The organism is Paenibacillus sp. LS1 (genome assembly GCF_026013365.1).
In the GTDB taxonomy this organism is placed as follows: domain Bacteria; phylum Bacillota; class Bacilli; order Paenibacillales; family Paenibacillaceae; genus Paenibacillus.
Genome location: NZ_JAPDOE010000001.1, coordinates 1 through 57,671 on the forward strand (window position 1 = coordinate 1; position 57,671 = coordinate 57,671).

The 57,671-nt window shown below is 44.5% G+C and carries 54 protein-coding genes, 1 pseudogene and 1 riboswitch (1 of these 56 running past the window's edge); of the genes and pseudogenes, 46 read left to right on the forward strand and 9 right to left on the reverse strand.

From position 1 onward, the window contains the following. The first annotated feature begins 158 nt into the window (after nucleotides 1-158). From OM416_RS00005 to OM416_RS00040, 8 genes and pseudogenes are all read left to right on the forward strand, one after another. Nucleotides 159-563 carry a GNAT family N-acetyltransferase gene (locus OM416_RS00005; RefSeq protein WP_264925904.1) on the forward strand — a complete coding sequence of 135 codons (405 nt, stop codon included), beginning with the start codon at nucleotides 159-161 and terminating at the stop codon, nucleotides 561-563. A gap of 215 nt (nucleotides 564-778) precedes the next feature. After that, nucleotides 779-1,372, forward strand: a pseudogene (locus tag OM416_RS00010) (DUF2441 domain-containing protein). A 283-nt stretch (nucleotides 1,373-1,655) separates the two neighbouring features. Continuing rightward, a complete protein-coding gene (locus OM416_RS00015; protein WP_264925906.1) occupies nucleotides 1,656-3,779 on the forward strand; it encodes a serine hydrolase domain-containing protein in 2,124 nt (707 codons plus the stop codon). 57 nt (nucleotides 3,780-3,836) lie between these two features. Next, the gene (locus tag OM416_RS00020; protein ID WP_264925908.1) at nucleotides 3,837-4,778 is read left to right on the forward strand and encodes an alpha/beta hydrolase; all 942 of its coding nucleotides are present in this window, start codon (nucleotides 3,837-3,839) and stop codon (nucleotides 4,776-4,778) included. A gap of 176 nt (nucleotides 4,779-4,954) precedes the next feature. Then, the gene (locus OM416_RS00025) at nucleotides 4,955-5,329 is read left to right on the forward strand and encodes a hypothetical protein (protein WP_264925910.1); all 375 of its coding nucleotides are present in this window, start codon (nucleotides 4,955-4,957) and stop codon (nucleotides 5,327-5,329) included. Between the two features lie 2 nt (nucleotides 5,330-5,331). Next, the gene (locus OM416_RS00030) at nucleotides 5,332-7,050 is read left to right on the forward strand and encodes an ABC transporter ATP-binding protein (protein ID WP_264925912.1); all 1,719 of its coding nucleotides are present in this window, start codon (nucleotides 5,332-5,334) and stop codon (nucleotides 7,048-7,050) included. A 251-nt stretch (nucleotides 7,051-7,301) separates the two neighbouring features. Beyond that, a complete protein-coding gene (locus OM416_RS00035; RefSeq protein ID WP_036670809.1) occupies nucleotides 7,302-7,724 on the forward strand; it encodes a MarR family winged helix-turn-helix transcriptional regulator in 423 nt (140 codons plus the stop codon). Continuing rightward, a complete protein-coding gene (locus tag OM416_RS00040) occupies nucleotides 7,721-8,800 on the forward strand; it encodes a threonine aldolase family protein (RefSeq protein ID WP_264925920.1) in 1,080 nt (359 codons plus the stop codon). The genes OM416_RS00035 and OM416_RS00040 overlap by 4 nt, the downstream gene beginning before the upstream one ends. An 88-nt stretch (nucleotides 8,801-8,888) precedes the next feature. Here OM416_RS00040 and OM416_RS00045 read toward each other — a convergent pair whose 3' ends face one another. Further along, nucleotides 8,889-9,806, reverse strand: coding sequence for an AraC family transcriptional regulator (locus OM416_RS00045; protein WP_264925922.1), 918 nt, complete (start codon nucleotides 9,804-9,806; stop codon nucleotides 8,889-8,891). Nucleotides 9,807-10,179: 373 nt separating this feature from the next. Between OM416_RS00045 and OM416_RS00050 the strand changes: the two genes are divergently transcribed. The 7 genes from OM416_RS00050 (at nucleotide 10,180) to OM416_RS00080 (ending at nucleotide 15,676) form a co-directional block, all read left to right on the forward strand. Then, nucleotides 10,180-11,166: an aldo/keto reductase gene (locus OM416_RS00050; protein ID WP_264925924.1), complete on the forward strand. Its 987-nt coding sequence runs from the start codon at nucleotides 10,180-10,182 to the stop codon at nucleotides 11,164-11,166. Between the two features lie 133 nt (nucleotides 11,167-11,299). Beyond that, nucleotides 11,300-12,064 (forward strand): class I SAM-dependent methyltransferase, encoded by a 765-nt coding sequence (locus OM416_RS00055; RefSeq protein ID WP_264925926.1) that lies wholly within the window; start codon nucleotides 11,300-11,302, stop codon nucleotides 12,062-12,064. Between the two features lie 11 nt (nucleotides 12,065-12,075). Further along, nucleotides 12,076-12,705 carry a pentapeptide repeat-containing protein gene (locus tag OM416_RS00060; protein WP_264925928.1) on the forward strand — a complete coding sequence of 210 codons (630 nt, stop codon included), beginning with the start codon at nucleotides 12,076-12,078 and terminating at the stop codon, nucleotides 12,703-12,705. A 70-nt stretch (nucleotides 12,706-12,775) separates the two neighbouring features. Beyond that, nucleotides 12,776-12,876, forward strand: a riboswitch (guanidine-I (ykkC/yxkD leader). Between the two features lie 102 nt (nucleotides 12,877-12,978). After that, nucleotides 12,979-13,317 (forward strand): DMT family transporter, encoded by a 339-nt coding sequence (locus OM416_RS00065; protein ID WP_264925930.1) that lies wholly within the window; start codon nucleotides 12,979-12,981, stop codon nucleotides 13,315-13,317. After that, on the forward strand, nucleotides 13,317-13,631 hold the full coding sequence (locus OM416_RS00070) for a DMT family transporter (protein WP_264925933.1): 315 nt from the start codon (nucleotides 13,317-13,319) through the stop codon (nucleotides 13,629-13,631). Before OM416_RS00065 ends, OM416_RS00070 begins: the two co-directional genes overlap by 1 nt. A 116-nt stretch (nucleotides 13,632-13,747) precedes the next feature. Then, nucleotides 13,748-15,184 (forward strand): DEAD/DEAH box helicase, encoded by a 1,437-nt coding sequence (locus OM416_RS00075; protein WP_264925935.1) that lies wholly within the window; start codon nucleotides 13,748-13,750, stop codon nucleotides 15,182-15,184. A 141-nt stretch (nucleotides 15,185-15,325) separates the two neighbouring features. Continuing rightward, nucleotides 15,326-15,676 (forward strand): MmcQ/YjbR family DNA-binding protein, encoded by a 351-nt coding sequence (locus tag OM416_RS00080; protein ID WP_264925937.1) that lies wholly within the window; start codon nucleotides 15,326-15,328, stop codon nucleotides 15,674-15,676. Between the two features lie 23 nt (nucleotides 15,677-15,699). On the opposite strand, the gene OM416_RS00085 is transcribed toward OM416_RS00080, so the two are convergent. Continuing rightward, a complete protein-coding gene (locus OM416_RS00085) occupies nucleotides 15,700-16,569 on the reverse strand; it encodes a MurR/RpiR family transcriptional regulator (protein ID WP_264925939.1) in 870 nt (289 codons plus the stop codon). Nucleotides 16,570-16,748: 179 nt separating this feature from the next. Here OM416_RS00085 and OM416_RS00090 point away from each other — a divergent pair, with 179 nt between their 5' ends. Then, entirely contained in the window at nucleotides 16,749-17,768 is a 1,020-nt protein-coding gene (locus OM416_RS00090) for a Gfo/Idh/MocA family oxidoreductase (protein ID WP_264925941.1), read from the forward strand. 144 nt (nucleotides 17,769-17,912) lie between these two features. Here the strand turns inward: OM416_RS00090 and OM416_RS00095 are convergent, their stop codons facing one another. Next, nucleotides 17,913-18,932, reverse strand: coding sequence for a zinc-dependent alcohol dehydrogenase (locus tag OM416_RS00095; protein WP_264925943.1), 1,020 nt, complete (start codon nucleotides 18,930-18,932; stop codon nucleotides 17,913-17,915). A gap of 194 nt (nucleotides 18,933-19,126) precedes the next feature. Between OM416_RS00095 and OM416_RS00100 the strand changes: the two genes are divergently transcribed. The 9 genes from OM416_RS00100 (at nucleotide 19,127) to OM416_RS00140 (ending at nucleotide 28,235) form a co-directional block, all read left to right on the forward strand. Continuing rightward, nucleotides 19,127-19,798 carry a response regulator transcription factor gene (locus tag OM416_RS00100; protein ID WP_264925946.1) on the forward strand — a complete coding sequence of 224 codons (672 nt, stop codon included), beginning with the start codon at nucleotides 19,127-19,129 and terminating at the stop codon, nucleotides 19,796-19,798. Further along, nucleotides 19,795-20,862: a sensor histidine kinase gene (locus tag OM416_RS00105; RefSeq protein WP_264925948.1), complete on the forward strand. Its 1,068-nt coding sequence runs from the start codon at nucleotides 19,795-19,797 to the stop codon at nucleotides 20,860-20,862. Before OM416_RS00100 ends, OM416_RS00105 begins: the two co-directional genes overlap by 4 nt. Nucleotides 20,863-21,036: 174 nt before the next feature. Next, nucleotides 21,037-21,570 (forward strand): hypothetical protein, encoded by a 534-nt coding sequence (locus tag OM416_RS00110; RefSeq protein WP_264925950.1) that lies wholly within the window; start codon nucleotides 21,037-21,039, stop codon nucleotides 21,568-21,570. Between the two features lie 12 nt (nucleotides 21,571-21,582). Then, nucleotides 21,583-22,281 carry a hypothetical protein gene (locus OM416_RS00115; RefSeq protein ID WP_264925952.1) on the forward strand — a complete coding sequence of 233 codons (699 nt, stop codon included), beginning with the start codon at nucleotides 21,583-21,585 and terminating at the stop codon, nucleotides 22,279-22,281. Nucleotides 22,282-22,386: 105 nt separating this feature from the next. Further along, nucleotides 22,387-23,853 carry a methyl-accepting chemotaxis protein gene (locus OM416_RS00120; protein WP_264925954.1) on the forward strand — a complete coding sequence of 489 codons (1,467 nt, stop codon included), beginning with the start codon at nucleotides 22,387-22,389 and terminating at the stop codon, nucleotides 23,851-23,853. 5 nt (nucleotides 23,854-23,858) lie between these two features. Beyond that, nucleotides 23,859-24,743, forward strand: coding sequence for an alpha/beta hydrolase (locus OM416_RS00125; protein WP_264925956.1), 885 nt, complete (start codon nucleotides 23,859-23,861; stop codon nucleotides 24,741-24,743). Between the two features lie 295 nt (nucleotides 24,744-25,038). Further along, entirely contained in the window at nucleotides 25,039-25,758 is a 720-nt protein-coding gene (locus OM416_RS00130) for a methyltransferase domain-containing protein (RefSeq protein ID WP_264925958.1), read from the forward strand. A 6-nt stretch (nucleotides 25,759-25,764) separates the two neighbouring features. Next, nucleotides 25,765-26,913: an NAD(P)/FAD-dependent oxidoreductase gene (locus OM416_RS00135; RefSeq protein WP_264925960.1), complete on the forward strand. Its 1,149-nt coding sequence runs from the start codon at nucleotides 25,765-25,767 to the stop codon at nucleotides 26,911-26,913. Nucleotides 26,914-27,044: 131 nt separating this feature from the next. Continuing rightward, on the forward strand, nucleotides 27,045-28,235 hold the full coding sequence (locus OM416_RS00140) for a PLP-dependent aminotransferase family protein (protein WP_264925962.1): 1,191 nt from the start codon (nucleotides 27,045-27,047) through the stop codon (nucleotides 28,233-28,235). 65 nt (nucleotides 28,236-28,300) lie between these two features. Here OM416_RS00140 and OM416_RS00145 read toward each other — a convergent pair whose 3' ends face one another. Continuing rightward, nucleotides 28,301-28,726, reverse strand: a complete 426-nt coding sequence (locus OM416_RS00145) for a MaoC family dehydratase (RefSeq protein WP_264925964.1) — start codon at nucleotides 28,724-28,726, stop codon at nucleotides 28,301-28,303. Nucleotides 28,727-28,882: 156 nt separating this feature from the next. Here OM416_RS00145 and OM416_RS00150 point away from each other — a divergent pair, with 156 nt between their 5' ends. The 9 genes from OM416_RS00150 (at nucleotide 28,883) to OM416_RS00190 (ending at nucleotide 38,305) form a co-directional block, all read left to right on the forward strand. Further along, entirely contained in the window at nucleotides 28,883-29,878 is a 996-nt protein-coding gene (locus OM416_RS00150) for a LacI family DNA-binding transcriptional regulator (RefSeq protein WP_264925965.1), read from the forward strand. Between the two features lie 115 nt (nucleotides 29,879-29,993). Next, nucleotides 29,994-30,875, forward strand: a complete 882-nt coding sequence (locus OM416_RS00155; RefSeq protein WP_264925966.1) for a helix-turn-helix domain-containing protein — start codon at nucleotides 29,994-29,996, stop codon at nucleotides 30,873-30,875. An 85-nt stretch (nucleotides 30,876-30,960) separates the two neighbouring features. Further along, nucleotides 30,961-32,226 (forward strand): ABC transporter substrate-binding protein, encoded by a 1,266-nt coding sequence (locus OM416_RS00160; RefSeq protein WP_264925968.1) that lies wholly within the window; start codon nucleotides 30,961-30,963, stop codon nucleotides 32,224-32,226. 97 nt (nucleotides 32,227-32,323) lie between these two features. After that, nucleotides 32,324-33,214, forward strand: coding sequence for a carbohydrate ABC transporter permease (locus OM416_RS00165; RefSeq protein ID WP_264925970.1), 891 nt, complete (start codon nucleotides 32,324-32,326; stop codon nucleotides 33,212-33,214). 14 nt (nucleotides 33,215-33,228) lie between these two features. After that, nucleotides 33,229-34,110 carry a carbohydrate ABC transporter permease gene (locus tag OM416_RS00170; protein ID WP_264925972.1) on the forward strand — a complete coding sequence of 294 codons (882 nt, stop codon included), beginning with the start codon at nucleotides 33,229-33,231 and terminating at the stop codon, nucleotides 34,108-34,110. 162 nt (nucleotides 34,111-34,272) lie between these two features. After that, entirely contained in the window at nucleotides 34,273-35,682 is a 1,410-nt protein-coding gene (locus OM416_RS00175) for a spore germination protein (protein ID WP_264925974.1), read from the forward strand. Nucleotides 35,683-35,731: 49 nt separating this feature from the next. After that, nucleotides 35,732-36,847, forward strand: a complete 1,116-nt coding sequence (locus OM416_RS00180) for a GerAB/ArcD/ProY family transporter (protein ID WP_264925977.1) — start codon at nucleotides 35,732-35,734, stop codon at nucleotides 36,845-36,847. A gap of 18 nt (nucleotides 36,848-36,865) precedes the next feature. Next, nucleotides 36,866-38,041, forward strand: coding sequence for a Ger(x)C family spore germination protein (locus OM416_RS00185; RefSeq protein ID WP_264925979.1), 1,176 nt, complete (start codon nucleotides 36,866-36,868; stop codon nucleotides 38,039-38,041). Nucleotides 38,042-38,086: 45 nt separating this feature from the next. Continuing rightward, on the forward strand, nucleotides 38,087-38,305 hold the full coding sequence (locus tag OM416_RS00190) for a hypothetical protein (RefSeq protein ID WP_264925981.1): 219 nt from the start codon (nucleotides 38,087-38,089) through the stop codon (nucleotides 38,303-38,305). A 97-nt stretch (nucleotides 38,306-38,402) separates the two neighbouring features. On the opposite strand, the gene OM416_RS00195 is transcribed toward OM416_RS00190, so the two are convergent. After that, a complete protein-coding gene (locus OM416_RS00195; RefSeq protein ID WP_264925983.1) occupies nucleotides 38,403-39,677 on the reverse strand; it encodes a stalk domain-containing protein in 1,275 nt (424 codons plus the stop codon). Between the two features lie 184 nt (nucleotides 39,678-39,861). Between OM416_RS00195 and OM416_RS00200 the strand changes: the two genes are divergently transcribed. Then, entirely contained in the window at nucleotides 39,862-40,230 is a 369-nt protein-coding gene (locus tag OM416_RS00200; protein WP_264925986.1) for a hypothetical protein, read from the forward strand. Nucleotides 40,231-40,248: 18 nt separating this feature from the next. Beyond that, nucleotides 40,249-41,481 carry a sialidase family protein gene (locus OM416_RS00205; protein WP_264925989.1) on the forward strand — a complete coding sequence of 411 codons (1,233 nt, stop codon included), beginning with the start codon at nucleotides 40,249-40,251 and terminating at the stop codon, nucleotides 41,479-41,481. A 79-nt stretch (nucleotides 41,482-41,560) separates the two neighbouring features. On the opposite strand, the gene OM416_RS00210 is transcribed toward OM416_RS00205, so the two are convergent. Continuing rightward, nucleotides 41,561-41,986: a hypothetical protein gene (locus tag OM416_RS00210; protein ID WP_264925991.1), complete on the reverse strand. Its 426-nt coding sequence runs from the start codon at nucleotides 41,984-41,986 to the stop codon at nucleotides 41,561-41,563. A gap of 41 nt (nucleotides 41,987-42,027) precedes the next feature. Beyond that, nucleotides 42,028-43,263 (reverse strand): ATP-binding protein, encoded by a 1,236-nt coding sequence (locus OM416_RS00215; RefSeq protein WP_264925993.1) that lies wholly within the window; start codon nucleotides 43,261-43,263, stop codon nucleotides 42,028-42,030. 164 nt (nucleotides 43,264-43,427) lie between these two features. On the opposite strand from OM416_RS00215, the gene OM416_RS00220 reads away from it, so the two are divergent. Beyond that, entirely contained in the window at nucleotides 43,428-43,736 is a 309-nt protein-coding gene (locus OM416_RS00220; RefSeq protein WP_264925995.1) for a hypothetical protein, read from the forward strand. 162 nt (nucleotides 43,737-43,898) lie between these two features. Beyond that, nucleotides 43,899-44,504: an alpha/beta fold hydrolase gene (locus tag OM416_RS00225; protein ID WP_264925997.1), complete on the forward strand. Its 606-nt coding sequence runs from the start codon at nucleotides 43,899-43,901 to the stop codon at nucleotides 44,502-44,504. 144 nt (nucleotides 44,505-44,648) lie between these two features. Here the strand turns inward: OM416_RS00225 and OM416_RS00230 are convergent, their stop codons facing one another. Beyond that, nucleotides 44,649-45,701 carry a ketopantoate reductase family protein gene (locus tag OM416_RS00230; RefSeq protein WP_264925999.1) on the reverse strand — a complete coding sequence of 351 codons (1,053 nt, stop codon included), beginning with the start codon at nucleotides 45,699-45,701 and terminating at the stop codon, nucleotides 44,649-44,651. A 202-nt stretch (nucleotides 45,702-45,903) separates the two neighbouring features. On the opposite strand from OM416_RS00230, the gene OM416_RS00235 reads away from it, so the two are divergent. From OM416_RS00235 to OM416_RS00270, 8 genes are all read left to right on the forward strand, one after another. Then, nucleotides 45,904-46,485: a TetR/AcrR family transcriptional regulator gene (locus tag OM416_RS00235; protein ID WP_264926002.1), complete on the forward strand. Its 582-nt coding sequence runs from the start codon at nucleotides 45,904-45,906 to the stop codon at nucleotides 46,483-46,485. Then, nucleotides 46,466-47,464: an AraC family transcriptional regulator gene (locus tag OM416_RS00240; RefSeq protein ID WP_264926004.1), complete on the forward strand. Its 999-nt coding sequence runs from the start codon at nucleotides 46,466-46,468 to the stop codon at nucleotides 47,462-47,464. The genes OM416_RS00235 and OM416_RS00240 overlap by 20 nt, the downstream gene beginning before the upstream one ends. A gap of 129 nt (nucleotides 47,465-47,593) precedes the next feature. Further along, nucleotides 47,594-48,388: an SDR family NAD(P)-dependent oxidoreductase gene (locus OM416_RS00245; protein WP_264926006.1), complete on the forward strand. Its 795-nt coding sequence runs from the start codon at nucleotides 47,594-47,596 to the stop codon at nucleotides 48,386-48,388. Between the two features lie 187 nt (nucleotides 48,389-48,575). Beyond that, on the forward strand, nucleotides 48,576-51,395 hold the full coding sequence (locus tag OM416_RS00250) for a glycoside hydrolase family 2 TIM barrel-domain containing protein (RefSeq protein ID WP_264926009.1): 2,820 nt from the start codon (nucleotides 48,576-48,578) through the stop codon (nucleotides 51,393-51,395). A gap of 233 nt (nucleotides 51,396-51,628) precedes the next feature. Continuing rightward, nucleotides 51,629-52,369 (forward strand): LytR/AlgR family response regulator transcription factor, encoded by a 741-nt coding sequence (locus tag OM416_RS00255; RefSeq protein ID WP_264926011.1) that lies wholly within the window; start codon nucleotides 51,629-51,631, stop codon nucleotides 52,367-52,369. A gap of 1 nt (nucleotide 52,370) precedes the next feature. Continuing rightward, complete coding sequence (locus tag OM416_RS00260) at nucleotides 52,371-53,672, forward strand: GHKL domain-containing protein (protein WP_264926013.1); 1,302 nt, start codon at nucleotides 52,371-52,373, stop codon at nucleotides 53,670-53,672. A 110-nt stretch (nucleotides 53,673-53,782) separates the two neighbouring features. Next, nucleotides 53,783-55,834: a serine hydrolase domain-containing protein gene (locus OM416_RS00265; protein WP_264926015.1), complete on the forward strand. Its 2,052-nt coding sequence runs from the start codon at nucleotides 53,783-53,785 to the stop codon at nucleotides 55,832-55,834. A 198-nt stretch (nucleotides 55,835-56,032) separates the two neighbouring features. Next, on the forward strand, nucleotides 56,033-57,436 hold the full coding sequence (locus OM416_RS00270) for a PQQ-binding-like beta-propeller repeat protein (protein ID WP_264926017.1): 1,404 nt from the start codon (nucleotides 56,033-56,035) through the stop codon (nucleotides 57,434-57,436). A 90-nt stretch (nucleotides 57,437-57,526) separates the two neighbouring features. Here the strand turns inward: OM416_RS00270 and OM416_RS00275 are convergent, their stop codons facing one another. Then, nucleotides 57,527-57,671, reverse strand: partial view of a class I SAM-dependent methyltransferase gene (locus OM416_RS00275; protein WP_264926019.1) — the 3' end only. The gene runs 530 nt beyond the window's last position; the window shows 145 of its 675 coding nt (coding positions 531-675); its start codon lies off the right edge, out of view; its stop codon occupies nucleotides 57,527-57,529.

A 57,671-nucleotide genomic window follows, 5' to 3' on the forward strand; every position in this document is an offset into this window, starting at 1 on the left:
ATGTAAATACATACAAATTCCACTTCAGTTAATCCATTTTCTATACATTTTTTTAATAGTATATTGAGGTAAATAAAGTAATTATTCACTTTGATACATCCGAAATTGCTTTGTCGGTTGTTGTGCCATAGTTAGTTTTATGAAAGGAAGGTATAGGTGTGAGTATTTATTACGCTTCAAGCAAAGAGGATATCACTAAGGATGCACTCCAAGAGTTATTTCTTTCGGTAGAATGGGAGTCTGGCAAGTATCCAAATGAGCTTTTACAAGCGATCAGAGGCTCTCATTCAATTGTTACCGCTTGGGAAGAAGGAAAGCTTGTCGGTTTAATAAATGCATTGTCAGATGGTGTTTTAACGGTATATTTTCATTATATGCTTATTAATCCGAGTTATGAGAGTAGGGGTATAGGTAAGGAAATGATGAATATAATGCTTGATAGATATAAAGGGTGTAAAACAAAAGTATTAATTTCTTATCCTCATGCAGTGGATTTCTATAATAAATTTGGCTTTAATATAGAGGATGGAGCTACACCAATGTTTATCTCAGAGTTGATATGATTGAGCTAACAGGAAACGTTAGTTTAGTAACAACAGCGGCAGTCTAAGACTTATTTATCAAGTCTTGTTCTGCCGCTGTTTCTTTTCATGAGTCAGTTTAGCACTTTATTTTTTCTCACATTAGTCGGCTGTCTGTTCGTTAAGCTAAATGGCAGGATAATGCTGGTAAATACCGAATTTACCTATGTTAACAATGGTTAATAGGGGGGGAGGCTATGCAAGAAAGAGAATTGTATGTTTATCACATTGTAACAAGGAAGAAGATGGTTCTAGGTCAAATAATTAGCTTTGACAAAAACCAAAAAAACACCTTGTATCACTTCTTTTTTGATAATGAACAGTTGAATTCCAAATGTGAAGACTTTATTCAAATCTTGCAAGGTCATTATACAAATGAAGGTTTGAAGTTGGATAAAGAGAATGCAGATGTAGCTATTAAATATTGAGAGCAAACAATTAGAGCTATTAGAGAAGTAATAGTTGAAATGGTTAGACTGCAAGAATATCCTGATTATCCTTCACGATTGTCTTGCTTATACGCTGCGAAAAACTATCAAGATGCTCTGAAATGGAAAGAACTTTTTGATTCTTACAATCGAAGGGTTTTCCAGATAGTGAAACTTCGGGTTATTGGGGCTATTTTTGAAGGTGATGGCAGTCTTTTACCAAAGGAAGAGGGTACTCCTTTCTCCCAAAAAATCGAACAAGCCAGAGAATATTGGAAAGGAAATACAAATAACGAACTTCCTGAGCTGTTAATTAACGGCAGAATAGAAGTGGTAGAAATTATTGATGAATTCTCCACTTAATCACAACAAAATCGCTTCAAAATCCATCAAGCTTATGGGAAAGGTTAATTCAAAAAGCGGGGCAGACTGCAGGTTGGCAGGCTGCTCTTTTTTCATTTAGCTAACAGGCAACAGGTAAATAAGCTTGTGAGGAACCCAATCCAGCTAGGTGTACTCAAATTATTTTGCCTGTTCATATTCGGTTCATATAGGCGTCACGAGCAGTACATTTATATTCGTTAAGCTTAGTCTAGCACCAAAGCAAGATACTCTAATAAAGAGATACTGACAGGAGAAGATGCGAATGATACAACAAGAGAAAATGAACGTGGTCAAGAGAACAGTCAAAAAACGAACTTCAATTGCAGCTTTAACTCTAGTGTTAACCATGTTAGCCCCGCTATCTGCAATGGCCGCACCGGCTGCCATCAATAACAACAGTAAACTTACGTATGAGACAACGAAGAAAGCCGTGATCGAAAAAGCCAAATTACTGACTGAGACGTACGGTACGACGAGTCTTCAATATGCACTCATCGATGGTGGAGAGATTGTGGTGTCTGGTCAAACGGGCAAGAACGATCTAAACGATAAGGTGCCTCTTACTTCGAACACCATCTATGGTATCGGTTCAACCAGTAAAATGATGCTTACTGCCGCTGTAATGAAGCTGGTTGACGAAGGCAAGATCGATTTGGATGTGCCTGTTGTGAACTATATGCCTGACTTTAAAATGAAAGATAACCGATACAAACAGATCACACCCCGCATGTTGCTAAATCATTCCTCCGGTCTTCTGGGAAGTTCATTCAACAATGCCACCTTGTACGGAGATAATGACACGTATTCACATGATACATTACTGGAGCAATTGGCGAATCAAAACCTGAAGGCAGATCCCGGCGCATACTCCGTCTACAGCAACGATGGCTTTACATTAGCCGAGATTTTGGTCGAAAGAGTTAGTGGCATCGGTTATACCGCATTTATACACAAGTATTTTACGGAGCCTTTGGATATGAATCATACCAAAACGCCACAAGATGTGGTTAACCCGGCAGAAATGGCGGGAATCTATTCACCTTTTTATGAAGCACAACTTCCAAAAGAGAATTATAATATCATCGGTACTGGAGGTCTGTATTCCACCGCTGAGGATCTGGTCAAATTTTCACGAATTTTCACGGGAGAGGTCAATGGCATTCTTTCCAGTAAGTCTGTACAAGCTATGGAGCAAGAAGAGTATAAAAGAGGCATGTGGCCAGAGGATAGCGATACGCTTATGTCTTACGGGTTAGGGTGGGATAGTGTGAACTTGTTCCCGTTCAACGAATACGGCATAAAGGCTGTTATGAAAGGCGGAGATACGTTATCTTATCAGTCTTCATTAACGGTACTCCCGGAACACAACATGGCTGCAGCCGTTATCTCTTCGCGCGGGTCGAGCTTAACCAATCAATTCATTGCGAATGAATTATTACTCAGCGCACTTGAGGAAAAGGGCGTTATTACAGAACGGAATCCGGAAAAATCATTTGGCGTACCCGTGAAGGCACAAATGCCTAAGGAAATCTCCAAGTTTGCAGGTATATATGGTGGCAATAATTCAGTTACGAAGATCAAAATAAATCCGACTGGACAAATGACTGTATCTTCACTTACAGCTCCGAGTAATCCAGCTCAAGAATACACCTATACAGCAGATGGTACTTTTGTTAACGACGAAGGTACAGAAAAGTTGAAATTCGTTGTGGAGAAAAACGGGAATACCTACCTGTGGTCTCGATCTTATATATCCGTTCCAGGACTCGGACAGCTGGCTTTCTCAGAATATAATGCGGAGAAGCTTGAAGCCAATGAACTATCCAAAGAGGTTACGGCCGCATGGAAAAAGCGCGATGGTAAAAAATATTACCTGGTGAATGAGAAATACACATCCATGGTCTATCTCAATGCTTCATCGATCCTGCCTATTCAGTTGAACAAAGAGAATCCAGGGTATATGTCCAATAATAAGATTACTGGAGCTAACGAAGCAGCCAATCCTTTGCAAATTCCGGGTACTGCCGGACGCGATACGATGGACATTCATTTCTCTAAAAAGGACGGAGGAGAGTATCTTACAGCTTTGGGTTATGTATACGCCAGTGAGGAACTTGTAAAACCCATCTATCCGGGTAAACAATCCGCAACAACCATTCAAGTAGATGGATATGCTAAATGGTTTTCGGTACCAGTGAATGCGGAAGGAAAAGTCATGACGGTGAAAATACCCGCAAATAGCGCCTTTGCCGTATACGACCAGACAGGAATTTGTATTAATTACACCGTGGTCAGCGGCAAGAATGAAGTTGTATTACCAGAAAACGGCCGTATTGTATTTGTAGGTGAGGCCGGTTCACGATTTGAAATTTCATTAAAGAAGTAAAATGAATGGAGTTCCAAACAGTTGTACCATAGACGAACTCAACAGGAGAGAACCATCATGATGAAAAAAATATTAATCATTTTGCTCAAAATATTTGGAGCCATCGTTATCGCTTTTGCATTATTCATTGCCACTGTTTATATCGTTAATGTATTTAGCAACAAATCCGAGCAAGGGAAAATAAAGCCCTATGGTCAGTCCGTAGCGGTTGACGGGAAAAACATGAATGTGTTGATTCAAGGAAAAGGCGAAGAAACGGTCGTATTACTTCCCGGATATGGAACACCAGCTCCGGCCCTTGATTTTAAACCGCTAATTGATGAGCTATCTCCATTTTACAAAGTCGTCGTCATTGAGCCTTTCGGTTATGGATTAAGTGATGTAACTGAAAAAGAGCGTACAACTGAAAATATGGTTAGTGAAATTCATGAAGCGTTACAGCAGCTTAATATTGATCGTTACACGCTCATGGGTCACTCTATTTCAGGAATTTACGGACTGGATTATGTGAACAAATATCCAAACGAAGTAACTGCCTTTGTCGGGATTGATAGCAGCGTTCCAACGCAGGGAGGTAACGATGATCCATTTCCAACCGAAACGTACAAACTGCTTAAAAAATCAGGATTCTACCGATTGTTAATGAAACTGGCCCCTGATCAACTGATTGCACCCGACGTTGATGATGAAACCAGAGAACAAATTAGAATACTTTCACTCAAAAATACGTTTAATCTGAACAACCTAAATGAAGGAGAAAACTTTGGTCCTAATTTCAAAGTAGCTGAGAACTTGAGATTCCCCAAAGATCTTCCTGTGATTTTCTTCTTACAAGCGAATGATACCGAAACGGAAGGCTGGATACCCTTGCATGAAGAGCAAGTCAAAGATTCTGTGCATGGGAAAGTGATGACATTCGAGGGAGAGCATTATTTGCATCACACCCGATCCAAAGAAATCGTTCAAGAATATAGGAAGTTTATGAGTGAAATAAAGTAGGGCTGTCAACAAAAGAAGTCGCGAAATCGCGGCTTTTTTCTGTTTAAGAGATGATGAACATACAAGCGCAGTTACTTTATTGGAAAATTAAGGTTGACACCCCTTTTAAACGCGTATACAATCGTATACATGAATACGTTGTATACAAATGTATACACGTAATGGAGGTGGCAAAAATGAGAGATCGTGATATGAATGAAACGGATCGAAGTGTACGTCAAGGTGAACGTCCGAAACGTGATATGAGTGACAATGAGCAACGTGGTGAACGTTCAAGACGTGGCGGAGGCCATGGTGAACATCAGGGAAAACGAGGCCATGGTGCGCAAACATTCCGTCGCGGTCGGATTCTTGTATTTCTGGAGCAGATGCAGAATCGAAGAACAACGCTCGCCAGACAACTTGGACAGGAGGAGTATGAGCATATTCGCCTGATGATAAGTGGCGAGTTGAAAGCCATTGATCAGGTCATCGACGAGTATATTCACCTTTTCGAGTTGCAAAATGAAGATGTAAGCCCCAATAAAGATCTGGAGAGTGAGAGTGAATAAGTATGATTCGTCGTTTTTTTTCGTATTATCGTCCATATAAAAAACTGTTTTTAATTGACTTTGGATGTGCTGTCATCGCAGGTTTGCTGGAGCTTGCTTTCCCACTTGCCGTCAGCAAATTCATTAATGAATTGTTGCCCGGTCAGGATTGGCCTCTCATTATGCTTGCCTGCGTCGTGTTGTTATCCATCTATGCACTTAATACCGTATTGAACTATGTCGTTACATATTGGGGACATATGCTAGGCATTAACATTGAGACCAACATGCGTGAGAAGATGTTCGCTCACTTGCAGAAGCTGTCTTTCCGGTTCTTCGATAATCGCAAAACGGGCCACTTGATTGGTCATTTAACGAATGATCTGAACGATATCGGTGAGGTGGCTCACCATGGACCTGAGGATGTATTCATCGCAGTGATGACATTAATCGGATCGTTCTGGCTGATGGCTAACATTAATCTGGAGCTTGCGCTGCTAACCTTTATCATTATCCCAATCATGGCTTGGGTCATTATCGTATTTGGCGGGCGGATGACAAAAACGTATCGGCGACTTTTCGGAGACGTTGGCAATTTCAATGCACGCATTGAAGATAACGTTGGTGGCATGCGTGTTGTGCAATCATTCGCCAACGAAGAACATGAGAAAGAGCTCTTTGCGGTCGATAATCAGAATTTCCGTAAAACCAAACTGCTTGCCTACAAAACGATGGCGAAAAGTATCTCGGTCAGTTATATGATGATGCGACTGGTTACGGTGTTTGTCATGATCAGCGGGGCTTGGTTTTATATCGATGGCAGAATCAATATGGGTGACTTTATGGCCTTCCTGCTTTTATCCAATATCTTCTTCCGCCCGATTGAGAAAATCAATGCTGTCATTGAAAGTTATCCAAAGGGCATCGCTGGTTTCAAGCGGTATCTGGAGATCATTGATACGGAGCCTGAAATTGCGGATAGCAAAAACGCCGTTGAATTCGAGAGTGTGAAGGGTGATATTCGCTTCGAGAACGTCTCGTTCGGATATGAATCCAGTCGGCGTATTCTGAATGATATCAGTCTGTCCGTTCGACCAGGCGAAACGGTAGCCTTCGTTGGACCTTCGGGTGCAGGCAAGACGACCATCTGCAGCTTGCTGCCCCGATTCTATGAGGTAGAAGAGGGACGCATCACTGTAGATGGTGTGGACATTCGGGACGTTCAGCTTCAGTCGTTGCGCAAGCACATCGGGATTGTTCAACAGGATGTATTTTTGTTCTCGGGTACCATTAAGGAGAATATTGCTTATGGTGACCTGCGTGCAACGGACGAACAAATATGGGATGCCGCCCGTCGTGCCTCATTGGAGGAATTAATTCTTACGTTGCCAGACGGTATGGATACGGTCATTGGGGAGCGTGGAGTCAAGCTTTCCGGAGGACAAAAGCAACGGTTATCCATTGCTCGTATGTTCCTGAAAAATCCACCCATTCTTATTCTGGATGAGGCAACCTCTGCTCTGGATACGGAAACGGAAGCACTTATCCAGCAATCACTCGCAGAATTGTCGGTGGGTAGAACGACACTCGTGATTGCGCACAGACTGACGACCATCAAGAATGCAGATCGAATTATCGTAGTGAACACGGATGGCATCGCTGAGCAGGGTAACCATGAGGAATTGGTCGCTGCTGGAGGAATATATAGCCGTCTTCATCAGGTGCAATATAGTCACTCTTAATCCATATAAATTTAATTTACACTGGCCACTCCGATGACAGAACAACCTTGTATCTAAAACAAGTAAACCTTGCTGCGCATATGCGCGGCTTTTTTTATTGATTGGATATTACAAGTGAGGTTATAACATGCTAAGGAAAATATAATGTTGACAACGTCCACTAACCTGATTATTATAATGTTGACAATGTCCACTAAAAAGGAGGGTTTGACATCGACTCTCAGTACATAAATCCAGATATACTGGCTGACATGCGACGTTTTAACCGTTTTTATACCAACATACTCGGTGTACTCGACAAACATATTCTCGGAACAGGGTATTCGTTTGCAGAAGTACGGGTCATTATTGAGATTGGAATTCGGGGAGAGAGCATTGCGAACAATTTGGTGGATACACTGACTATTGATCGCAGTTATATGAGCCGAATCGTGAACAAGCTGTCCAAGGAAGGACTGCTGGTGAAAGTGGATTCTGCTGCCGACAGCCGGGTCAGTCTGATTCGTCTGACAGCCAAGGGTGAGGAACTGTATGCCCAATTGAATGATCGATCCGACCAACAGATCCTGAAATTAATGCAAGAATTAAATGAAGAAGAGATTCAAGAGGTATACACCTCCATGATGAACATACAAGAGAAGTTGAACAAGAAGGCAGGAGAGACAACACGATGATACGATTTGAATGTGATTATAATGAAGGTGCACATGAACGCATTTTACAAAAACTGATGGAAACTAATATGGAACAGACGAGCGGGTATGGTACGGATGAACACTGCGAACGTGCGAGAATGCTTATTCGTCAGGCCTGTGACAACGAGCAGGCTGACGTTCATTTCTTGGTTGGTGGTACACAGACGAATACAACGGTGATTGCCTCCATTTTGCGTCCATTTCAAGGTGTGATTGCTGCGACATCGGGACACATTGCGGTTCATGAGACGGGAGCTATTGAAGCTACCGGACATAAGGTGCTCACAGTTCCAAGCGAGGACGGAAAGATCACACCTGAGCAGGTTAGAGCAGTCTACGATGCGCACATGAATGAGTCGTCACCGGAACACTGTGTACAGCCAGGTATGGTCTACATATCCCAGCCAACGGAGAATGGAACGATGTACAGCAAGGCAGAACTGCAAGCATTGCATACAGTGAGCAGAGCATGTGGTCTTCCGTTTTTCGTGGATGGAGCACGTCTTGGGTATGCACTCGCTTCACGCGATTGCGATATGACACTTGCTGACCTTGCGCGCTTGTGTGATGTGTTTTATATCGGGGGAACCAAGATTGGTGCATTAATGGGAGAGGCGGTTGTTATCCTGAATGATGCGCTTAAACCTGATTTTCGTTATATGATCAAACAAAAAGGGGGTCTGCTTGCCAAAGGCAGACTGCTCGGAATCCAATTCGAAACGTTGTTCGAAGACGGTCTGTATCTGGATATTTCCCGTCATGCCGTGGATATGGCCATGAGAATTCATGATTCACTCGAACAGCAGGGAGTACGCTTCCTGTACGACTCACCAACCAACCAGCAGTTTCCGATTCTGCCTGATCGATTGCTTGAGAAATTACGCAGCGGTTATACGTTCTCCTTCTGGGAAAAGGTTGATGATACACACAGTGCGGTGCGGTTCTGTACCAGTTGGGCGACTCGGCAGGAGAATGTGGATGCACTGACTCGTGACATCGCTCAATTATTGCACGAAGAGATCCAGGTACCACAACGGGTCGAGGCGTTGGTTTAAATTTACTGAAAAAAGGACAACCCGTCGTGGTTGTCCTTTTTTGGTTTGCCTTTTTGAGATAGTTGTGAGATAGAGAGTGCATACTCGGTTATTCACTCAAGACGATATCATATTTCTCTTTCAACCGTCGGATATCAGCTCTTGGCGGTGCACCGAACATGCGTGCATATTCGCGGCTAAATTGAGAGGCACTCTCGTAACCAACCCGGAACGCTACATCTGCCGCATCTCCAGATTCGGCCATCAGGAGTCGCCGGGCTTCCTGTAATCTTAATTGTTTCTGGAATTGTAATGGGCTCATGGCTGTGATCTCTTTGAAGTGACGATGGAATGAAGAGACGCTCATGCTGGCAGTCTCAGCCAGATCTTCAACGCGAAATGGCTGTTCCCAATGATGAACGATGTACTCAATCGACTCCCTGATCCGATATGTGCTGCTGCCTTCCACTGCAATCTGCGCCAATTCTCCTCCGTAGGGCCCCTGAAGGAGGCGGAACAGAATTTCTTTAACGTATAACGGAGCCAGGAACGGAATTTCTCCCGGCGTATCCAGCAATCGAACAAGCCGGAGTACAGCGTCCTGAATGGACGATTCCATCTGACCTACGAACATGGCTCGTCTGGCGTTTTCGTTGAAAGTTACCTTGATATTGCATTCGTTCAATACTTCCAGAATTTGGTTCGGTGTGAATTCGAGCTTGAGACTTAAGTAGGGTGCATCGGTGGATGCCTTGATAATCTGCCCGATGACCGGGAGATTCATGGAAGCAATCAGATAATTGGAAGGTCCATATTCATAACGCTCCTGCGCGAGCAATAATTCTTTCAACCCTTGAACAATCACACAAAGTGAAGGTTTATATACTCTGTATGCCGGTTCGCTAATCCTTGAATGGTGATAGACAAACAGAGAAGGAATCGCCGTTTCCATTGCACCATTATGATTGGAATGGCGTTCAATCAAGTCACTCAATTCCTGTTTTGGTTGAAATAATTCTTCGGTCATACGTTTTCCTCCTCACGGGTTTAACCTAGTTACATTATAAAGCTTACCGTACAGAATCAAAAGGGGGCCTGAGAGGATCAGGCAATCAATTAAGACGATTGATATACCGCTTGCAGCCCATGAGTCGGCATACTAAGAGTAATGTTAACAGAGCCAAGCAATTAAAGTTTATTCGAAAAGTTGGGTGAACAAGGTGATGAAGTGGTTATCAATCCATGTCAGGCGAATTTTGATTGACAGGCTCGAATCACAGATCAAGTTGGAAGAAAATTCCGTACATCGAGATATATACTTCACATGCTGGTTAGAGCTAGTTTCCGAAGAGGTGGAGACAACACCCTTTTACAAAACAAATTCAAGGAGAGTGTGAAATATGGAATATGTGAAATTAGGACGTACAGGTCTGGATGTCTCCAGATTATGTCTGGGTTGTATGAGTTACGGTGTACCTGAACGCGGAATGGCACCGTGGTCCTTGAATGAAGAGCAGAGTCGCCCGTTCATCCAGAAGGCGTTGGATGCTGGTATTAATTTCTTCGATACAGCCAATATCTATTCCGATGGAACCAGTGAGGAAATTGTTGGACGTGCGTTGAAGGACTTTGCCCGTCGGGATGAGATTGTTCTGGCGACCAAATTGTTTTTCCGCATGAATGAAGGACCGAACGGTGCGGGGTTGTCCAGAAAAGCCATTATGAACGAGATCGACAACAGTCTCATGCGTTTGGATACAGATTATGTAGACCTGTATCAGATCCATCGATGGGATAACACAACTCCTATTGAGGAAACGATGGAAGCTCTTCATGATGTAGTTAAGGCCGGAAAGGTCAGATACATTGGAGCTTCTTCAATGTATGCCTGGCAATTCATGAAAGCTCAATATACAGCGGAACGCCATGGCTGGACGAAATTCGTCTCGATGCAGAATCATTATAACCTGTTGTATCGTGAAGAAGAGCGTGAGATGCTGCCTTTATGTCTGGAAGAAGGAGTTGGTATTATTCCGTGGAGTCCTCTTGCTAAAGGACGTCTTACCCGGGATTGGAATGAACAGACTGCTCGTTCAGGAATCGACCCGGTCGGGAAGGCATTCTATGAGAGTGCGATGGCGGATGCGGATCGTCAAGTGGTGGAGAGAGTCATGAAAGTAGCTGAGCAACGGGATATTCCTCGTGCACAGGTCGCTCTGGCATGGTTGTTGCACCAAGAAGCAGTAACAGCACCCATTATCGGTGCGACCAAGATTCATCATCTGGAGGATGCGATCTCAGCCCTTTCCGTGAAGCTGACTACGGAAGAGATCCGTTTCCTCGAAGAAGCATATGTACCCCATCCGGTAACAGGAAATCTCAGTTAATTAGAGTGCTTTATCTGAAAAGTCGCCATCTGGCGGCTTTTTTTGAATGATATAAGAAGTGAATTGACAGTTCCATTATATTAAAGTTATTATAGATACATTAGATCCTTAATTGAAGAGGAGATTATATTCTATGAATAACGGACATTCATCCGATCAAGCGAACGAATTGTGGAGCGGTCATTCCATTCCGTTTACAACGTTACAGGGAACACCTATCTTATCCTTGCTCCAGCCATCACATGGGGAAAGAATCCTTGATTTAGGTTGCGGCAACGGGGAGCTGACAGCCAAAATTGCAGCGGCAGGAGCACTGCCAACAGGTATAGATTTTTCAGAGGAGACAATTAGGCAAGCTAAACTGAAATACCCGGATATGAATATTCAAGTCGAAAATGCTTGTCATTATCGGACAGAAGAACCGTTCGATGCGGTCTTCTCTCATGCCGTTCTGCATTGGATACAAGATGCTCCAGCTGTAGTTCAATCGATACAGTTAGCGCTCAAGACGGGTGGCCGATTCGTGGCTGAGTTTGCTGCAAATGGCAACACGGCTATATTAATTACAGCGGTACGGGAAGAACTAGATGCCCGTGGATACAAATGGGAAGGTAGGAATCCGTGGTATCACCCAACCATTGGCGAATATGCGAATTTACTGGAGCAAAACGGTTTTCGAGTTAGTCTGGCCCATTACGTGGACCAGTTTACCCCGTTCAAGCCAGGTGCCAGAAAGTGGTTGACCAGCTTTGCTGAGTATTTATTCAAGGGAATCACGCTTGCAGAACAGGGTGTTATTATGGATACTGTTGAGAAGAAGGTACAGCCACAACTGATGCGGGATGCACAATGGTATCTGGACAGAAGCCGACTGCGAGTTGTAGCTATAAAGGAATAGGGGAATACGGGATGAAAATGGATAAACCCAAGATTCAGGAGCAGTTACTCGAACCGGAAACGATTGTATTTCTCGAATCCAAAGTTGAGTACAAACACAAACTGATCGAGAACATCATGCTGGATCAACAGGAAGCGAGTAAGGTTTCATTTGAAAATGTTGTATTTAGACATGTGACGATCTCGGAGTCAACTTTGGAACAGTTTGAGTTCACCGATGTCCGGTTCGAACACTGCGACTTCTCCAATGTCAATCTCTCTGGTGCCTTTATGCATCGGATCGAATGGCATAACTGCAAGTTTGTCGGAACTGATTTTTCCAATAGTCGATTGCAAAATGTCAATTTCCTTCATGGTTTAGGAGACTACAGCAACTTCCGTTTTGCCCATCTGAAACAGGTCTCCTTCTCGGAATGTACCTTGATTGGTGCGGACTTTGCCTATCTTGCACTTCAAAAAATGGAGTTCATTCAATGTAACATCGACCAAGCTTCCATGACGGGGACCAAAATGAAGGATTTTGATCTTAGCGATTGCCAATTTGACTCTTTGGTGCTGACCATGGAAGATCTCAACGGTTGTGTGATTTCACCGCATCAAGCCGCCACATTTGTAGGATTAATGGGCATCATCATTAAATAAATGGAATGATCCTAATATCAGGGTTGCCAAGATAGTAGAAGTGTGTATAATTGGAGACACATTAGAATAAAAACAGGTTTTCTAGGGTTCCGCGACGGTTGTGTCGGTCTGGTCCGAGAGTAAACCCGCAACCTGTTGGTTGTGCCACGGAGGGATAAAAGCCTGGGAGATGAACTGCTTCATGCAGTTTGTTTCCCGGGCTTTTTTTGTTTTTTCGCTAATGAACCCTTACGGGTTGTACAAAAAATGTAGAAGAGAAAGGGCGTTACAGGAATGAATAAAACGTGGATGTCGGTTGTGATTGCTGCTCTGTTTGAAGTGGGTTGGGTCATTGGATTGAAACATGCCAGTGGTCTGCTGGAATGGGGGCTTACACTAATTGCGATTATCATTAGTTTCTCCTTGATGATTGCAGCTTCGCGGACACTGCCCGTGGGAACCGTATACGCAGTATTCGTTGGCCTGGGTACCGCAGGTACAGTGCTTGCAGAGATTGTTTTGTTTAATGCACCTGTGCAAACCGGAAAAATGATACTCATTGGTGTACTTTTACTCGGTGTAATTGGTCTTAAAATGCTAAGTAAAGAGAAGAATAAGGAGGTGCAGCTCTAATGAACTGGGTATTTCTTATCTTGGCAGGCGTATTTGAGATGATCGGAGTGCTTATGATAAACAAGTTGCACAAAGACCGTAATCTCATTTCACTGGTTCTATTGGTAGCCGGGTTTGGTTTGAGCTTTATATTTCTATCTCTGGCGATGAAAACTCTTCCCATGGGAACAGCATATGCCGTGTGGACTGGAATAGGAGCTTCCGGCGGTGCCATACTTGGCATGGTATTTTACGGAGAACCTCGAAATGCCTTGAGAATTGTGTTTATCGCCATGGTACTCGGATCAGCAGTAGGTCTTAAATTGGTCAGTTGAAAAAATGAAAATAAAAAGATAATTTACAGATTGCGTTTTTAATGGTATCCTTATACGTTACGTGTGAAATAAAAGATACGTCTTATTGATAGATGTGCGTAAATGAAGGAGACAACATGACATTTAACGACTTAAATATTATCCCCTCTATTATGGAAGGGTTAAGCAAAGCAAACTATACTAATCCTACGCCTATACAGGAACAGGCAATTCCAGCTGTATTAGCGGGCAGAGATCTGCTGGGATGTGCACAGACAGGAACAGGCAAGACGGCAGCATTTTCGGTGCCGATCATTCAATTATTGAGCGAAAGATCCAAAGGACAAGGATCGAAGTCCACACGACATATTCGCTCATTGATTTTAACACCTACACGAGAACTAGCTATTCAGATCGCGGATAACATCAAGGTATATAGTCGGTATACGGACATTCGTTGTACGGCTATCGTTGGTGGTGTTTCGCAAAAAGTGCAAGAGCGGGCGCTGAATCAAGGTGCAGATATTATTATCGCAACGCCTGGCAGATTGAACGATCTGATTAACCAGAGACGTATTGATCTGAAGATGGTTGAGATTCTCGTTCTGGATGAAGCAGACCGGATGTTGGACATGGGCTTCATTCATGATGTGAAAAGAATCATTGCCAAAATGCCGAACAAGAAGCAGACACTGTTCTTCTCAGCTACGATGCCTCCTGAAATTACTAAAATGGTTAAAACCTTGCTGGTTGATCCAGTCAAAGTAGAAATCACACCGGTATCTTCCACAGTAGACCGCATCGAGCAGTCTATATATTTGCTGGAGAATGGTAAGAAGCAGCAGATGTTGAACCAAATTTTGGAGGATAAATCCATCGTCACGGCATTGGTGTTCACACGCACGAAGCGCGGTGCTGACCGGGTTACACGTGATTTGGCCAAAGTGAATGTTACGGCACAGGCTATTCATGGCAATAAATCTCAGAACGAGCGACAACGGGCACTGAACAACTTCAAGAGCGGGGCCACGCGAGTACTGGTGGCGACGGATATTGCGGCAAGAGGAATTGACGTGGAAGAGCTGTCGCATGTCATTAACTTTAACCTGCCTAACATTCCGGAAACGTATGTTCACCGTATTGGACGTACAGGTAGAGCAGGGAAAAGCGGGATGGCCATCTCATTCTGTGAGAAAGACGAACTTCCATTCCTGAGGGATATCGAGAAAGTAATCAAGAAGACGATTCCTGAAGTGAAAGGTCATCCGTATCCAATGACAGGTGTACCTGTGTTTGAAAAAACGAACAAAGCACCAGGCAGTAAACCTGCCTTTAACAAATCATCTGCAGGCAAACCGGCCAAGTCCAAGGCGAACCCGGCACGCAAGCCCAAATCCGAGTGGTTTGCCAAGAGTGGCAAAACGACTAGTAGTCGTTCAAACGATGGTAGATCCAATAGTAGTCGTTCAAACGACGGCAGATCCAACGGCAGTAGATCACACAGCAGTAGCAGTAAACCCAATAATGGCTCGTTCAGCCGAAGCAGCAAAACACGAAACGATAGAGCCAATTAAGATTTAAATAAATCCAGATAAAACCTTCTCCATTCATATGGAGGAGGTTTTATTATGAGCTTTTATGTGTAACAAGCTTATTTACATACGAACTTACATTCGGTATCATTATATCGTCTATTGTGAAAGGGAGGTACTGACTTGAAAGATACAGTGATTGAATACGGTTTGAAGAAGAAAGGTGCGATCAAGGATTATCCATTTGGGCCTAATCCAGTCGCGATTAAGGTTGCGGGTAAGATGTTCGCGCTTATTTTTGAAAACGAAGAGAACTGTCGCTTGAACTTAAAATGTGACCCCATTATTGCAGAGAACCTGAGAGAGCAGCATGAAGCCGTTCAACCGGGATATCATATGAACAAAAAACATTGGAATACCATTACGCTGGATGGTTCATTGTCAGATGAGGATGTCTACGTCATGATCGATCACTCTTATGATATGGTTGTCAAATCCCTTCCGAAAAGCGTTCGGGAATCTCTGGCCGAATAGTGAAGCATTTCATGTAACTCACATTAATCATCACTTAACAGGTCACTGACCTGGAGTTTCTCATATGTCTCGGCTGAAGTCTGCCTATTCGTCGCGTAGTCGATTTTATAGATACAGGAGTAGATGACGTTTAACACATATTCAAAAGCAATCTGGGAAGAAAATGATCCAATCTTGGCAAGCTTCACTTCATCATTGGGAACTCGGATACAGATCGTGCTGAGCTTCGCCAGTTCGCTGTGACGGGTTGCTGTGATGGTGATAAAAGGAATATGTTCGCGCTTAAAATGATGGGCCGCTGTAATATAACTCTGAGATTTTCCATGATAGGTGAGGAAAATAGCACAATCTTTTGTGGTCAGGTTGACGGTATGGTGCGCCCATTCAGACAGCTCGGTGGCAATAACTACATATTTGTTTATTTTGAACAGTTTATTTTGAAAACTTTTCGCCCGGATCTGCGAATCGCCCATGGCGTAGATGAATATCCGTTCAGCCCGATCCAATAATTGCGCTGTGAGTGACAGCAAGTCATCGTCCATATAAGCCACATTCTTATCGATGGTTTCCTTCATTAATTCGGCAATTTCTTTTGCCACCTGAAGCGAAGACTCACCCAGACTGAACGGATAATTAGGGTCCACATTGGATATGTTCTGGGCGGAGTCCTTCTCAAATTCCCGGGCAAGTCTGATCATGAATTCTTTGAAGCCTGTGAGTTCAAGTTTGTGAATGAGTCGATTAATTGCCGAATGTGAGGTATAGGTGACTTTCGCGAGTTCTTGCACATTTAAATGAAGAATACGGTCCTTATGTGTCAATATGTAGGAAGCGATGCTTTTTTCGTTTGGTGTAAAGTTATGCATGTCGGTTAATTGAGTTAGTATTTTCATTAAGTTCACCCCAGGTAAGTTGAATAACGTCGATTACGGGCGTTCATTAAACATTTTGTTTACAGACAGACCGTCAGGCATACCTAAAAATGGTCGATTGTACCGTTATGGCGGCAAAGCCTATATTCAGAGCTGTCTTCTTTTATAATAAATGAAAAAGAGCCTTGGGGGGAATGATTATGTTAACCATCGGATACATTGGTAATGGTAAAAGTGCGAATCGTTACCATCTTCCATTTTCATTGAATAGGGATCATCTGAACATAAAAACCATATATGCACGCAATCTGGATAAAACCGAGTGGGATCGTGTACCTGACGTAAACTACACGGATGATGTCTCCACGGTGATGAATGATGAGGAGATTCAATTGGTAGTGGTCTGCACTCATACAGAGTCCCATTACTCATACGCGAAAATGGCACTTGATCACGGCAAACATGTGCTTGTGGAGAAACCGTTCATGTTAACCCAGGCCGAAGCCATATCCATCTTCCAATATGCGAAAGAGAAAAATCTGGTGATCCAATGTTATCAGAACAGACGGTATGATTCGGACTTCCTTACAACGAAGAAAGTGATTGAATCAGGGAAGCTGGGGGATCTGCTGGAGGTAGAGATGCACTACGATTACTACCGTCCGGAAATCCCGAACAACATCTCTCATTTTTCCAAATATCACAGCTATCTATACGGACATGGGGTGCATACCATCGATCAGGTGTTGTCCTATTTCGGCAAACCGGATACCATCCATTCCGATGTGCGCCAACTGCTTGGGGAGGGAAGAATGAACGATTACTTTGACCTGGACTTTTATTATTCCTCACTTAAAGTGTCCGTCAAATCAAGCTTTTTCCGCTTGAAGCCCCGTCCAAGCTTTGTGGTATATGGCAAGAAGGGTATGTTCGTGAAACAAACGGAGGACCGGCAGGAGGAACATCTGAAATTGTTTTATCTTCCGAAGGGACATGCTGACTTTGGCGTGGATCTCCCGCAGCACTATGGCGTCTTGACATATCTGGATGATGAAGGAATCTATCATGAGGAAAAAGTGGTTTCGGAGATTGGCGACTACGCCCGAGTGTATGACGATATCTATCAAGCCATTGTGCATGGCAAGGATAAGGTCATCAAAGATGAAGAAACGATTACCGCAATGGGGATTCTGGAACAAGGTATAGCCGCGTGCAAATAAACAAATAAGCGTTGAGCTTACGATTATAGATCCGTTTCGAAGAAAAGGTAAGTAAAGATAAACGACAAAGAGCCACCTTCCGGTGGCTTTTGTCATTCAATTTCAATCTGAAATCAGATAGAATGCTTTCGGGTTCGTGAGGTATTAAGTTAAATCCACAACCACTTTAACCGTTCCTTTGGCCTGAATGGCTGTATTAAAAGCTTCCTGGATATCATCCAGTTTATATACCTGTGTTACAAGGGTCGACAATTCATGATGGAAGTGGGTCAGATGTTCCACAACCTTGCTGAAATCCTCGTGCGTGTATCCACTAGAACCTTTCACTTGCACTTCTTTGGACATCACCTGTTGCAGGCTGATAGGCACCTCGGTTTTGTAAACGGCAATAATGGAGATTCTGGCCTGCGGTTTGACGATCTTCATGATCTTCTCGAACAACACCGGAGCACCAGCCGCATCGATAAATACATCGACATTCGGCACCTCAACGCCGTATACATTCACGGTACCGTAGTGTACAGCAAGTCCCTCTTCAAGTGTAGTAGCCGAGGTATTCACGGTTAGAGCACCGAGTCCTGCAGCTTTGGCGAGACGCCATTCATCGATATCGACAACACATACCTGTTTCATGCCCTCAGCAATCAGACTTGCAGCAGCCAGCAGGCCAATCGGACCCGCGCCCATGACGACAATTCGATCTTCAGGTTTCGGATCTGCACTGAATGCACCATGTCGTCCTACGCTCATAGGCTCAATCAATGAGGCTACTTCTGCCGGAACACTTGCATCTATTTCATATAAGTTATAATCAAGCTTGGCTTCTTCCACCAGTACATACTGGGAGAATCCGGAGCATTCCAGCGATTTGCGCCGTCCGACTTTTTTGGCGGTAATGGGATTAATGCCTACACGCATCCCGATGTGGATCTCCGAAGCAACGTCAGATCCGATCTCAACAACTTCACCAACCATCTCATGTCCAAATTCAGAGCCCAGGCTGATGCCCATATCCCCTTGACCCACTTTAACAATATTAATATCGGTTCCGCAGATTCCACCGCGCAGATTTCGTACCAGAACATCGGTTGGACCAACAACCGGCATTGGTTTTTCTTCCACACGAATATCATTTTTACCATAATAAATAGCTGCTTTCATCATGACTCACTCCTTATAACTGATTATCATTCACTGCTTGAGCGACTGAGTACGTTTATCATGATGCAGCGATGTTTCCGTGTTGTTTGAATATTGTTTATGAGATATTAATTTAAGAGATGATAGATAGACGGTTTAAACAATTTTTTAACATCTGGACATTATAATGAGGACATGTAGCTCGAAAGGATGATTAGATGATCAAAATACTTGTGGTAGAGGACGACATTAAACTGAATCGTATTATCTGTACATATCTAACCAATAACGGATATCACGCTATCGGATGCTTTAATCCGCGAGAGGCGTATGATTTGATGTATAACGACATGTACGATCTTCTGATTTCCGATGTCATGATGCCAGAGATCGACGGATTTGAGTTTGCCGAGACGGTGAGACAGATTAATAAAACCATTCCCATTCTTTTTGTCACAGCACGTGACGATATTTCCTCGAAACAAAAGGGGTATCAGGCAGGGATTGATGATTATATGGTCAAACCCGTGGATCTGGACGAGCTCGTCCTGCGTGTAGGTGCGCTGTTAAGGCGGGCCAATATTGCCCATGAGAAGAAACTGAGTGTAGGAAGTCTGTTGATGGATGCAAATGATATGACAACAACGGTGAATGGAGAGGAAGTTTCCGTAACTGTGCGAGAATTCAATATCCTTTACAAATTGCTTTCCTATCCCAAGCACACCTTTTCCCGTGCACAGCTGATGGACGAGTTCTGGGGCATAGACAGTCAGACCAGCCTGCGTGCAGTGGACGTATACATTGTGAAACTTCGGGACAAGTTCTCCGTGTGTGAGGATTTTAAAATCGTGACAGTGCACGGACTTGGCTACAAGGCCGTATTGCAATGAGCAAGACACAGATCACGGACGTGCGAATTAAAAAGCCACTACTATCATGGAAAGAGTTTCTCGGTACGTATCTCTTGTTGTCTACGTTGACCGCAGGACAAGCTCTCATCTATAACGCCTATCTGCCCGTGGGTTATGTCCCATGGCCTTACATTTTCGGTATCTCGGGTTACTGGGTCATCGTCAGTCTTATTTTTTGTCTGGTGACGGCAAGGCAGAAGTATAATGCCTTCGATAAGCCAATGCGCAAACTCAGTGAGGCTGCGAAGCAGGTAGCGGAAGGAGATTTCTCCGTATATCTGGAACCGATTCACCGGGCGGATAAGCAGAACTACGTGGATGTGATGTTCGAGGATTTTAATAAAATGGTAGAAGAGCTGAACAGTATTGAAACGTTGAAAAATGATTTCATCTCCAATGTATCTCACGAGATTAAGACACCGTTATCGGTCATCCACGGCTATGCCATGGCGTTGCAGCAGGATGATATACGTCCAGAACTCCGAAAAGAGTACACAGACACCATCATTTCTTCCACGAACAAACTTGCGACTCTCGTCGTTAATATCCTGAAGCTGAACAAATTGGAGAATCAGGAAATTATCCCTGCTGCCGAGCCTTATGATCTGTGCAGGCAGCTTGCTGAATGTGCTCTTTCTTTTGAACAGACCTGGGAAGAAAAAGATATTGAATTCATGGTGGATATCGAAGATCGTGCCATTATTCGTGCGGAAGAAAGTATGCTGGAGATCGTATGGCATAATCTCTTCTCCAATGCGCTCAAATTCACATCTCCCGGAGGGAAGATCATCCTCAAGCAGACATCGGATGAAGACACCATTACAGTCATGGTATCGGACACAGGCTGTGGCATGAATGAAGAAACGATGAAACATATCTTCGATAAATTCTTTCAAGGGGACCCCTCCCATCACGGAGAGGGGAATGGACTTGGCCTCGCTCTTTCGTTGCGTGTCATTGAGTTGGTAGGTGGTGCTATTTCGGTGGAGAGCGAACCCCAGAAGGGCACAACCTTCACCGTTAAGCTAAAAGTGGGAGAGTAACATATAGCCTATTTCCGTGAGCTGTAATAGCTAAGCCTGAATTCGAAATCATCGAATTCAGGCTTTTATTCATATTTCGTAAACATTTCATAAGCAACTTATAAACATTTGCTCGGTACGATAGGAACATCCAATGAGGGATATAGGAAAACAATTGAAGGAGTGATGACACAGATGAGTGAGATGATCAGAACAGAACATAGCTTCGTCGGCTATGAATATAAAGACGTTATTGTTAAGCAAGATGTTGAATCAATTTATACGGATGGATATGCGCACTTCGGCTGGATTCTGGAAGCTACTTCAACACCATTTCAAAACGTGGGTTCCGTCACGATGAAGTTCAAGCGGGATCGCAAGATTCGGAACAAAGCGGAGTTGACCCGCCTGCAAAGACAATTCGAATCCTGTGTTACCGAGATAGCAACATTGGAACGATTCAAGATTATGGGAGCTTCTGCCGTTGCTTATATCATCGGAATTGTCGGTACAGCTTGTATGGCTGGCTCGGTGTTTGCATATCAGGCCAACATGCTGCCTCTTACCATTACTCTGGCGATCCCTGGTTTCGCAGGCTGGATTATCCCGTATTTCAGCTATTGCGGGCTTCGCAAGAAAAAGTCCAATAAGGTAACGCCTTACATCGACAAGAAATATGACGAAATATACGAGGTATGTGAAAAGGCGAATGGTCTGCTCGCCAAGTAGTGTGAATATCCTATGAAAATGAAGACATACTTGAAGTCCATGTGGGCCCGTTACCTTGGAAATAAGCAAGATCGAACGGCCATGATCAACGTTGCTTCCCTTGTTATCAATGCTTTGATCGGAATAGGCAAGTTAATCCTGGGGATCTATCTGTTTTCCGGGTGGTTCATTACGAATGCTGTGTATTATCTGATTCTGTGTGTAGCCAAAGGGCAGGTACTTCAACAATATAAAGTTGCCAAAGGAATGGAGACTCCCCAAGAGAGATATGCATTGGAGCTTACGGTCTATAAGCGCGGAGGTCTTTTCCTTTGCTTTCTGGGCGTGTCCTATTCAATAGTCTGCCTGCGAATGTATCTGATCGGCGATGCCTTTATCTATAGCGGCATGATTGTGTATGTCGTAGCTACAGTTGCCTTTACCAAGCTGGCTTTTGCCATATATGGTACCTGGGCTAATCGTCATCTCCATAACCCAATTATGTCTACATTGAAAATGATTAATTTCACCGATGCCATGGTATCCATCGTCGTGACGCAAGCGACACTGCTTACCATGCAAGCCTCACCTCTTGCATTAAAAACCAGTAGCCTGTTTGGCATGGGATGCAGTGCTTTATTTTGTCTGATGGGAGTCTGGATGATGTTCCACAAGAACAAGGACTCCAATAGGGAGCAGGGGAGTGCAACAAACGAACAGGGAGATGAATGAGGAGGGATTCACATGGAATGGTGTTATGTACTCCTGCTCAATATCATTTTAATCATGACCAAAATCATCGCAGAGCAGTTCACAAGTCGTTGAGGGGGAATTACCATGCAAGTTATGGACAACAGCTTTTTTAGAAACAACACCGCCAAAGTAAATAAAATCATTGCCACGATTCTATGGCTGACACTGGTCGCATTCTGCTTTTTCATAAGTAGTAAGCAGGTTGAACTTGCAGTCGTATTCTCGCTGTTCGTTGAGCTTTCCATTGCAACATTTTTGATGTATCGTAAGAAAAAACCGGTCATGACCATGGTTGTGCTAATGATTGCGATTCTGACTGCAACCACGCAATATATCCAATCTCCCGGAGCAGGTATGCTTATCGTGGTTGTGCTCTGTGTCATTTCACTCTATCTGAACCGGGTTCTGTTGTATGGATTCGGAGCCATGTATAACATTGCTTATATCGTGATCTATTATGCGGACCATCAGCAATACGATACGACCTTTTTCATGACCATTGGGTTCATTGAATTGACCATTGTGGCTCTGTATTTTGTATGTAAACGAGGAAGAGACTTGATTCAGGTCGCCCTCGACAAAGAAGCAGAAGCCAGAGATCTTGTGAAGGCACTCGATAATATGGTGAAGGTGATTCGAGAGAACACATCTACGTTAAATACCGATATTGCCAGTTGTAATGATGATATCCGTAATCTGAAGCAGATGAGCGACACCGTAACATCGAACATTCAGGAAGTGACGGAAGGCATTCGCGATCAATCGGGCAGCATTACACATATCAGCGAAATGATGAACACGGCAGATGCGCAGATGGTGGAGATCAATCAGATGTCACATCGCCTTGCCCAAATCTCGTCCGATAACGGACAAGTTGTTCGTCAGAGCTCGGATCGAATTGTGCAAATGGGCAATCAGATGAACATGATTAACGGAGCGGTAACCGATTCCATGACGACCGTCCAGGAATTGAACCAAAGCATGGATGATGTGAATACCTTCCTGGCGGCCATTAACCAGATCGCGGATCAGACCCATCTGCTGGCATTGAATGCCAACATCGAAGCATCAAGAGCAGGGGAAGCTGGAGCTGGCTTTGCCGTCGTAGCCCATGAAGTCAAGAAGCTTGCACAGGAAAGCTCCGATACGGTCAAACAAATTAATGAGATCATTCATAATATCAAAAGAAAGACACAGCTCGTGGTGGAGAAGGCCGCCATCGGCAATGCTGCCGTAAAAGAAGGAGAAGCGATCACTGGACAGGTACTTGAGAGTTTCGACCACATCAGGTCCACATTCGAGCATGTTGATCATTACATAGCTAAGGAATTAGACATGACGGATCAGATGAGCCTGATCTTTACTCAAGTACGAACGCAAGTGGATCATATTTCCGATATTTCGCAAGAACATGCCGTCGCAACGGAAGGTGTACTGGCAACGACACAAGAACAGGAAAATAACATTGATGTTATCTACGAATTCATTGGCAGAATAAATCATTCAAGTCTGCGGTTGCAGGAACTCATTGGTAATCATAATAAGGAGTGATAACGATGGATCAACAACAACAAATGGCAATGGTACAACGTATGCGTCAAAATGTCGTCGGTACAGGTGCAGCTCTTCAACCCAGTTCCGCGTATGCTGTCACAGTGGAAGAAGTCATGATTCCTACGACAAAAGGTGATACGCGTGTACTGGTGTATAAACCGGATAGGGATCATTCCGCTCCTCTGCCAGTTTTCTTCAATATGCATGGGGGTGGCTTCATCTTCGGACAAGCAGAGATGGATGATCCATGGTGTCGCCTGATCGCTGATCGTGCTAATTGTGTGGTTATCAATATCGATTACAGTCTTGCACCAGAGCATAAGTTTCCAACAGCGGTACACGAATGTTACGACGCTGTAAAGTGGGTACACGCCAATCCCGAATCCTTATCGGTTAACCCGTCGCTATTCGCCATTGGGGGGCATAGTGCTGGTGGTAATCTTGCTGCAGCAGTATGTTTGTTGAATCAGCAACGTGGAAGCGAGCTGCCAATTATTCTTCAAATTATGGATTATGCCGTGTTGGATGTGGCTACAGATCCGGCCGAGAAACCGAGTTTTGAAGAAGCGATTCCAGCCGATATCGCCAGAACGTTCAACGCGATGTACCTTGTTACGCCTGAAGATGCACATGACCCGTTAGCTTCACCTGTGCTCGCAAAATCATTAGAGGGAATTCCGGAAGCATTGATCATTACTGCGGAGAAAGATTCACTAGCTCAAGAAGCGAGAACATATGCAGCAAGGCTGAAAGCAAGTGGTGTGAAGGTGACTCTTAAGGAGTATGAGGGGGCCGCTCATGGATTTACGCATTTCGGCGACCTCCAGATGGCTGAGGATGCCTGGTATCGGATGAGTGACAAGATTAGAGAGGCATTTTCTAAATAATTTAACGTGTATCAAAATTATGTTAGAAGGAATCTGGTTACCTTGAAGTCGCCTAATGGCGGCTTTTTTGGTTTATTTGTGTAGTTGTTTCAAGTGCTTGTTGAAACCAAGCTTCTGAGCTTACGGATCTGTTAATAAAGTAGATTAAGAGCGTTCTTGAAATTATTAACGATATTGTTAAGGGTAGGCGTTGCTAATTAGGAAATAATGACCAATAACAGGAGGTTTATTATGAATCAGTATACGAGCCCATCCGATATCCCGATACTTGGGTTGAGAACGGAGGAGCACGATCATGTCCTTCTTTAGAACATTGTCCATTCGGGCCAAGGAAGATGAACTCATGGATGACTTCTCGCTGGGAGGCGAGGAGCTGCGTGAAGCACTCCGACATCTGAGAAGGCTTAACAAAATATTTGCAGCACCTGGCCCAACTCTGGCTGGTGTGGAGAAGTTATGGAACTCTGTCGGAAGGCCGGATAAGCTGACTCTTCTGGATGTGGGGGCAGGTTCAGGAGATGTGAACCAGAAGCTGCTGCAATGGGCGGATCGTCAGGGCATTCAATTGGAGATTACACTGGTTGATCTGACGGAAGAAGCGTGTGAGGAAGCGAGACAACTATTCCGTGATGAACCCCGAGTTCGCGTACAGCGTGCCGATCTTACACAACTGCCTGATGCTTCCGCAGATATCGTGACAGGCTCCCAGTTCGTGCATCATTTTGACGGAGATCAGCTGGTTGATATGGTTTCTCATATGCTGCGAGCATCCAGACACGGTGTTGTCATTAATGATATTCACCGTCACCCCGTATCCTATAAGGCGGTCTGGATTACAACACGTATGATCTCGCGCAATCGTTACATTCGTCATGATGGCCCGCTTTCCGTTGCCAAAGGTTTTACAGGGAAGGATTGGCGGGAACTCAAACAACGGCTAAATCATGACACGATGACCTATGAATGGAAGCCTTTATTCCGGTACTCTGTTGTTATTCCCATGAAAGGCAGGTGATCTTACGTGTCGAAATCCATAGATGTCATCGTTATCGGAGCTGGAATTGCTGGCAGTACGTGTGCAATGCAACTGGCGGAGAGAGGGCATCGGACCCTTTTGCTGGATCGCCAGGAGTTCCCGCGTCACAAAACCTGTGGTGAGTTCATGTCACCAGAAACCAGGGAGATGCTGGAGGTTTTGGACATTCACCTTCTGGACCAAGCGAAGAAACCCAGCACCATGGATCATGCCAAAATCGTTATGCAGCAAGGCGGAGTGATTGAAGCACCGCTGCCAGGATTCGCTTATGGTATAAGCCGATATGAACTGGATCAGATTTTGCATCAGAAGGCTCTGGAAGCCGGAGCCCAGATTATGACCAAAGCGACCATTACGAGCATCGAGCAGCTTGAGGATGCCAGTTATGAGGTTCAGGTGAAACAGGGAGATGAGCGGATCAGCTACAGAGCCAAAGCCGTCATCGGAGCAAATGGCAGTAAAAAGCTTCGAGGGATGGCTTCCGCACCTGATCTGCGGGACCAAACCGTATATGTTGGCGTTAAATCTCACTTCAGTGACATTGAGATTCCCGCACGCGTGGAGTTATATTTTTGCGATGGTGGCTATGTGGGGATTTCTCCGATTGAGGATGGTACTGTGAATGTTGCCGCATTCTTGACATTGGATACCGTGCAGGGAAGTGGCAAATCCGTTATCGACTTTTTGCAGACTGCATCCCAGACGAATGTAAGCTTGGCAGCCCGTTTGGCTGAAGGAAAGCCTGTAGACGGAACGCAGGTGTCGATTGCGCCGCTGCATCTATCCAATGTTCCTGAACCGTGGTCCAAATATCCGCATATTGGGGATGCCATGCTGGTGATACCACCCCTATGTGGAGACGGGATGTCCATTGCCCTTCGATCCTCACTCCTGTGTGCAAAGTGGACTGACAAGTACCTGCAAGGCGACATTGAACATGCGGATTGGCAGAGTAATTACACGTTGGAAGCAAGTCGTGAATTCACCCAATTGCTCAGACGCGCAAGAAGAATTCAGAAGCTGGCTTTTGCCAAAACGAATAAATTCTATCCGGGTCTGGCTCGGATGATCCCCGGTTTAGCCGCATATGTCGTGAAGGCCACGCGGTTATCCGAGATGAATGCAGCGCGCTAATAGGCTGAAATTTTGCTCAATACTTATGCGGAAGAGGTTGCTAACGGCGGCCTCTTTTTTTGGTGTATAATAGAATCTAATGTAATGATAGAGAGTTAATTCAGATGAAATGTCGGGAGGCACTATTTAACATGAACTATTTATTTTCCAATCGTATCGCAGCACTGCAACCATCCATTATTCGTGAGATTCTGAAGGCTTCTTCTGGGCAAAATGTGATTCCATTCTCTGCGGGAAACCCCGCTCCGGAAACCTTTCCTATTGAGGCGATTCGTACGTTTACCCAATCCATTCTGGAACAGGACCCGGTCACGGCTCTGCAATACGGAATCACCGAAGGATATATTCCCTTGAGAGAAGCATTGACTCAACATTTGAAGACTGGTTTTGATACGGGTAAGCCATCCGATCAATTGTTCATCGTATCTGGAGCACAGCAGGGGATTGAACTGGCCTGTAAAGTGTTCTGTAATGAGGGGGATACCATCATCTGTGAGAGTCCGAGCTTTATCGGTTCTCTGAACTCCTTCCGGGCATCCGGTGCGAAGCTTGCCGGTGTTCCGATGGAGATGGACGGTATGGATATTGAAAAGCTAGAACAGGCGCTGCAAACGGAGCCCAATGTGAAACTGATCTACGTGATTCCAAGTTTTCAGAATCCGACCGGTGTAACGACAAGCCTTGAGAAACGGAAGGCCATTTACGAGCTGGCTAAGAAGTATGGCGTGATGATTTTGGAAGATAATCCTTACGGAGAACTTCGATTCAATGGAGACGATGTGCCAACGATCAAATCAATGGATGATGAGGGTCTGGTGATCTATGTTGGATCATTCTCCAAAATTTTGTCGGCGGGACTGCGCGTTGGTTTTGTACAAGCGCCACATGAAGTTGTGGAGAAAATGGTTGTCGCGAAACAGGGAGAAGACGTACATACGGCTATGCTTCCACAGATTCTGGCATACAAGTTCATGACAGAGTATGACTACGCGGGGCATATTAACAGCATTCGTGAGGTATATCGGAGAAAAGCAACATTGATGATGGACAAGCTGCAAGAGCATATGGGGGAGTTCATTACCTATACCCAACCGGATGGTGGACTGTTCCTCTGGTGTGATCTGCCAGCACATGTGCCAATGCTTGATTATGCCAAGACTGCGGCAGCCCAAGGAGTTGCGGTTGTGCCGGGGAATGCATTCCTGGTGAACGAGCAAGATCCTTGTAATGCGATCAGACTTAATTTCTCCACGCCGTCGGACGAACAGATTGTGAAGGGTGTTGAAATCTTGGGGCAGGTCTTAAAAGGTTATAACGTTTAAAATTGCTTCAATGTGATATATCTACGAAAAGCCGCCAATTGGCGGCTTTTTTGGCTTTCTCGTTCTCAGTTATCAATCAACGCACTTAATTCTGCCTGAAATACCTTTTGATTCTTCTGATTAAATGTACTCAGCAGCACGGTAACAATCCCATTTCCTTTACGTCGGGGAAGTAGGTCAATGACCTCTGCAATGACATGCAGTTCATCATCCGGGAAGACGGGCTTCAAGAATTGAATGTTGTTCATTCCCGTTCCTGCCACAACATGCTCTCCATAGATTCCGACCTCAATCCATAACTTAAAGGAGATATTCATCGTTTGCATGCCAGAAGCAATTAAACTACCGAAGCGGCCCTGTGTGGCCTTTTTTTCATCCAAATGCATATACTGTGGATCATAGATTTTGGCAAACGCAATAATATCGCTCTTGGATAATGCCAAGGATTTTGTTTCGTAGCGCTGACCTGTTACATATTCGCTGAATTTCATGAGGGTACCTCGGTTTCTTTAATGTGTTTTTTTCGCAGTCACGCCCTGAAAAGAGACATGATCAGACTGACGTGTTAAAATGCTAGTGAACCATCTGGTGTGTATTTCAGTCATATTGAAATAAATAGATGAAACGGTCTTTGAGGAGTATATATCATGATAACGATTAAAGATGTCGCCAAGATGGCTGGTGTAGCCAGTTCAACCGTATCTTGCGTACTCAACGATAAAGGTAATGTAAGTGAGACAACAAGGCAGAGAGTGCTCGCAGCAGCAGGCCAACTGAATTACGTGAAGAACGGCCCTGCATCTGAAATGAAGCGTCAGAGTACACAAACGATTGGTGTGATTGTCCATGACATGTCCAGTCCGTATTTCTCGGATTTGGTGAATGGAATACAGTCGATCGCGATGAGCCATGGATATGATATGATCGTCTGTAGCTCACTGGGTGGAGAGAAGTCGACAGCCCATCGTTACATTCGTGAAAGAAGAATCGACGGAGCTATTGTCATCGCTCAAAATATTGAAGATCAGTTGCTCATTGAGGCATCTGAAGCAGGATTTCCGATTGTTGTCATGGATCGGGATCTGGATGCTCCACATATTGTAAAGGTTTTGATGAGTGATACGCAAGGTGGGTACCTGGCTACCCGTTATCTGATCGATAAAGGACATCGGACCATTGCCTATATTAGTGGCCCAGCCCATTCGGAATGTAATCTGCAGCGTTATCAAGGTTATCTCAATGCCATGGCAGAAGCAGGCATTGAAGAGAACCCGGCATGGAAAATCGGTGGACAATACTTGAAGCAAGATGGCTACCATGCAGCCAAGAAACTGCTCGAAGGAGAATTGCCATCCGCAGTATTTTTTGCAAATGATGAAATGGCCTTTGGTGGTTTGGAAGCCTTCAGAGAGCATGGGATTGCAGTACCTGAACAGTTATCCGTAATTGGTTTTGACAATATCCCGGCATCTCAGTATGTGCAACCACCTCTGACCACATTTCGGCAACCGAAGACGGATGCGGCTCAGCTTGCAGGTCATGTTCTCTTTCAACGGTTAAAAGGAGAGTCTGTAGAGAATTTATATACACTGGATATCCAATGCGTGGAACGTGATTCCGTTCGGCTCCTCAACCTGAGTTGAGGAGTTTTTTCGTTCAATAGAATTTTAAATATTCAAAAAGAAAGGAGTGTGGCAATTTATGCATAATAATAAAGACGAGAGATTCTTGCATAGGAAATAAATGGAGGGTGATTAGATGGGCGTACCCACGTTTCTGGAGACAGGCCATATGGAAGAAGGTTTTCCCATTCGGGTGATTCATACAGGTGATCAGTTTAATTTTGCTGCACACTGGCATGATGAGGTTGAATTGGTTGTTGTTAATGGAAAAAGCGCACGAATTGGCGTGAATGACCATGTTCGTGAGCTGGGACAAGGTGATGTGCTGCTGATCAAACCAGGTGATGTACACTGCTTTTTGCCGGGGACCGAGCACCTAACCATAATCTTGTTCCGGCTGGAATTGTTAACAGGAAGCTTCACGACTGAAGCCGAGATACAGGAGCTTGGCGAACTCTTCAATAAAACAACCGTTATTCCGTCGAATGCAGGAAGTCGCAACAATCTGGTTCAATATATAGATGTCATCATAGCCGAGAAGAAACATCAAAAGCCGGGATATCGATGGTTGATGGTTTCCCGGCTGTATGATCTTATTGTTCTCTTGTTACGTACAAAGGCACCAACTACCGATCAACTAACGCCTTCGGAATGGCCGTGTACTTCGTCCAAAAAATTTGAATTCCTTGAATCAGTCTGTGAATATCTGGAGGATCATTATGCTGAACCGATCAAGCTGGAACAGGTAGCGGAACATATTAAATTCAGCAAGTTCCATGTCTGCAAATTATTCAAAGAGATCAAAGGAGTGACTTTGATGGAATACTTGAATCATTTTCGAATTATCAAATCCGAGTGGGCGTTATTGTTCCGTCAGGATTCCATTTTGGATATAGCCATCGGCCATGGGTTCAACAATGTGAACTCCTATAATCGTCTTTTTAAAAAATATAATGACTGTACACCCTCTGAATTTCGCAAGAAACACCGTACGAATATCACAAAATATGAAGGGTAATGCACAATATTTGTAGAGAAAGACCCCTCCGAAATCAATATACTCTAATAAAATGTAAGCGTTTCCTTTTAGAAGGAGGGGGCCTATGAAGAAGTGGTTTAAGCCAACTATTGTATTCGTATGTGTAGCGATGTTGTTAGCTGGTTGTCAGCTCAGTCCGTCCAATCAAACCAAGCAGCAGGAAATAACGGTGTGGAGTTTTACGGATGAAGCTGGATATGCCATTGAGAAATTCGAACAGAAATATCCCGACATCAAAGTGAACTTTGTCAATATTCCCGGCAACTTCTATATCACCAAGCTTAAATCTGCGCTCCAGACGACCTCGAAGGCTCCGGATGTATTTATGATTGAAAATGCCAATATTCGAGAACTGATTGATGTTCCATATCTGGAGAATTTATCGGCTTCGCCTTATAACGCCAATGAGCTTATTCAGGAACAATATGCTTTTGTGCAGGCCAATGAAAAGGACAGTGAGGGAAATGTCAGAGCGATAGGTTATCAGGGAACACCTGGGGGCATCTATTATCGCCGGGATTTGGCGAAGAAATATCTGGGGACCGATGATCCTGAGAAGGTGGGTTCACAGATTGATACTTGGGAGAAGATCTTCGAGATTGGAGAGAAGGTACAGAAGCTTAGCGGGAATAAAGTACATGCATTGGCGAACTGGAATGCCATATCGAACTCATATGACGGTATACCGTGGGTGAAGGATGGCAAGCTCGTCATCGATCCAACCTATATGGAGGTGCTGGATCTTGTACGTGAAGCGCGTGAACGCCATGTACTTGCCGAGTATGAAGATGGAAGTGCTGGTTATGCTGCATCCATGCAAAAAGGGGAGGTCATGTTCTATCCCGGGGCAACCTGGGGCTTGCAATACACGTTCAAGGCGAACGCCCCGGATACCGAAGGCATGTGGGGCCTTGCCCCGGGACCGTCAGCCTTTAGTGCGGGTGGGACCTATATCTCGATGTACAGTAAAAGTGACAAAAAGGATCTGGCCTGGAAGTTTATTGAGTTCTACAATTTTGACCACGAGTTTCTGTCCGAGTTAGCGAAAGAGCAGGATTATTTTACGAGCAATATGGTTGTGAATGACAAACTTGCGCCTTCGCTCTCATCGCCCTATCTGGGGGGGCAAAAGCATTTCGAGTTTTTCTCGGAGGCTGCCAAGCGGGTTCCTGTGTATGAACGCACCAAATATGATGCCATTATTAACAGTGATATTTATAAAAATGTACTCCAGTTGTATCTCAATCAGGACATTCAGAACAAAGATGAAGTAGTGAAGCGAATCAAACGTGATGTCGCCTTGAGATTTCCGGAGCTGGAAGTGGATTAGCTTAGGACGTGTCTCAAAACTCCTTGGGAGTTTTCAGATACGCCCTATAAGTAAGCGAATGAATGTACACATCCAATGATAACTGGGGGGACAGAATATGTTTGCCAAAACGATTCGAAAGGACCATTACGGCTACTACTTCATTGCTCCGTTCTTTATTATTTTCACCATTTTTGGACTCTATCCCATATTGTATTCCCTCTATATCAGTTTCACCAACTTTGATGGAATCACGACACCTGACTTTGTAGGGATTGGTAACTACGTGGCCGTACTACAAGATCCGTTGTTCTACAAAACCTTGTTCAATACGTTATTCATCTGGGGAGTTTCCGTGGTTCCGCAGCTCACAATCTCACTTGTGCTGGCTTTTATTCTGAACGATAAGCTGCTCAAAGGGCGGGACTTTTTCAGAGCCGTATATTTTTTCCCCAATATCGTTACGGCTGCATCACTCGGGTTGCTTGTCAGTCTGATCTTTGACTGGCAGTCCGGGGGACTGAATCATTTTTTGATGCAGATCGGGATTATTCAAGATCCAATTAATTGGAAAAATGACCCTTGGTTTATGCGGCTAATTGTGTCATCTATCTTGTTTTTTCAATATTTCGGTTATTCCATGGTCATCTACCTTGCAGGTCTTCAGGGTATTGATCCGTCGTTGCTGGAAGCTGCCCAGATGGATGGCGCGAAAAAGAAGCATATTTTCATCCATATTATCGTACCGATGCTCCGTCCAATTATTCTGTTTCAGATGATTACATCCATTATTGGTGGCATTCAGATTTTCGATCAGCCGTTTACACTGACCAATGGAACTGGTGGTCCTGACCGAGCAGCCATGACCAGTATTATGTATCTCTATAATGTAGCATTTCAGAGCACGCGTTTTGGTTACGGTGCCGCTATAGCATTTTGTCTGTTCATCATTATCATATTGTTGTCCGTTGCATCCTTCATCATGACCAAGCGGAAGAGCCGTTCATAGGGAGGGAAGTTCTCATGCAAACTGCAAAATCAATTGAACAACCAAATGCGGCGATTCAGCAGTATGCCAAGACCAGACGACTGACGGCAGGCAAGATCATCATTTATTTGCTGCTGAGTGGTCTTGCCGTGCTCTGTATCATTCCATTCTATCTGATGCTCATCTATTCCACACATAACAATGCCACAATTGCTTCAACTTTCACATTTCTCCCCGGATCATTTTTGGTCGATAACTATATGAATATGGTATCCAAAATCAACATTTGGCGTGGGTTTGCCAACAGTATATTCATTGCCGGAACATCGACCGTGTTATCTCTGTATATAGGTGCTCTGACTGCATATGGCTTTGCCAAATTTAAATTCAAAGGACGGAACTGGTTGTTCCTGTTTCTGTTAGCGACCATGATGGTGCCGGGGCAACTGGCCCTCATTGGCGTGTATCGACTATTCAGCATGTTGGGACTTCTGGACAGCTATGCTGCAATTATTTTGCCTGCTGCGGCTAACGCATTTAACGTATTTTTCATCAAACAGTTTATGGAGAGCAGCATCCCGGATGAGATTATTGAATCTGCACGGGTGGACAGTGCAGGTGAATTCCGGACGTTCAATCAGATTGTACTGCCCATTCTAGGACCGGCGATCTCGGCCCTTGGTATATTCACGTTTATCGGTTCATGGAATAATTTTCTAACACCACTCGTTCTGTTTTTCTCTCTGGACAAATATCCGCTACCGGTACTGGTTGCGCTAGTTCAAGGGTACTATGGGATGGATTATGGACTCTTGTATTTGGGTGTAGCGATCTCAATCTTGCCTATTATTGTTGTATTCTCTGTATTTTCCAAACAGATTATTGGAAGTGTTGCCTTGGGTGCGGTGAAAGGATAGTGATTCATCGAGATTTAATAGCGTTCGGTATCATAAGGGTCGTCCATACGGACGGCTCTTTGCTGTTCTTTATTTTGCGTATATATCCCATCTTATAAGTAAAGGATACCTTTAACTGAGAATATCTGGACGGACGGAGCATGCACAGAAAGGGGAGACGGTATGGACACATCACCGATAACACAACAGAACCTGCCGTTAACCGGATACCTAGCCGTTGATCAAGAAATGTTAAGCTCCGTTTTTGCAGGTTGCTCGGATGTTGTGTTCCATACATTCCAAACTGCGTGTCATACATCAGCGCTATGCATATATTGTGTTGGTTTATGTGATACAGAGCGGCTGGAACGACAGGTATTCACGCCCCTTCAGGAGACGGGGATCGAAGCTGCGCAAGTCCCTTTCGCATCTGTTAAACATATTGAAACAGCCACTCAGGCGGTGCAGGCCATATTAGAGGGAGAAGCTCTGTTATTGCTGGACGGTTCAAAAGTTGGAACAGCATACCCTTTATATCAAGCTGCAAATCGTTCAACGGAGGAACCGTTAGCTGAATCGACTGTACGCGGTGCACGGGATGGATTTACAGAATCGTTGACCATGAATATGTCACTACTGCGCAAACGTATCAAAACACCTGCATTAAAAATTCATACACGTAACATGGGAGATCGCACAAACACCAGTGTTTCACTTATCTATATGGAAGGCATTATTGACCCCAAACTGGTGAAGGAAGTAGAGGTACGACTTGACGATTTGAAGCTTCGAGACGTACTGGAGAGCCAGTATATTGAAGAAGGTATTGTCGATCAGCGATATTCACCATTTCCACAGATGATTGCGACGGAGCGTCCGGATGTCGTTGCATCCAACTTGCTGGAAGGTCGGTTTGCTATTCTCGTTGACGGAACGCCGTTCACCCTGATCGCGCCAGTCACCATTTTTTCCATGTTACAATCCCCGGAAGATTATTATCAAAATGTATTCATGAGTGTTTTTGTACGCTGGCTGCGATACATTTTTTATGTGTTATCCATGCTGCTTCCATCGGCATATGTAGCAATTACCACGTTTCATCAGGAGATGATTCCCACCGTATTGCTTCTCAGTATTGCCCGGGCGAGAGAAGAGATCCCTTTCCCGGCACTGGTGGAAGCACTCATTATGGAAATTGCCTTTGAAGCACTACGTGAGGCTGGCGTCCGATTACCGAAGCAGGTCGGATCAGCCGTCAGTATCGTGGGAGCCTTAATTATTGGGCAGGCGGCGACTAGTGCAGGAATTGTGTCAGCCCCCATGATTATCATTGTGGCGATTACCGGGATCGCTTCTTTCATGATCCCCCGTTATGCTGCCAGTATCGCGACCCGACTGTTGCGTTTTCCCATGATGTTTCTGGCGGGAACACTGGGACTCACGGGTGTCATGCTGGGCGTCATCTTGGTTGTCATACATCTGAGCAGTCTTCGTTCATTCGGAACACCTTATCTGTCACCGGTAGCGCCTACGATGGCTAAGGAACTCAAGGATGTATGGTGGCGTCCATCTCCAAGGAACAAACCGCACTAGACCCATCTATACTCAAGCAACCAATGCAACCAAGGGAGCGGGATCACACATGTTGACGGACAAAGGAAAAATATCAGAAACTCAATTGGCATTCATGGTCTTTCCCGCCATTCTCGCGACGGCCATCTTATCTGTGCCTGGAATTACAATGCACTATGCAGGACACGACATGTGGATGACTCCAATTCTGGGTTCTCTCGTTGGACTGGCTGCCATTGGTATCTCCATTGGTCTTGATCGTATGTACCCTGGAAAAACGCTCATTCAATCCAGTGTATCAATCGTTGGTCGGATTCCGGGTAAGTTATTCGGTCTGATATATATCGCTTTCTTACCGCATCTGACAGGCTTGATTATTCGGGAGTACGGTGAATTCATTGTCAATAATGCACTTCCAAGTACACCTTTGTTTGTTGTGATGGGTACGATGGTTGTTGTATGTGCGATTAATGTCAGACTCGGGATTGAAGTTGTTGGACGAACCTCTCAGGTGTTTGTTACCCTGCTGATTGTGCTACTGGCGTTGATCTTTATATTGTTGATTGGTGAACTGAATCCTGCCGAGCTGTTTCCCTTCATGGAGAAAGGACCAATTCCCATTATTACAGGGGCCGCTGCACCTGCTGCATGGTTTAGTGAATATATCGTGTTGGCTTTTCTGCTACCTTATGTGAATCAAAAAAAACGAACAACCCGGGTCATGCTGGGTTCCCTCGTATTGACGACAACTGCAATGACGGTTACCAATCTGTTTTGCCTGTTTTTAATTGGTGATTTGACGGATACATTCGTATTTCCCGTCATGATCGCAGCAAGATACATAACCATTGCGGACTTTCTGCAACATATCGAGTCCCTTATTATTGCAGTTTGGATTTTCGGTATTTTCGTTAAAATTTCCGTTTTTCTATATATCTTTGCTACATCCACAGCGGAATGGTTTGGGTTGAAGGACTACAAACCCGTTGTTGTTCCGCTTTCGTTCCTGTGTATGGTATTTGCTTACTGGGTTGTGTCCGGCGGATCTGGCATTTCCAGTCTGGTTAGCGCTTCAGCCAACTTGTATACGATCAGCATTTTATTAATCCTTCCGGCTATGATCTACGGTGTTGCATGGCTGAAGAAAGGGTGGGCCCATTTTCGAAAGAATCGAGCGAACACCTGATTGATGGGGGAGGAGCACTTGCGAATATATAGAGTACTACTAATGCCAATATTGTGTTGTGTACTTTTGAGTGGATGCTGGGATCGCATTGAAATTAACGATTTGGCCATCGTGCTGGCTACGGGGATCGATTACGAAGAGGGCAAAGTACAATTGACTTCACAGATATTTGTTCCGCGCAAAGCTGGTGGAGGAGATAGCAGTGGGAGCGGCGGCAGTCCGAGCGGTGTCACAATGATTCGAACAGCAGAGGGGCGTACGATTGCCGAGGCGTTGAATCGGTTGCAACGGAAAGTTCCCCGGAATATGTTCTGGGGGCACTGCGAAGTCATTATCATTAGTGAACAAGCCGGCAAGCGCGGTATTCGCGAGTACATTGATTTCTTCCTGCGTTACCCTCAATTCAGGGAGCATGCGTATGTCTTTTCCAGCGAAAAGGCGGCGAAAGATATCCTGGCGTTACTTGATCCCCTGGAGCGGAGTTCTGCTGAATCGTTGCGTGAGATGGCCAATCTGAAGCTAGGTACACGTGTCACTGCCCTTGAACTGGCTAAATCCATTGAAGGACCAAGCAGTTCCGCCATTTTGTCTCGCATGTTAGTCTTACCCCCAGAACCCGATCAGGATAAACTGACGACTACACCGTATGTGAAAGGTCTGAGCTTGTATAATAAGGATCGCTATGTCAAAACGGTTAAGGAACCAATGAGCGTAGGTGTATTGCTACTCGCAAAAGAGCTGAACAACATTATCATGCCTGTTGAGTTTGAGCCGTTAGAGGGTTCGTTCTCGATTCGACTCATTGAAATTAAAACGGCCTTGAAGCCACGAATTGTAAACCAGCATTGGAGCATGAAGGTGGATATCCAAACCAGCGGAGAAGTGGTGTTAAATACGACGGATGCCAATCTAACGGATCCCGCTGTGTTAACTAAACTGGAACAGGAATGGTCTGCCAAACTCACATCTCTGGCTCATGATGCTTTAGACCTGTCCCAGAAGGAGCTGCGCTCCGATTTCTTCAAATTTGCAGTTGAATTTCGCAGATATTATCCGAAGCAATGGAAGAAGCAGGAGAAGAACTGGGAAACCCTCTATCCTGAATTGGACGTGGAAGTTAAAGTGGATGCACACGTAGTGCGTACTGGTAAATCAACCGGACCACAGGGGATACCGAATGAGGACGAAACTTGAACAGAATTTGCTCCTGTTAAAAGCTTGAGAAAGAGAGGTGATTGCATGAAACTGGGCTCAATCCTTGGAATTCTGATGCTGGCGACTGCGATAGTATATGGAGAGTGGAGGAGTAGCAAAGAGAAGCGAGCCAGAATAGTGACAGCAGGAATTACTGCTGTGGCGGCTGTCCTTGGAATCATTCTTCTCTTCCAGCCTCGTTTGCCCGGTCCGACCCAGATTGTGAAGCTTGTATTTGGAAGTGTAGATAAACTTATGAAATAAAATGATAGCAAAGAAGGACCAAGTCTCTGACAAGCAGAGATTTGGTCCTTCTTTTACTTTTAAGCGAACTGTCATTAATGCATCCACTCAAAGATTTTTATTCTTTGATCACAGAAGCATTTACGGCATCTTCCATCTTCGTGTTGTAGGAACGGAACAGACCCAGGCGCCAGAAGGCGGCTCCTTTGAGGTCATAACGTTTGGCAAGACCCAGCTTATCATCCACAGAGGACGGTGTTTCACTGCTTAAACTGATACCGAGTAGCAGCTTGTTTTTTGGGACACCAGCTTGAAGAGCTAGCTGTATCGCTTGGTCCACAAGACTATTCGGTTCGGGTACCTGGGATTTGGTGCCAACCGGATTATACTGATAGGCCATAATGATCAGATCATCTGCAATGGAGGAAAGTGTCTTGTAATCATATCCTTTATAAGCACTGTTTAGCGGCGGTACCGCCAGAGATAAGGCCGTGTCCTGGGGCAAGGAACTCTTCAATTGTTTCACATAAGCATTGAGCAACTTCTGTTGTGCTACCGCATCCAGTTTAAAACCCAGTCCTTCAAAATCCAGAACAACTCCGCCAAAACCATGCTCAGCTACCGCAGCAGTTATACTTTCAATCGATTTCTGCCGCAGGCTGCTGTCACTCAGAACTTTGGTCAGTTCACCATTTCCATCCAAAGCATACACCATGAGCTGTGGTTGGATCTGCTGATCCGATGCGTCAGCAACGATGGACTGCGGCGTAATATCACCCGCAGCAGCAGGGAGGCGGTACTCATCCCCTTGAAGGGTGAATTGTCCATTGCGATCAATGCGGCTCCAGCCAAATGCTACAGAATTCATAGAAGCAATAAGATCCTTTTCTTGAAAGGATTGCAATGCATAGAAGGCTCTCAGATGCATTTCGCGCTGTGGTGAGACAAGGGAAACGGTTTTGGTGGCTTGATTCCAACTAACACCTACACCAAATTGGTTACTGAATGAACTGAGTGGAATGAGTACACGTCCTTGCCGCTGAACAGGTGCTGCAGGGAGTATAACTTTTTTTCCATTTACGGTGGCTGTGGTGCTTCCAACTTGTAATAGCACCTCAGTAGTTTGTCCGATCACATTATTGGTTGCTTTTACAGTCTGTGATTTGCTGTTCCAAGTAATATCGATACCAAGAGCTTCTCCAACAGTCCGAAAAGGGACGTAAGTGACACCTTTATCAATCCGGGGTGCCGCATCAAACTTCAGGGGAACATCATCCAGTAGAACTGAAATGGCCGGAGCAGCGTATACTCCAGCAATATTTGGGGTGCTTCCAAGGACTGATAGGCCCAATACGGTAACAGCAGCGATTTTTCCTACACGTTTAATGAACATCGTATATTTCCTCCAACTTCCTACATAAGTAGTAGAATCATGTTTTGAACAGAATCTATTAATCTAGCATATGTAGCATAACAAAATTTTCATATCGTTCCAATATAAGAGTTCGATGTTTAAGTCATACGGGTGGCAGGAATCGTAATATACTCCAATAAACATTACGGAAGGAGTGTGCTTTTTGCCAAACTCTACGGGCTTTATTTACAATCCAACATCGGGTGAGACCCAATCCACTCAGCTCATAGTGACTTGCATTAATGATTCCCTCAATGCACCTGTCAATATTGAGCTGGAAGTTTTCAGGTGGGATACCTCTCAAGCTGCGCGTATACCCATTGGTCATGATCTGTTTGAATTACTTCCCCAAGCGACGAGAAGCTTAATCTATCCACTGATCAATGCGGCTTTTTACGAGGTACAAAGTGATTATTTCAGTGCTACAAGTACGGTCATCCATGTATACGGTGTTAACTCTACAGGCCAGATCATTCAGCGTGTGCTCCAATCCGAGATGACATTAATTGACCGATTCACAAATATCCCTTAAACGAAAAGAGGTGAGCAGATGGCCGTTGTGAATATAACTGGAGCGTTAGCAGGCAGTCAATTTGAACCTTCGATTGCAGTTAATACGCTGAACCCCAATATTATATGCGTGGTCGCCGTAGATACCAGTACCGGTCCCACATTGACTGGATTCTATCGTTCCATTGATGGAGGCAGTACCTGGTCGACCACTGTACTTCCTCAACCAGCTGGATATGCAGGAGCGGAAGCGCCAACAATAGACTACACGTTTCCCAATACTTTTATCGTTACCGTTCATTTGTTTAACGGGATCAATGATGGGACGATTGCAAGTTATACCTCATTTGATGATGGACTAACGTGGCAGCCGCCCGTTATCGTACAGGCGGGTTTCGGTACCATTGTTCATAATGATGAGCCGTACATAGCCGTTGATCGATCCCCAGGAAGCCCGTATAGAGGCAATGCATATGTCGGATACACACCGCTTGCTACCACTTCTTCCGCTATTTTTACGCAAAGGTCGCTCTCGCAGGGGATATCCTGGGAGCCGCCTGATCGACAATCGAATCCTCGAGGTATACATGATCGGGCTGCGCTGGCTGTTGGGTTTTCAGGTCAAGTCTATGCGGGATATATCATTACGGGTCCTGCCAGTCCTTCTGCGCTATTGCGTATTTCTTATGATGGGGGGATTACCTATCAACCCCCTCTTGAACGACAGGCTACGTTCATCTCATCCGTTGTACCTGCACCTTCGCCCTTGCCTGTACCGAATTACGCTTTTCGAGTACAGACCAACTTAAGTTTGGGCGCAGACATATCAAGTGGACCCAACAGCGGGGCTCTATATGGCGTTTGGAATGATGCACGTGCCGGATATACCGATATTTTCTTCTGCGAATCTCCCGATGGCCTTCTTTGGTCAGATCCAGTCAGTATTACAGGCGCCCCCCCGGGTACGCAAAATTTTTTCCCGTCGATTACCGTATCCCCCTTTGCAGGGACCATCAGGGTTATTTATTACACCAATCGAATTGACGGGTTCCTCCTGGACGTCTTTGTTGCGGAATCTTTTGATGGGGGGGCCAGCTTCACTAACCGACGAATTACAACTACTTCCTTTAATCCAAATGGCAATTCCCCGATGCCCACAGTACTGATTGGAGACTACATTACTGCGGCAACAGTTAGTCCGGATAATCTGGCAGCGGTGTGGATGGCTACAACGCCGCCTTCGGGTAAGCTAGATGTTTATTTTGGAAACTAATTCAAATTAAATAGAACACCCCCATATCTTAATCTATATGAACAAACAGATTAAGAGTATGGGGGTGGAGGTATTCGTTTTAATCCGAAACGACAAATCCGTCGAAACTCTCGGGACCTACCCGAACTGTTCCGAGCAGGTTGGTACTGATAAATGCGGTGTAAGTTAATTGTGGTACGATCGGAATGTTAAAGTCACTGGCAGAGAAGACAATCACTTCGGGGTTAAGCAGACCGCTCAAACCATACGTGTAGTTCCCAGAGTAAACGATCGGATCGGTTGCGACTGTGCCTCTTACAATAATGATCCTCACTTGAAATAGAGCAAGCGGTAATTGTACCGTTATGGTTCCTTTTAGGGAGACTCTCAGATTGGTTCCCGCTCCAGCCGTTTGCAGACCAATCTGGGCAAATAACTGAGGCGTGTTGATCACTGGAATCGGTATGGAGATGGAATTGAACAAAGCAGCATTTTGCGATGATCTTGCATCAAGGAATTGGGACAACGCATATACCTCCTATCTGTTCAGATAGAATAATATATTCATTATTCAGAGATTTGCATGGACGTTGGTGCAACGCTGGAAATATTAAAGACAAACTGACTGCCCAAGTGACTTGTTTCTTTAAGCCAGACAACGCCACCCATTAATTCAGCGAGTTGTTTACAGATGGACAAGCCCAGTCCTGCTCCTCCATACTTTCCTGAGTTACCATGAATCTGCGAATAGGATTTGAACAACAGATCCTGGCGATCCTGCGGGATGCCGATGCCCGTATCCCTTATCTCATAGGATACATGGAGTGTACCTTCTGGATCAGCAGATACCTGAGTGGAGATACATACTTCACCTTTCTCCGTAAATTTAAGCGCATTCCCAACGAGATTAATTAGAATCTGACGGACTTTATGCTGATCGCCGATAAGCATCAGATGATCATCTATACTGTATGCTGCGTATAATCGGAGTCCTTTTTTCTGTGCTTCAGAGGAAAACAACTGTAGTACATGGTCAACGGTTTCAGTGATGCTATAGGGATGAATCTCCAAAGAGATCGCACCTGCTTCCGCCTTGGAGTAGTCCAGAATCTGATCCATCATAGCTAGAAGGCTGGCGCCACTTGACTCGATGACATTAACATATAACGATTGATCCTCATTTAGTCTAGTAGATTGCAACAGGTTTGCCATTGCAAGAACACCATTCATTGGTGTGCGGATTTCGTGACTAAGGACCGCAAGAAGATTTTTCTTCTCTTCAAGCACTCTTGCAGCGGTCTCTTCCGCATCTTTTAACTGTTGCAGAGTCGTTTCCATCTCAAGAAGACCGGTGAAAAATGAAGACAGGGAGACAAGCAGGTCCACGTCCTTCTGTTGATAGGAGTAGAAATCCTGATCAAATGAGCAGAGGGAGCCGTAAATTTCTCCGTTCTCATTATGTATCGGTACACCGACAAATGAACAGCCGCCTACGAATTCCGTAGCGTCCATATGTTTGGTTAATGGATGAGTCAGATTATTATTTATCACCAACGGGCCTTGGGTATATTCTGTCACAAGTGCACAGTATGACTCGGCGTTGTCAACGACTAGCCCCTCACCCAGAATTAGTTTGTCGCGATTATATACGTTCAGAACTTTAGTAGATAGGTGATCCAACTGAGCGATACAAAACGTATTTGCAGGAATTAACCTGCTCGCTGTATCCATAACATTAGCAGCCGAATCATATAATTTATGTGAGACAATGGATAGTACATCAATGAATTCTGTTTTCAACATTTTGAATTAACTCCTCCTGATTGTAGAAATTCGTTGTGCACTTGTATTCAGTATATATGAATTTGAAGAATAGGGCATGCATGGTTTTGACACAGGAAGACGGAAATGAGAAAATATAATGCTGTGGAACATGTATATATTAATAAAATGTTGGAGGCAAATCAATGAATCAGCGTTTTCGAATTACCCGATCCATGCAAGAAAGCAATACAGAACAATCCATCTCCCTAGAAGAGTGCAAACGCTACTTCGCATCCAAACCCGATTTTACCTATTCGACGGTTCTTAACATTGTCGGAGCGGAGAGCACCATGTCCATCGATGGGGACTTTTTTATGTGGGACCTTGAAGGATCACAAATAGCTTTTCGTTTGTACATGGGAGATCTGTATGTAGCTATTTCTAACGAAGCGATTGTACCCAAAATGATTGAAATTGCAACGGATCTGCACGCAGATATCGTTGAAGGATAAAAGAAGTAGCGAACTAGCGTTTGAACAAATAAAATCTTGTTAGTCGTAGTATACTTTGGATAATCCTGTAAAAATGAGTCTGAAGGTTCATTTATCATTTATATTCCGTATGTTAGCTTGTAATATATGGAATATAAATTATTTACAGGAGAGTGAAACTTTTTGAAAAAGAGTAAAATGATATTCATCACATTCATGACCATGATTCTTGCTTTTTCCATAACAGGAATGGGTCAAAGTTCAAAGGCTTCTGCAGCTACAGCACGTACACCCATTGTATTGGTACATGGATTAACCGGTTCAGATAGCAATTTTACAGCGATTGAGAGTTATTTGCGTAGCCAAGGGTGGACGAGAGAGGAACTATTCGCAATTGATCTCCCGAGCAAACAAGGAAACCAGTTGTTGAATTCCGCAGCAATCAGTCGATTCGTAGATGATGTACTACGCGAAACCGGCCACACGAAAGTCAATATTGTAGCGCATAGCATGGGCGGAGCCAATAGTCTCTATTACATACTTAACCGTGGAGGCGCTTCCAAAGTGGATAAGTTGATCACCCTGGGTGGGGCTAATCGATTGACTACAACTACAGCTCCGAGTGGAATAAAGGTGACTTCGATCTATTCCACCAGTGATACGATTGTGTCCCCGACACTTTCCCGGTTGAGCGGAGCCAACAACATTTCCGTATCCCTCGTATCACATATCGGTCTGCTGTTTAACTCACGAGTGAACGCCCTGATCAAAACGGCTTTGAATGAGTAGCCGCATTACGAAATGCATATTCTTCATAGATATAAAATGATGAACTTGAACACGACTGACCACTCATGGCAGTCGTGTTTTCGTATTGCGGAGTGAAACAAAGAAGAGGTCCCTGCTGGAGAGCAAGGACCTCTTCTATTTATTTTAACGTGTCGTAGATGCGCTTGCTGCTTCATGTTCAACTACACGTTGCAGTAATTCCTTCAATGCCTTCATGGGACGGCCTTGGCGTTGGCCTTCAATTATCGAGTTTCGCAAAGATTCCACATCCTGAGTGCGTACCTTGCCACCATGATGGAAACGATTGAAAGCTTGATAATCGAGAGGTAACATATCTCGTTCCATTTTAAGTTGTATTTTTGCTGTCATACGTGCGCCCATCACAACACCCATCATTTTGCCGACGAGGCCATGATTAGGCAAGCTTGCTATTTCACCTTGGGCACGGCAAGCTAGCTGCCAAAGTTCCGTATTGGCAATAACAGTTGAGAAGGGAGGCCAGCCCAAAATATCACAAGCGGCATATACAGGAAAGCCGATACTGGAGTATATATTGAACATGGCCGGGCTTACTTGACCACAGCGCGAGACTTTAGATTGATTGTACAATGCTATAAATTGTTTTGCTGCTGCTTTGTTATTGGTTTCCACTTGGAAACCGACGTTGTTCGTCGGGTGTTTGTAACAGACGATGGCTTGAGCGATCTGTTTGGGATCGGTGGGCTCATGGACAGGTAAATCAGCCGAGGATTGATGACTCAGCGTACCCAGTATTCCTCTGAGCAACTGTTCTTCCCGAATCTGCATCACCTCAAGGTAATGTTCACGGATTCCACTCCCAAACCCGCACATAATGACAATGGTTGTGGAGTTCCGCACAATATTACCTATACTGGACAGCAGTTCGATGCCTTCTGGTGTGCGACTGGCATGACCATCCAAGGTGACAATAATATATTGATATTGCTGACGCTTGATAGCTGTTACATCTTCAATGACATGATAGCCGCTAAATTCTTTGAGAGAAGCATCGTTATAACAATAGAGTTTCTGCGGAGCATTGAAAGCTTCTGTTCGTCCTTTTCGCACTAGAAAAGTCAGATCAGCACCAGCTAAGTGAAGGTGGTAACCCACTGAAAATCCAACGGCTCCTGCGCCTACAATTAAAACTTTGGGTTGGTTTGAGATGGTTGTCATATTGATTGCTCCTCTTATATGGTTGAAATAAATTATGCGTTTGGATACTTGTTATTAAATGAACATCTGTTGATTTGATATCGCAATGTCAGTATAATCTACTCAACTCTGCAATCACAATCATCAATAGATGTGGTAGTGTTATGAATTCAACAGTTGGGCTTACGTTTGTTGAGAAGATGATCATAAGAGGGGTTAGCTCATGGTTGGAATCAAAAATAATAGAAGAACTAAATATACGATGGAGCTTATTAAAGAGGTCTTTCTAGAGCTGTTAGAGAGCAAAAAATTACCTCAAATAACGGTAACTGAAATATGTAAGCAGGCGGATATCAATCGAGGCACGTTTTATTTGCACTACAAAGATCCTTATGAATTGTTTGAAGCCTTGCAGATGGAATTTACGCAAGAAATCATGGAAACGTTAGGACAGGGGACAAGTCCCTGCACAACAGAGCAATCGATGGTTAATCTGCTGAACATCATTCAGGATAAGAAAACCATCTATCAAATCCTGATTTCGGAGAGTAAAGAAAACAACTTTTTATCACAAGTTTTACTGGAAGACTTTCTGCTGAAAAATGGAGAAGACGCGGACAGCCAGAAGACATTTACAATGGACTATACGCTCACTTACATGGTTCATGGTTCCTTAGGCATCATTAATCAATGGCTGGAATCCAATAGCGAGGATAGCCCGCAAACGATTGCTCGTCTTATTTCTTCTTTGGGTCATCAGAATATGGCTAAAGGAGATCGTAGGCATGAAGACGCAACCAAATAATCGAATTAAAGTTCATCCAGGCTTTTGGGCTGGATTACATCAATTAGGGATTGGTGCTGACGACGTAGCTCGCACTGCACAACTGCCTCTTGAGGTAATCAATCAACCTGTAGTGACCCAATCTCAGTACTTTGCAATCTGGCAGGCCTATTCAGATCTCATTGGGGACACTGCCGAAGGCATCATCAAACTTGCAACTGGATATGAAATATCGAAGTATCCTCCGCCTGTTCTGGCGATGTACCATGCTCGTGATTATCGGGATGCGTTGAATCGAATGGTCCGTTACAAGCAAATGTGCCCTCCCGAGAGCTTGCAGATGAACGAAGCAGGGGAAGAATGTATCATTGAACTCGAATGGTTACATAAGGAGCAACCAGGTCCGCCATTGCTGGTGGGTATTACGCTGGCATTCTTGATCGAACTTGGACGGAGGGGCACAGGACAGCTATTGACTGCAAAAAGGGTTGAATTCTCGCAACCAATGGGTGACGTAGCCATACTCGAAGCTTATTTTGGCTGTCGAGTCCATACCAATTCCAACTATAATCGGGTGACGCTAGGGCGGAAAGATCTGAGTCTTGCATTTCTTTCGTATAACGAGGAGTTACTGGAGATTCTGACCCCGGCACTAGAACGGTCGCTGGACGAACAGGAGAGCAGTCGTTCTATTACTGAAGTGGTGAAATGGATCATGAAACGCAGCCTCATAGGAAAGCGTCCTGACATTCAGACGGTCGCCAAAGAGCTTCGTATGAGTGATCGCACCTTGCAGCGGCGACTGACGGAGGAGAACACGAATTTCAAGCAATTATTAACCGAGGCCAGACGTGAGCAGGCCCGAGAGTACCTTGCAGATCCTTCGCTCGATATCAAAGAAGTGGCATTCCTGGTTGGATATGAAGACCAGAATTCGTTCTATCGTGCGTTCCGAAATTGGGAAGGGGATACACCTTCAAATTGGCGTGTCAGGCATTAATACTGGCGCAAAGTGCTAGTTACTAGTCCCTTCAGACTGCGTAATATTATACCTATCCGGTGCATGAAGCTATTGGCAATGTCCAGAAGCAGCTGCCGGATAGTTGTAATCATGAAGGAGAAATGCAGGATGGATATGGGACTAAAAGAGAAAACAGCTTTAGTTACAGGATCAACAAAAGGAATAGGTAAAGCAATTGCTTTGGAACTCGCCCGAGAAGGTGTTCATGTTCTGATTAATGGACGCAATGATGAAGAGGTGGAACGAACTGTTCATGAAATCAAGTCCAAATTTCCGGAGACCTCTCCACAAAAAGCCACGGCTGATCTTGTGGATCTGGAGCAAAGACAAACTTTATTCGAGAAGTTCCCTAAGGTTGATATTTTAGTGAATAGCATGGGCATATATGAAATCATGAGTTATGAAGATGTAAACGATGAAGTGTGGGAAAAATATTTCCGTACCAATGTTCTGGCTGCCAATGGCTTGTCCCAATTTTATTTACCTAAAATGGTGAAGAACAATGACGGACGTATTATTTTCATCGCGAGTGAAGAAGCGCTTATGCCCTCAGGCCAGATGCCGCAATATTGCATGACCAAGTCGATGTTGCTGTCATTGTCCAAAAGTTTGTCCAAACTGACAGCAGGGACCGAAGTTACAATCAATACGATCCTTCCAGGGCCGACACTGTCTGAGAATGTGCGTGAGATCATTGAGGGCATATACCCTGATGAGGCGCTGACTTTCGAGGAAAAAGAGAAAGATTTTATGAAGAGCAATCTGCCTCAGTCCGAATTACAGCGATTCATCAAGCCAAGTGAAATAGGCAGACTCGCGACTTTTGTATGCAGCCCGTATGCTCCTGCCTTTAGAGGATCTCCCATACGGATGGACGGGGGCATGGTTCCCATCATATTTTAGAATTGTTCAGGATACAGCATATGTATCCATAAGATGTCGCCAGCAATGGCGACTTTTTTATTTGTAAATGATCTATGCGAGGAGCATCAATCGAGTTTATAATACAGGTATGATTTTCGAAAACGGTTTCTGTATCTTGGAAGCGATTACTTGTATCGATTAGTTGAATCTAAAAGGGGACAATATCATGATAGCTGCAATAAATCTGGAAGGTTACTGGAAACTCCAACTCGATGAACATAAGGTGGAAAGCGGTCTGAATTTCTCAGACGTGATTACATTGCCAAATACCACATCTCATGCGGCCAAGGGCAAGAAAAACGAACATATGTTAATCGGTGCGCTAACGGATGAGTATTTATTTGAAGGCTATGCCTGGTTTACACGAGAGATAGAAATTCCTGAACACTTGGCTGGCAAACGTTGCTTCTTACATCTGGAACGAACGAGAGTTACCACAGTCTGGATTGATGGGGTGGAGTGGGGAACGCAAAACAGTCTGAACACACCTCACCGTTACGAGATTGAGGCTGGACTAACCGCTGGGACACATACAATTACGATTCGAGTGGACAATACCGATTATCCAACCAAAGGTGGTCACCTTACATCCGAAGACACACAGACGAATTGGAACGGGATCACCGGGAAGTTGGAGCTTCAATTTTTTGAGCGTGTTTATCTGGATAATGTTCAAGTTTACCCCGTTCTGGCGACTCGATCTTTCGACATTAAGGCAGCACTTGTCGGTGAACTGCGAGGAGTACGAATCGTGGTATCAGCTGTTGCTGTCAGTGCAGATCCGGTGTATACGACCGAGGAACAGATTTTCACCCCGGATTCTCAGAATATCGACCTCACATACAAGATTGGCGAAGATGCCATGTTATGGAGTGATGATGAACCTAATCTGTACCAACTTCACATTCAACTGCAAGATCAGGATGGCGAAGTGCTGGATTCCACCGAAGTATGGACAGGATTACGGGAATTCCGGGCTGCCGGAGACAAATTCACCATTAATGGTCGCAAAACGTTTCTTCGAGGCAAACATGACGGGCTGATCTTTCCGCTCACGGGATACGCGCCAACCGATGTGGATGAATGGGTTCGCATTCTCGCTATCTCCAAGTCCTACGGTATCAATCACTACCGTTTCCATACCTGTTGTCCTCCGGAGGCTGCTTTTATTGCAGCGGATCTGCTCGGCATCTACATGGAACCTGAGCTTCCGTTCTGGGGAACCATTACCGATGAATCATCAGATGGGCACAATCAAGCAGAGCAGGATTACTTGATTAGCGAAGGATTTGCAATGTTGCGTGCTTTTGGTAATCATCCTTCGTTTGTCATGATGTCCATGGGAAATGAACTATGGGGCAGTAAGGACAGATTGAATTCGATCCTGAAGGCGTACAAAGCATATGATCATCGCCATCTATACACCGAAGGTTCCAATAACTTTCAGTTTGTGCCGGACATTCTGGAGGAAAGTGAATTCTTCTGCGGGGTTCGTTTCTCCAAAGAGCGCCTGTTCAGAGGTTCTTATGCGATGTGTGATGCTCCGCTCGGTCACGTGCAGACCGACTTGCCAAACACGTTGAAAGATTACGATTCGAACATTGTACCGGAGCAAGGCAGCGATGCTGACCCTTCTGGGCAAACGGGGGATAAAGAGATTCAGATTCAGTATGGGACTGGCTCCAAAACGGTGCAGGCCGAAGCCGGCAGTGAGCAACTTGTCTCACAGGTACCGATTATCTCGCATGAAATTGGACAGTACGCCACGTTTCCTAATTTCGATGAGATTAACAAGTATACGGGTTCTCTCAAAGCGAAGAACTTCGAAGTGTTTCGTGAGCGTCTGGAAGCCAATGGACTGGGACATCTGGCGGAGGCCTACTTCAGAGCTTCTGGTAAGCTCGCGGTCGCATGTTACAAGGAAGAACTGGAAGCGGCTTTTCGTTCGCAGCAACTAGCAGGCTTTCAACTGCTGGATCTCCAGGATTTCAGTGGTCAGGGAACAGCGCTGGTGGGTGTACTGGACGCATTCATGGATTCCAAAGGCATGATTACACCTGAGGAGTGGAGAACGTTCTGTTCCGATGCTGTGCTGCTGGCGAGATTCCCCAAATATAATTATCAAGCGGGTGAATTGTTCGAACCACGCATTGAACTAAGTTACTTCCGGAGACAAGCGTTGGATGGACTTCAATTGAAGTGGGAAATTCAAAGCGAGCAGATCGAAGGAAGCATCCTATTGGAAGGGAAAGCAGACCTGCCTGCGACCCATGGAGAACATTATGTGAATATCACGGATCTCAGCATTCACATCCCTGAAGTCTCCGATATGACCCAAGTGGAGCTCAGACTGTCCATTCCGGGCACGGATATCCGTAAGTCGTACGACCTGTGGATCTACCCAAATCAGCAAAAAGTGGACCTGAGCGGTTTGAATCTATTTACCGAACTCTCGGAAAAGGCGTTGGCGTTGCTTGAGCAGGGCGAGGATATTTTACTTTTCCCGAATCCCAGTCAGATGCAACACGCGATCCAAGGTTTCTACAGCACCGATTTCTGGTCTTACCCTATGTTCCGATCGATATCGGAGAATATGAAGAGAGAAGTTCCTGTGGGCACAATGGGCTTGTTAATTCAACAGGACCATCCGGCCTTCGAACATTTTGTCACAGAGGAGTATTCGACTTATCCGTGGTGGAGCATCGTTTCGGAGTCGTCATCCATCATTCTGGATGAGCTGAATAAAGACCTGCAACCGATCGTGCAGACCATTGATAATTTTGAACGAAATCATAAGCTCGGACTGTTAATGGAGTGTCGGGTGTGGAATGGGAGAGTACTGATGGGAGCGCTTAATCTGGAGAACCTAATGGGAACGCTGGAGGGAAGACAGTTGTTATACAGCTTCCAGCGTTATGTAGAGAGTCCAGCATTCCAGCCCACTACCCGTCTGGAAGTCGAGGAACTTCGCCAATTGTTTAACTAAGATATAGGGAAGAACAGGCAGCTGATTCCTTATTCTTACAACGTTATTCTTAGAAATACGTGCTTATAAGCCCCTTCCATTCGTGGTAGGGGCTTTGGCATTTGTTTCATTCTCTTGCACTTTAGGGTTAGAATAATGCATTTCAGCCCAATTCGACTCCGAAACCTATGCTAAAATAGTATATTCGAGAGTGAAATTCAGAGACGATGTCGATGAAAGGCGGATGTTCCCCCATGTTCAATATTGCAATCTGTGATGACGAGGAGCAGCAGCGAGAACGTGTGAAAACGATGCTGGTCTCCTTGTCTCTAAAAACCAATTTTGATTTTCAAATTAGCCTATTCACATCTGGTGAACAATTACTCTCCCATTATAGAGATGCCGGAGATACATTTCATATTCTCATCATGGATGTGGAGATGGGCGGAATGAACGGGATTCAGACCGCCAAAGAGATCAGGAATATGAAGTTTCTGGACGTACAGATTATGTTCTTGACCAGTTACCCGGAATACATGGTGGAGAGTTTTGATGTCATCACCTTTCAATATTTGATCAAACCAATCCAGCCGCAAATTTTTGAGGAAAAGATGGTTAAGCTGTGTCAATATTTTCAGGCATTGGACAAAAAGTATGTACTGATCAAGTCTGACTATGAAGAAGTGCTTTTGAAATATGATGATATTCTGTGGATTGAGGTCGTCAAAAGTTTGACGATCAAGAACAAATTGCAGTTTGTAACACATGAAAATGTGTATGAGACCAAAGGTGTTCTATCCAGCTATGCATCCGGTTTGAAAGACCACGGTTTTTTGCAGGTTCATCGCTCGATTATCATCAACCTGATGCATGTACAGAAGTTTGCAGGCACACAAGTGGTGATGCTGAATGGAACGGAATTGCCCATAGGCCGATCCAAGATCAAGGAAATCAAGGATGCCTACACTAAATACATGATCATGAGGATTCAATGATATGGATACCTACATGATCTTTTCCATCATCTTTGTGACCTTACTTATGGCATTTCAGGCGAATTTTTATTTTGATTCTGTGTTGGGCAAGTCCAGGCGAAAGCCGCATAGAGCTATTTATTTTATCGTTTTCATTCTGTTGGATTATTTTTATTTGGCATTTTCCTTCTCGGACATCGTTTCAACTGCTATTGCTCTGTTATTAATCTTCAGTCTGGCACAATCCTATGAAGTGGAGTTCAAAATCAAACTTGTTTTTACCATCCTGTATGGGGTTCTAATTACCATCGCGAATACGATAGCTGTATATATTCTCGGAGTCTTGGAATCCACTGGAGATTTCATTTCATGGGAACAGTTCAATGGTGAAGACCACTGGATTCTCTCCAAAGTGATGCTGGTTGGTTGCAGTATCATGTTCATTGTTATTCAAGTTGTGCGTCTAGTAGCCAAACGCAGAAGTTTTGCCGTGCATTATCGTTATTATTTGCTGTTTCTCATTGTACCTATTATTACGATCTATCAGATTAATGTAGCCTCCATATATAGTGAGAAAAACATATTTTACATCCTTTCTGTACTAGGCTCTCTATTTCTCAACGTGTTCATTGTTTATGTGTTCGATAATATGGTGGAAAAGGTACAGCTTGCGCATGAAAACGCCCAGTTACAGCGTCAGATGGACTATCAGGATGCCAACTATGAGAAGACCGTGCACAGTTTCAAAAACATTAAATCCATCATTCATGATATTAACCAGCAGTTTCTGTATATCGATGAATGTATCCAACGTAACGAATTGGTGGCGGCGAGTGACCATATCCAATCTACATTAAATACCATTGAAGGTGCGTATCAGCGGGTGAACTCCGGCAATTTGGTCATTGATGCTCTCGTTACGAATACCCTGGCTATGGGGCAGGCAAACGGGATCAAAATCGACACCAAAATCCAGCTGTACTCGCAGCATGTCCAGATTGATCGATACGATCTGTGTGTGGTGCTCGGTAATATGCTCGATAACGCAATTGAAGCTTCCAAGAAGGTCAGACAGGCGGAGGATCGATATATCCTCATTGCCATTCACTCCACATCATCTGCACTTGTCATCCAGATTATGAATCATGTTGAGCAACCGATAGTTGACTTGAAAAGTGAAAAGCCCAATCCCGAGTACCATGGGATCGGTCTAACCAATATATCGAGAATGTGCGAGAAATATGGTGGACATATGAGTATTGAGCATCAGCATCGGAAGTTTAACAACATGGTCGTGCTTCCGTTCCACACCGACAATCCCTGAACCTGCCGTTCAGGGATTGTTTTTTTCCATTCAGGGTTCTTTTGCGTTCGATCTGTATCTTCCCGGATATGATGAATTCATTCATAAGAACATTTGAGGGAGGACATGGGATGAAGAAATTAATTAGTCTTTTATGTACAGCGGTGCTTGTCATTACACCGCTGGCAGATGTCAGCGCAGAGGCGAATAACAGTGCAACGATTGAGGCACGTGCGGAGCAGATCGCCAAGGCGATGGTGCAAAATTACGGTGTCACCAGTGTGCAATATGCGATCATGGATGAAGGAGAATACATTTTATCAGATAGTGTAGGACTGCACGATAAGGCATCACAGAAGCCAATAGACAAGGATAGCATGTATGGCATAGGCTCGGTTAGCAAAATGGTTGTTACGGCAGCTGCCATGAAGCTGGTCGATTCCGGCAAAATAGATCTGGATGAGCCGCTTACTTCGTATATCAAGGACTTTAAAATGGCAGATGCACGCTATACTCAAATCACACCGCGCATGTTGATGAATCATTCATCCGGTCTATACGGTACACATTATGGAAACAGCATGTTGTTTGACGATAATGACACCCGCAATCATGATGAGTTATTGCTTAAACTTCAGTCCGAAAAACTGAAATCCAAACCTGGCGAATACTCCGTTTACGCCAATGACGGTTTTCAATTGCTTGAAATCCTGGTTGAACGGGTGAGTGGGTTAAGCTACAGCGAATATATCGCCAAGTACATCAGTGAGCCGTTGAAGTTGGAATCAACGAAGACACCACTAGATTCCTTTGACAGAGCGCAGTTATCCGAAACCTATTGGCCTACACTTGAGATGACGATGCCTACCGAAAATGCAAACATTATCGGTACAGGCGGGGTGTACTCTACCGCAGAAGAATTGAATCAATTCGGAGAGGTTTTAATGGGGAACAGACCGGATATTCTGTCCGAATCTGCTGTGAAGGCTATGCAATCTCATGAATATCGTAAGGGCATATGGGTATCTGATGAGCAAAATACGATCAATTATGGCTTGGGGTGGGATTCGGTTGACCTTGCACCTTTTAGCGATTATGGGATTACCGCGCTTGCCAAAGGCGGAGATACCATGTTGTACCATGCCGTGTTAATCACCATACCCGAACATGATATTTCAATGGCGGTTTTATCCTCTGGCGGATCTTCCGTCTACAATCAGATGTTTGCCAGCAAAGTGCTGCTGGACGTTCTGGCGGATCAAGGCATCATTGATGATGTTCAGCCTGATCAGACATTCTCACCACCTGTCAAAGTGAAGATGCCGACGGAGTTGAATTCGTACTCAGGCCTATATGGTACGGTTGGTTCAACACTAGATATAGAGATCAAGGATGGTGAGATGCAACTGCCTGCCTTGCTGGGAGGAATTATTCCGGAGCAGAACTATGTGTATACAGGCGACGAACATTTTACAAGTGCGGATGGCAGTGTGAAGGCCAGCTTTGTGAAAGAACGCAATGACAAGGTGTATGTTAAAGTTCAGGCGATTATAACGCTACCCGGTTTAGGTCAAACGGTGATGAACACGTATGATTATCAAAAGTTGGAGCATAACGCGCTGGATACAGCAACGAAAGAGAAATGGACAGCGCGCAACGGCTCGAAATATTACGCGTTGGATGAAAAAATAACGTCGATCTTTTATCTGCTTCCATCGATGCTGATCAAGAATCTGTCCGTTGATGCCGAAAATGGCTATGCTAATGGCACGCAAATCATGGATGCCAATCATGCAGAGAATATCGCCGAGATTCCTGTAATGAACGGAAGAGACGCATTCGATCTGCAATTCTATACAAAGAATGCCGCTGAGATTTTGATTCAGGATGGGCAGGAATACATTGCCGAGGATGCGATTACTCCAATCTTTGGTGGGAAAAAGGGGCTGACGACCATACCAGCTAACGGTCAGGCCCGGTGGTATGCAATCGATGCCCGTTCGGCGAACAAATCCATCACAGTGGATTCTCCGGAGAGCGGAGGTTATGCGGTGTATGATGAGAAAGGCGAGATGGTTCACTTCTCTGTAGCAACCAATCAGGAGTCGACGAAGCTCCCGAAAAGTGGTTTTATCGTTTTTGGTGGTGATGCCGGGGATGTCTTCCAGATCCAATTAAAGTAAAGCAGAAACTTCATTACTACAAAGTTACGTTTGTAACTTTTCACCGAAAAAATATAGTTATCAAGAAGTCGCCTAGTGGCGGCTTTTTTGATATTCTCTTTGAATAATTTAACAATCTGGTAACTATTTGGCCTAATCACACGTTATGTTTATGTAGTTATATATCAGGCTAATTTTCAATAGGAGGAATCGCTATCCATGATCAATATACGTAAACGTCAAATGAATAAGCGTTGGAAAAGAAGAACAGGAAGACCCATCATTGCATGCATTACTGCCGGAATGCTGATGGTTCACGGCGTCATCGGCGTGTTGCCATCTCAGGCACATGCTGAAACATCGGATGTATCCATCCGTAACTGGTATTCGTATCAACGAATCACAGTGCCTGAACTGAAACCTTCTTGGACTGCGAAAGTAGATAATTATTTGAATATGAACGAGACGTATGTTGGAGTTAATGCGATCGCAGAAGAGGGGAAAGTATTCACGTTTGCTGGATCGAAGCTGATTGCACTTGATGCGACAACAGGTAAACGGTTGTGGACTTACGGCAAAGAACTGACGCCTTATATTACCTATCAAAATGGCGTTCTCTACGGACTGACCATTGATCACAAGCCATATGCCTTGAATGCAAAGACAGGCAAAGCAAAATGGCAGTCAGGCACATCCACCTGGATTGATACGTATAACCGTACGGAAGCTCTGATTCCAACGTTGGATACCCTCTACGTAATTAAGGGGAGTACAACGTTTGCACTGGATATCCAGTCAGGGAAACTGCGCTGGGAAGCAGATGAACCATTAGGTGAAGGTCATGGTACTGAGTATCTGGGAGAATCTAATGGTGTGGTGCTGAGAACCTTTTTTGTCCAAGGGGCACTTACATCCACACAGCTTAATGCATATGACAAGAAAACGGGCAAGAAGCTATGGGGTCATTTTGGTCAAGGGGAAGCTATTCAGATCAAAGACGGTCTTGTGTACTCAGCGGACTACTATTCTTCAATGTTGGGAAATGATGAGTCTTCACCAGAACGCAAATGGAAAGTCAATGCGTACAATCTGAAGACCGGTGTGTTAAAAGGAAGTCAGGAGTATAAGTGGACCATGCCGGGGGATCCACCGTATGTGAATGGGTATGGAGGGATATTTTCCAATAAAGACAAACTATACATTCTACAAGGGAATACGATAGCGGAGTATCCGTTGAATTTGACCAAGTCGGGAACGGCGCCACTTCGAACTTTTCACCGTCCTTACGGGGAAAATATGGTATGGCTTGGCGTTACACAGGAAAGGTTGCTCTTCAAAAACGGAAACACGGGAGAGCTCACAGGCATCAAGCTGGCTAATGGTCAAGAGGTCCAGTGGCATGGTGATGCTCCCGTTTCTCAGATTGATGTTTACGGCAAAGGGATGTATCGAGCACAACGTAACGGCACTCTGCTTGCCCTCAATATGTTGTCGGGTCAGCCGGTCTTCCGCGTCTCCACCGGTGGAGATCTGCACAACACAACGTTGAAGACAAACGGGATGATCATTGTTCAAGCCGAAGGCAAACTACTGGGCGTTAAGCTGCCAGCATCGCTGAAATAAATGATTTTAGTTTTAGCTGTATCTGTCGTTGAACGAAAATCATTTGAAAAGACCGGATTACGAGCACGGTTGCTCATAATCCGGTCTTTCTTATTTTTGTGCGTAAAACACCGCAAAGTCCAAGGATTTGTACATGCAGTCCGCTACACGAAACCCTGCGTCCTCTAACCACTCCAATTGATCCTCGAGCGTGGCATTGATATCGACCTTTCGTCTTTCGATCGAAGCCGAGATG

Bases quoted from the DNA above. Each gene is read 5' to 3' on its own strand.
- OM416_RS00065 (WP_264925930.1), top strand. From the start codon at position 12,979: ATGAATAAAACGTGGATGTCGGTTGTGATTGCTGCTCTGTTTGAAGTG.
- OM416_RS00155 (WP_264925966.1), top strand. From the start codon at position 29,994: ATGGGCGTACCCACGTTTCTGGAGACAGGCCATATGGAAGAAGGTTTT.
- OM416_RS00025 (WP_264925910.1), top strand. From the start codon at position 4,955: ATGAGAGATCGTGATATGAATGAAACGGATCGAAGTGTACGTCAAGGT.
- OM416_RS00245 (WP_264926006.1), top strand. From the start codon at position 47,594: ATGGATATGGGACTAAAAGAGAAAACAGCTTTAGTTACAGGATCAACA.
- OM416_RS00100 (WP_264925946.1), top strand. From the start codon at position 19,127: ATGATCAAAATACTTGTGGTAGAGGACGACATTAAACTGAATCGTATT.
- OM416_RS00190 (WP_264925981.1), top strand. From the start codon at position 38,087: ATGAAACTGGGCTCAATCCTTGGAATTCTGATGCTGGCGACTGCGATA.
- OM416_RS00030 (WP_264925912.1), top strand. From the start codon at position 5,332: ATGATTCGTCGTTTTTTTTCGTATTATCGTCCATATAAAAAACTGTTT.
- OM416_RS00015 (WP_264925906.1), top strand. From the start codon at position 1,656: ATGATACAACAAGAGAAAATGAACGTGGTCAAGAGAACAGTCAAAAAA.
- OM416_RS00115 (WP_264925952.1), top strand. From the start codon at position 21,583: ATGAAAATGAAGACATACTTGAAGTCCATGTGGGCCCGTTACCTTGGA.
- OM416_RS00150 (WP_264925965.1), top strand. From the start codon at position 28,883: ATGATAACGATTAAAGATGTCGCCAAGATGGCTGGTGTAGCCAGTTCA.
- OM416_RS00140 (WP_264925962.1), top strand. From the start codon at position 27,045: ATGAACTATTTATTTTCCAATCGTATCGCAGCACTGCAACCATCCATT.
- OM416_RS00060 (WP_264925928.1), top strand. From the start codon at position 12,076: ATGAAAATGGATAAACCCAAGATTCAGGAGCAGTTACTCGAACCGGAA.
- OM416_RS00255 (WP_264926011.1), top strand. From the start codon at position 51,629: ATGTTCAATATTGCAATCTGTGATGACGAGGAGCAGCAGCGAGAACGT.
- OM416_RS00240 (WP_264926004.1), top strand. From the start codon at position 46,466: ATGAAGACGCAACCAAATAATCGAATTAAAGTTCATCCAGGCTTTTGG.
- OM416_RS00090 (WP_264925941.1), top strand. From the start codon at position 16,749: ATGTTAACCATCGGATACATTGGTAATGGTAAAAGTGCGAATCGTTAC.
- OM416_RS00105 (WP_264925948.1), top strand. From the start codon at position 19,795: ATGAGCAAGACACAGATCACGGACGTGCGAATTAAAAAGCCACTACTA.
- OM416_RS00215 (WP_264925993.1), bottom strand. From the start codon at position 43,263: ATGTTGAAAACAGAATTCATTGATGTACTATCCATTGTCTCACATAAA.
- OM416_RS00270 (WP_264926017.1), top strand. From the start codon at position 56,033: ATGATCAATATACGTAAACGTCAAATGAATAAGCGTTGGAAAAGAAGA.
- OM416_RS00070 (WP_264925933.1), top strand. From the start codon at position 13,317: ATGAACTGGGTATTTCTTATCTTGGCAGGCGTATTTGAGATGATCGGA.
- OM416_RS00130 (WP_264925958.1), top strand. From the start codon at position 25,039: ATGTCCTTCTTTAGAACATTGTCCATTCGGGCCAAGGAAGATGAACTC.
- OM416_RS00095 (WP_264925943.1), bottom strand. From the start codon at position 18,932: ATGATGAAAGCAGCTATTTATTATGGTAAAAATGATATTCGTGTGGAA.
- OM416_RS00050 (WP_264925924.1), top strand. From the start codon at position 10,180: ATGGAATATGTGAAATTAGGACGTACAGGTCTGGATGTCTCCAGATTA.
- OM416_RS00180 (WP_264925977.1), top strand. From the start codon at position 35,732: ATGTTGACGGACAAAGGAAAAATATCAGAAACTCAATTGGCATTCATG.
- OM416_RS00040 (WP_264925920.1), top strand. From the start codon at position 7,721: ATGATACGATTTGAATGTGATTATAATGAAGGTGCACATGAACGCATT.
- OM416_RS00035 (WP_036670809.1), top strand. From the start codon at position 7,302: ATGCGACGTTTTAACCGTTTTTATACCAACATACTCGGTGTACTCGAC.
- OM416_RS00235 (WP_264926002.1), top strand. From the start codon at position 45,904: ATGGTTGGAATCAAAAATAATAGAAGAACTAAATATACGATGGAGCTT.
- OM416_RS00055 (WP_264925926.1), top strand. From the start codon at position 11,300: ATGAATAACGGACATTCATCCGATCAAGCGAACGAATTGTGGAGCGGT.
- OM416_RS00195 (WP_264925983.1), bottom strand. From the start codon at position 39,677: ATGTTCATTAAACGTGTAGGAAAAATCGCTGCTGTTACCGTATTGGGC.
- OM416_RS00205 (WP_264925989.1), top strand. From the start codon at position 40,249: ATGGCCGTTGTGAATATAACTGGAGCGTTAGCAGGCAGTCAATTTGAA.
- OM416_RS00250 (WP_264926009.1), top strand. From the start codon at position 48,576: ATGATAGCTGCAATAAATCTGGAAGGTTACTGGAAACTCCAACTCGAT.
- OM416_RS00075 (WP_264925935.1), top strand. From the start codon at position 13,748: ATGACATTTAACGACTTAAATATTATCCCCTCTATTATGGAAGGGTTA.
- OM416_RS00165 (WP_264925970.1), top strand. From the start codon at position 32,324: ATGTTTGCCAAAACGATTCGAAAGGACCATTACGGCTACTACTTCATT.
- OM416_RS00020 (WP_264925908.1), top strand. From the start codon at position 3,837: ATGATGAAAAAAATATTAATCATTTTGCTCAAAATATTTGGAGCCATC.
- OM416_RS00170 (WP_264925972.1), top strand. From the start codon at position 33,229: ATGCAAACTGCAAAATCAATTGAACAACCAAATGCGGCGATTCAGCAG.
- OM416_RS00085 (WP_264925939.1), bottom strand. From the start codon at position 16,569: ATGAAAATACTAACTCAATTAACCGACATGCATAACTTTACACCAAAC.
- OM416_RS00110 (WP_264925950.1), top strand. From the start codon at position 21,037: ATGAGTGAGATGATCAGAACAGAACATAGCTTCGTCGGCTATGAATAT.
- OM416_RS00265 (WP_264926015.1), top strand. From the start codon at position 53,783: ATGAAGAAATTAATTAGTCTTTTATGTACAGCGGTGCTTGTCATTACA.
- OM416_RS00260 (WP_264926013.1), top strand. From the start codon at position 52,371: ATGGATACCTACATGATCTTTTCCATCATCTTTGTGACCTTACTTATG.
- OM416_RS00220 (WP_264925995.1), top strand. From the start codon at position 43,428: ATGAATCAGCGTTTTCGAATTACCCGATCCATGCAAGAAAGCAATACA.
- OM416_RS00120 (WP_264925954.1), top strand. From the start codon at position 22,387: ATGCAAGTTATGGACAACAGCTTTTTTAGAAACAACACCGCCAAAGTA.
- OM416_RS00175 (WP_264925974.1), top strand. From the start codon at position 34,273: ATGGACACATCACCGATAACACAACAGAACCTGCCGTTAACCGGATAC.
- OM416_RS00045 (WP_264925922.1), bottom strand. From the start codon at position 9,806: ATGACCGAAGAATTATTTCAACCAAAACAGGAATTGAGTGACTTGATT.
- OM416_RS00145 (WP_264925964.1), bottom strand. From the start codon at position 28,726: ATGAAATTCAGCGAATATGTAACAGGTCAGCGCTACGAAACAAAATCC.
- OM416_RS00125 (WP_264925956.1), top strand. From the start codon at position 23,859: ATGGATCAACAACAACAAATGGCAATGGTACAACGTATGCGTCAAAAT.
- OM416_RS00230 (WP_264925999.1), bottom strand. From the start codon at position 45,701: ATGACAACCATCTCAAACCAACCCAAAGTTTTAATTGTAGGCGCAGGA.
- OM416_RS00160 (WP_264925968.1), top strand. From the start codon at position 30,961: ATGAAGAAGTGGTTTAAGCCAACTATTGTATTCGTATGTGTAGCGATG.